This is a genomic window from Shewanella sp. 10N.286.52.C2 (assembly GCF_002874545.1).
Classification (GTDB): Bacteria; Pseudomonadota; Gammaproteobacteria; order Enterobacterales; family Shewanellaceae; genus Shewanella.
Window position 1 is genome coordinate 1 of sequence record NZ_MCTV01000026.1, and the last position, 57,671, is coordinate 57,671.

The window sequence follows — 57,671 nt, forward strand, 5'->3', positions numbered from 1 at the left end:
GCAGCCATTTGTGCGCGAATTGGATTCAAATCAACATACGCCATACAGGCGAGTACGGCCGCATCATCTAACAAGGCTTGAGATTTAAACCGCCCTTCCCAAAAACGGCCTGTTCACTTATCTTCTTTATTGGCCATTCTAGTAATGGGTTCACTCAAGGAACCCATAAACCAGCTAATGTCAGTCAAACGTTGGCGGTATTGAATGATACATTCATGAGCCGTCTTTAACTCAAATTCATTAAGCACTTCACCTTTAACAAATTTATGGGTCAGCAATGTAGCTTTAACGCCTTTTTACCATAGGTATTATCAAGCTAAGTCAGTTAAACACCGAAGCCTATTCTCAAACTCATTGATGGGGCTAAGCGCTTAAAAAGGTTGCAATTTGAAGCGGTTAAAAACCCATTGGCAGTCAGCCAGTACTAGATCTAGAAGTTAGCTTCACCAAGCTAATAACCTCACTCTATTTTCAAACTTACATACTCACTAAAGCCACAAGTCATATAAAACCTTAACTGAGTAAAATTAGCAATAACCAAGTGCGTAGCCCTTGCTAGAGCCTTTCTATAGCTGGTGTAACCTGCTCAAAATCAAAAAAATATACAGTTTACACTTACTAAGCATTTAAATTTGGATAATTCATGTTATAAATAAAGAGTATTGGTTAGCAAAAAGTAAACAGCATGTTGCTAGCAACAGCTTTGCGCAACGTAATAATCTTGAAATATCATTGCAAGCAAGAAATGCATGATACGAAGCTAAACAAAGTCGCCTAAAGAGTACTGCACTGAAATATTTCACTAGGTGATATTAAAATTAATAGAATTATAAAAGGAGGTTATATGTCGCTCATAAAGCTCTTAGTACTATTTACATTCAGTGTTACTTTTTCGCTTTCCGCATCCTCAAATAACGCTAAAAATGAAGAAAAACTTGTTCTATCATCTTGTAAGTCGCTAAATAACGAATCAGCCACCATTTCGGCTATGCCATGTACTTACTATATTCAGGGCTTTCTTGCTGGTGCATTAAATACGAGTCAGCAATACGAACTTAGAAACAATACCGAAGGATTTGCTGACAGAGCTTACCGTACTCGAGTTGGTACACAGACATCCAAAAAGCTACCTACAATCGTATGTATACCCGCAGATGTAACTCGAGAACAACTGGTTCAGCAGATAGTCGATCGAACAATTAACCAACTGTCTCCATCTACAGATTCTTTTAATGACCTTCACAGGCAAGTATATCAAGCATTAGCTGATGAATCGTCATGCGAGCAAAATGATTAACGAGTAAAAAGCTAACCATAATAATCTTAAAACTCGCCAGGTTTTGTACTGGAGTTAACTAACACGAAGCATTAAATAATATGACACAAAAAAATAAAAGCGGCGTTGTTCCAAGCCATAGGCTTAGCCTGTTATTAACCTTAGCCCTATTTTGGTGGATTAACTCAAATTACACTAACCCGCTTTTATTATCACTGGGTGCAGGCTCAATCATGCTGGTGCTTTATATTGCCCAAAAAATGGATGTTATCGACCAAGAAACGCACCCAATCCGTCTAAATGCCAATATGCCAGGCTATACGATATGGTTAGTGAAAGAAGTTATTTTATCTAATATTAGTGTGGTTAAACATATCTGGCTGGGTAACAGCAGTATCTCTTCAACACTCACTACCATAGACACTCGCCAATGCTCAGATATTAATAAAGTCATTTACGCCAACTCCATTACCCTAACCCCTGGCACAGTAGCGATAGACTTAATTGATGACAAGCTTACTGTTCATGCTTTACATAAAGATGGTATCGACGCACTAAAAGCCGGAGAGATGGACCGCCGGGTAAGGGAGCTTGAAGACTAATGTTAGCTACTGCCACCATCGCTATTCTCGTTGTTATGCTACTGGCAATCATTCGCTGTATTGCCGGCCCGACGCTTTATGATCGAATATTAGCTTTCAACTCTTTTGGTACTAAAGCCATACTGCTTATTTCGCTATTGGGCTTTTTAATGGGACGCCCAGAGTTTCTCGATATCGCCCTTGTTTATGCCCTCATTAACTTTATCAGCGTCATCGGCGTTTTACGCTATTCAGACTCAGCCGAGTTCAAAGTGACCCCCTATAAATCTCATTTAACCAAGAAGAGGAAGAAATGAATCTCTTACTCGAAATAAGCAGTGGTTTATGCCTGCTAATTGGTAGCTTCCTTTGTTTTTCTGGTGGTATAGGGATTATTCGTTTCCCTGATTTTTACACCCGAATGCACGCTGCAAGCGTAACCGATACCTTAGGTGCAAGCTCAATCCTGATAGGGTTAATGCTGCAAAGCCCAAATGGTTTAGTACTCATTAAGTTGGTATTGATTTTAGTATTCACACTCTTTATCAACCCTTCTGCTAGTCATGCCTTAGCAAAAGCGGCATTACATAATGGCCTATTACCGCAAAAAGATAAGCCTGATCCTCAGGGAGGAAACAAGCCATCGAAGCCTTAGTAGATGTAATACTATTAATCTTTTTAGTGGTCATCGCCATCGCTATCGTTCGCATGAGAGATCTATTAGCGGTCGTCATGTTAACCGGAATTTATGGCTTATTATCAGCCTGTTTCTTTGTGGTACTCGACGCTGTAGATGTTGCCTTTACCGAAGCGTCTGTAGGTGCAGGAATATCAGGCTTACTCATGCTAGCCGCCATTACCATGACTGGCCGAAAAGAGGCGCCAAAGCGGCATAAACCCTTTCTTGCACTGTTTGTTGTACTCGTCACTGGTAGCATGCTGATCTACGGTACCCTAGATATGCCTTATTTTGGCACTGTTGATGCGCCAGTGCATCAACATGTTGCCCCGCGCTATATTCATGACTCGATGGACGAGGTAGGTGTGCCTAATATTGTGACGTCAGTATTAGGGAGCTACCGAGCCTTTGATACTTTAGGTGAAGTAGCCGTTATCTTTACCGCAGGTATTGGCGTGCTTTCGCTGTTATCACTGCCTCGTCGCCGTAAAAAAATTCAATCTGAAGAGCCAACAGAAGAACAAATGCATGAGCGCCACATGGTGGTGCGCATCGTCAGTAAAACACTTATTCCTTTAATCTTGTTATTTGCACTGTATGTACAATTCCATGGTGACTTTGGGCCTGGTGGCGGATTTCAAGCAGGTGTTATCTTCGCTGCTGCGATTATTCTTTATACCATGCTATTTGGTTTAGATACCGCTAAAAAGGTATTTAATCCGGCGCTAATTCAATTGCTTGCTGCTGTTGGGCTTTTGCTCTATGCCAGTGTCGGAGTTGTTTCCATGATTAATGGGGCTAACTTCTTAGATTACAACGTACTGGCTGAAAATCCGATTGATGGCCAGCACTTAGGCATACTGCTGATTGAATTAGGCGTGGGCATCACTGTCGCTTCGGTGATGTTAAGCATCTTTTTCAACTTTGATGGCCGCAGACAAGCTCAGGCTCAAATTCAAGCTGAGAAAAACAGCTCAGATAAAAAAGGGGAGCAGGATGTTTCTCGGACTCTATAACTATTGGATCGTCGTATTGTTGATGATGATTGGCTTTTATATCGTTATCGCCCATGGAAACTTGGTTAAGAAGTTAGTTGGACTCACCATTTTTCAAACCTCAGTGTTTATTTTTTATATCAGTGTCGGCATGGTCGAGCGTGGTAGCGCACCGATATTGGCTGAAGGGATCAGTGATTACTCTAACCCGCTGCCCCATGTGTTAATTCTAACTGCCATTGTGGTGGGTATTGCGACCACAGCGCTTGGTCTAGCACTGGTGATCAGAATCAAAGAAGCCTATGGCTGTATAGAAGAAGATGAGATCCAAAAACAAGATCAGCTCAACGAGGACGAATCATAGTGTTAGCTCACCTGCCTGTTTTACAAGTTGTGGTGCCGCTAATGGCAGCCCCGCTATGCTGGTTCCTAAATCGCTCCAAACTTGTGTGGATATTTGCCTTATTGGTGTGCAGTGCTACCTGTATCAACAGCATAATATTACTAATTGAGGTCATGAAGTCTGGCACCATTACCTATGAACTTGGGGGTTGGGAAGCACCTTGGGGCATTGAATATCGCATCGATAAGCTGAACGCCTTTTTACTGCTAATCATCTCCACCATAGGTACTGTGGTGTTGTTTGCCGCTAACACCAGCATACAAAAAGAGTTAGACGAAGACCGCCACACCTTATTTTACAGCTTATACCTGCTGTCTTTAACCGGCATGTTCGGCATTGTGGCAACCGGTGATGCCTTTAATGTATTTGTATTTTTAGAGATTTCCTCACTGTCCTCCTATGCCTTAATAGCCTTGGGTAAAGATAGACGAGCACTGTGGGCTGCCTACCAATACCTGATAATGGGTACCATTGGTGCCACCTTTATTTTGATTGGTATTGGCATGCTCTATCAAATGACGGGCACGCTAAACATGAGCGATTTAGCTGTTAGGTTAGTTGATGTTGGCCACACCCGTACAGTATTTGCAGCATTCGCCTTTTTAATTGTCGGGATCTGCTTAAAGCTGGCGTTATTTCCACTGCACCTGTGGCTACCTAATGCTTATGCCTATGCACCTTCAATTGTGACAGCATTTTTAGCAGCAACCTCAACTAAGGTTGCTGTGTATCTGCTCATTCGTTTTACTTTTACCGTACTTGGCATCTCTTTCTCATTCACCACCCTGCCCCTGCAAAGTATTTTAATGGTGCTTGGTCTTATAGGTGTTTTTGCCGCATCTATCACGGCTATTTATCAGCAAAATGTGAAACACATCTTAGCTTACTCAAGTATCGCTCAGGTGGGATATATGATCATTGGCTACTCGATTAATACCAGTACCGGCATTATGGCCACCTTACTACATTTGTTTAACCATGCCTTAATGAAAGGCGCGCTGTTTTTAGCATTAGGCGCTGTAATGTACCGCATTGGCAGCGTCCAGCTCAAACAGTTCCAAGGCTTAGGTAAACAAATGCCATTGACCATGTCAGCCATCGTTATTGGTGGGCTCAGTTTGATTGGTGTGCCATTGACCGTCGGTTTTGTCAGTAAATGGTATCTGCTTATCGCCAGTGTTGAGGCTGGTATGTGGCCAGTGGCCGTTCTTATTCTATTGGGATCACTGCTGGCGATTATCTATATCTGGCGTATTGTAGAAATGGCTTACTTCAAGCCGCCACTTAATGGGTGTGAAACTGTCAAAGAGGCGCCTTGGACCTTCCTCGCCCCTATTTGGGCGCTCATTTTCGCTAATATTTATTTCGGTATAGATACTCGCCTAAGCGTGCAAGTTGCACAGGCGGCTTCTCAAAGTTTGTTTGGAATAACCCCATGAATCCATCTTTGCCGCTGATGTTACAGCTAACTATCTTATTGCCTTTACTGGCAACCTTTGCAATTGCAGCAACAGGAAAGAAACCTAACCTGCGTGAGGCTATCACCATCAGTATCAGCCTTATGGTGCTTTACTGCGTAATCAATATCTACCAAGCCCTCATGGCTGGTGCCAGTATTGAGGTCTCATGGTGGGAGCTGATGCCTGATTTAGAGGTGAGTTTTGTCGTAGAACCGCTCGGTATGCTGTTTGCTCTCATTGCCAGTTTTCTTTGGCTAATCACCACCATTTACGCCATCGGCTATATGCGTGACCATAATGAGGATAACCAAACTCGCTTTTATATCTGTTTCGCTTTGGCGATTAGTGCAGTGATGGGGCTCGCCTTTTCAGCCAACCTGTTTACTCTGTTTATCTTTTACGAAGTGCTCACTCTATCAACCTATCCGCTGGTGACTCACGCAGGTACAGACAAGGCCAAACAAGGTGGCCGTGTCTACCTCGGTATCTTGCTCACTACCTCTATCGCCTTTTTCTTACTGGCCATCATCTTAACTTGGTTTGTGACTGGCACCCTTGAATTTACAGCAGGCGGCGTATTTGATGCCGATGTGGATACCACCATTGCAGGCATAATCCTAATGCTATTTATATTTGGCATTGGTAAGGCTGCCATTATGCCATTTCATCGCTGGCTACCCGCAGCGATGGTGGCACCAACACCGGTCAGCGCCCTGCTTCATGCTGTAGCGGTAGTAAAAGCAGGGGTATTTACGGTATTGAAGGTGTGTATTTTCATTTTTGGACTCGACCTACTCCCCCAATTACCAACTACTGAATTTTTACTTTATTTAGCTACCCTTTCAGTGCTCTTAGCTTCAATCGTGGCGATGCGACAAGACAACTTAAAAGCCAGATTGGCCTACTCAACAGTGAGCCAACTCGGCTATATCACTATTGGGGCACTGCTAGCTACTTCATCGGGTGTGATTGGTAGTTCAATGCATATTGCCTCCCATGCCTTTGGCAAAATTACCCTATTCTTTTGTGCTGGCGCCATTTTGGTGGCTAGCCATAAATCTAAGGTAAGCGAAATGCGCGGCTTAGGTTTTGCCATGCCAATCACCATGGGCGCTTTTTTTATTGCCAGCCTTAGCATTATCGGCGTTCCACCAGCCGGAGGGACATGGAGTAAATGGTTCCTATTGATGGGCACTATTGAAACCGGCTATTGGGTTGTCATGGTTGCTTTAATGCTCAGTTCATTACTCAACATCGCCTACCTACTACCTATTCCTTACCATGCGTTTTTCCCCGGTAAAGGGTATAAGTCATCAAGTACAGATATTAAAGAAGCACCAATGGCTTCATTAATCGCATTAATTATCACATCCCTAGGCTGCTTGATTATGTTCATCCATCCACAGCCCGTTTATGAGTTGGCGAAAGCTATCTTGACTGTATCTGGAGTTAGCCATGGACAATGAGAAGCAATATCTCTTTGATAAACCGAAAAACATTCAGCGGGTTTTATACCTGTTATATACCTGTTGTGCATTGCTTGTGGCACTTGATTTTGTTATTCATCGCCATGTTTATCATAGCTGGGAAAACCTGCCAGCGTTTTATCCTATCTATGGCTTTGTCGGCTGCGTCATCTTGGTCATAGTCGCCAGCTGGATGCGTACCTTTTTGATGCGCCCAGAAGATTATTATGGACCCGTTGAAGAGCTTGATAATAGCAAAATTGAAATAGTCGACGTCAGCGATGGCCACGCCAAAGAAGCTAACAATAAAGGTGATCGCAATGTGGATGCTTGAGTTACCGCCGTTTGTGCTGTTTATCATTGGCGGATTGATTGCTGCTACAACTCGTGGAAAGCTGCGCGGTGCCTTGATGATAGCGATTCCAGTGATCAGCGGATTGCATTTGTGGACTGTGCCAGAAGGCGTCCATTTGCAATTGATGTTTTTAGACTATGAATTAATCCCTTATCGCGCAGATAAATTAAGCCTGATGTTTGGCTATATTTTCCATATTGCCGCATTTATTGGCATCGTCTACTCATTGCACGTTAAAGATACAGTGCAACAAGTTGCCGCTATGCTGTACGCAGGTAGCGCTATTGGTGCGGTGTTTGCGGGTGATTTACTTACCTTGTTTGTGTTCTGGGAGCTGTTGGCATTTACCTCAGTATTTCTAGTTTGGGCTCGTCGTACTCCAGCAGCATATAGCGCGGGAATGCGCTACCTCATCATGCAGGTTCTCTCTGGGGTTATTTTGCTGATAGGTGCGCTGTTTTATATCTCTGAAACCGGTAGCCTAGCCTTTGACTATATCGGCCTAGATAGCATTGCAGGATGGCTTATCTTTATTGCCTTCGGTATTAAGTGTGCTTTTCCTTTTGCTCACACTTGGCTTACCGACGCTTACCCTGAAGCGACGCCGACCGGTACAGTGTTACTCAGCGCATTTACCACTAAAGTGGCGGTTTATGCACTTGCTCGGGCTTACCCTGGCACTGAGTTGCTGATATACATTGGCGCTACAATGACCTGTTTCCCAATCTTCTTTGCGGTGATTGAAAACGATCTTCGCCGAGTGCTTGCCTATAGTTTGATTAACCAAGTAGGCTTTATGGTCGTCGGCATCGGGATCGGGACTTCGCTGGCATTAAATGGTGCAGTGTCTCATGCTTTTAACGATGTCATTTTTAAAGGCTTGTTGTTTATGAGTATGGGCGCCGTACTGCATATGACAGGGCGTATAAATGGCTCCGATCTCGGCGGCCTTTATAAGACCATGCCAAAAACCACGATACTGTGTATTGTTGGTGCGGCCTCCATTTCTGCATTCCCTCTGTTTAGCGGTTTTGTCAGTAAATCCATGGTGATGTCTGCCGCAATGGAAACTGGCCATGACTGGGTCTGGTTAATGCTACTGTTTGCGTCAGCAGGTGTTTTTCATCACGCGGGGATCAAAATCCCTTACTTTGCCTTCTTTGCCCATGACTCGGGTATTCGAGCCAACGATCCACCGCTCAATATGTTAACAGCAATGTTTATCGCTGCCTGTCTATGTATTGGTATTGGTATTTATCCTGCAGCGCTTTATTCTCTGCTGCCATACGATACGGGTTACAACCCATATGATGCGACCCATGTACTCGCTCAGACTCAGTTATTACTGTTTTCAGCATTAGCGTTCGTTTGGCTCAATCTCAAAGGTAAATATCCACCAGAGCTTCGCTCTACTCACCTTGATGTAGATTGGGTATACAGGCGCTTAGTGCCTAATGCACTACAGCGCATATTTGCAGTCATTTGGAAAGTGGATGGCGAAATTCGTCAATCAATTCGTGGGAAGTTAGACCAATGTCAGCAGTTTTTAGCGCGCCAATACAAAGGGGGGGGGAGCTTTATCTCGAGCGACTATCCATCTGGCAACATGGTGCTTTGGGTAGCAGTGATTCTAGCCAGCTACCTATTCATTGGCTTTATAAACTGACTCAGTCTCATTAATATACTCTCTAGCTTGTTTGCCTATAAACATGAGTAAACAGGCTACTTGTTGTTTTTTTTGGAGTGGATCTCAATTAATAATCAAGTAAATTATTGAATTAAAATTTAGCTTCAATCAATAAATCCTATAGAAAAAAACAGGAGTTTTGCCAACCAAACTCCATGTAATTTGGTTGCTTATTTAGCGCTTAAACCCTAGATGTGATAAAAGCCTTTCAAACCTAATAACAACCTCTTAGAATGGTTTTTATCATCATTTGTAGAGTCGATTAATGCTTAGATTAATTCAATCAAATCAGATGGAAGTTCTGTCAGAACAACTGTCTAAAATGCTCGCTATCCCCCTTGATAACGCTAATTTACTCGCAAATGAACATATCTTGGTGCAAAGCCCGGGGATGTCGACTTGGCTGCGCCTAGAAGTGGCTAAATATAATGGTATTGCTGCCGCCCTGTCCTTTCCGCTGCCGTCGAGTTTTACCTGGCAGTTATGCCATGAACTGCTGCCAGATGTGCCTAAAGATAATGCCTTTACTAAAGCGGCGATGACGTGGAAGTTAATGGATTTACTGCCGCCATTACTTGATGACCCTGACTTTGCGCCGCTACAAGCCTATTTAGCTCCGGTTGAAAATCAGCACGCCAACCATACAGATGAAGCGCTACCCTATATCCAAGCTGGCAGTTTTGATGCCATTAAGCTGTATCAATTATGTGGCCGTATTGCCGATATTTTTGACCAATACTTAGTGTATCGCCCTGAGTGGATTCAAGCTTGGGAGCAAAACGAGCATCCGCTGAAGCTGGAAGAAAACCAGCGTTGGCAACCTAAGCTCTGGCGGGCACTGATTGAATATAACCAGCACCACCTTCATGCCAGCACTTATCATCGCGCCAACTTACATCAACACTTAATTGCTGCACTGCAAAACCCTGACACTGTAATTAAGTCGCTACCTGAGCGATTATTTGTGTTTGGTATTTCTTCTATGCCGCCACAAACCTTGCAAGTGCTGTATCACTTGGCTGAACGCATTGAAGTGATTATGTTTTCCTTAAGCCCTTGTCAGCATTACTGGGGCGATATTGTTGACCCTAAAGCTCGCGCAAGAATGGCGCTGCAATATGTTGATAAAAAGCAGTTAGGCGAGCAATGGGAAGAAAAGCTCGAAGTGGGTAATCCGATCCTGGCTAACAATGGCAAAATGGGCCGTGAATTACTGGATTTAATGCTAGAGCTTCCGCCAGAACACACTGACTTTAGTTACGACTGCTATATCGAGCCCGAACAATCCCCTGACAGTTTAAATCTACTCCAAGGGGTGCAATACGATATTCTGCAAATGGAAACCCTAGGCCAAGCCCTTGGCCCTGATGCAGCACTTTATCAAAATGTCGCCAATAGACGCTCGTTAAGCCAGCAAGACCAATCAATTACCCTGCGCAGTTGCCATAGCCCGCTACGAGAAGTCGAAACCCTGCACGATCATTTACTCGAGTTACTGTCAAGCAATGCGAATGACAACGGTAAAACATCACTAAAACCCAAAGATATCGTGGTGATGATGCCCGACGTGGCAGCTTATGCGCCTTATATTGATGCAGTATTTGGCACCAGCAATAGCGGTTTACATCGAAGTAATCAAGACTCAGGCAAAACAGCCAACTACTATATTCCCTATGCCATTGCCGATAGAGGCGCAGCTCAAGAGTCACCGCTAATTAACAGCTTTTTGAATTTACTCAATATTAATCAAAGCCGTTTTGGCCTCACTGACATTATCAGTATTCTCGAAGTCCCAGCAATTTTACGAAAATTTCAGCTCGATGATGATGCTCTGCAGCTTATTAGACGTTGGCTAGATGATGCCAACGTGCGTTGGGGCCGTGATGAAAAAACCCGATTGCAACAAGGAGTACCAGCGTTTAAGCAGAACTCTTGGGCATTTGGTATTAGCCGCTTAATTCAAGGTTATGCTTTTAATGATGAATCAGCGCTTTATAACGATTCACTGCTAGTACAAGGTGTTGAAGGCCAGTCTGCGCAAATTCTTGGCTATTTACTCAATTTCTTAGAGGCCATTGACGAATATCAACTGCAACTGGCTAGCCAATGTCCAACCCTTGAACGTATCGCGCAGCTACAAGCTTTATTAGAGGTTTTCTTTGATGCTGATGATGACGAGCGCGAGCAAGTTCAAACCATTCGCGAAGCCTTAGTCACCTTAAGTACCGAGCTTGAAGACGCCGGTCATCAAGGTGAACTCGATGTTGAAGTGCTCAAGCAATGGTTTAATCAAAACCTTAATGAATCTCGAGTTGGTCAGCGCTACCTTGCAGGGAGTGTGAACTTTTGTACCTTGATGCCGATGCGCTCAATTCCTTTTAAAGTGGTATGTTTACTGGGTATGAATGATGGGGTGTATCCACGAGTACAACACCCTGTTGGATTTGACTTAATGGCCCACAATGGCGCTATTAAAGGTGACCGTTCCCGCCGATTAGACGATCGTTACCTGTTTTTAGAAGCTTTATTGTCTGCCAGAGAGCAATTTTATATCAGCTACATTGGCCACTCTGAGCGTGATAACGCTGAACGAATTCCCTCAATGTTGGTGTCAGAGCTAACCGAGTATTGCCAGCTGTGTTATTTTGCTGACTATTATTTCACTACAAATAATGAGCCTCAACTCGAAACCAGCCAAGGCTTATGTGAAAGCTTTCGTGAAAGCGTTGAAGTAAATAATGCCGATAAAGCAATATTACGCCATTTAATCCAGCAGCAACCGCTGCAGCCCTTTGATGCCAAATTGTTTACTGCAACTCAGCAAACTAAATTGCAGCAAAGTTATAATCATCAGTGGTGCCCGCCAAGTATCGCAGATGCGAACCACTTACTTAATAATGCCCGCTTCTTTAACCGCCTTAAGCCGTTAGATTTAGCCAACGATGACAACCCATTTGATGCTGTTGCCGACGATGGCAGCGCCATTGTGCAACTTGAATTGTCGGCATTATTACGCTTTTTCAGAAGCCCAGCGCAATTCTTTTTCAATCGCAGTTTAAAAATTGATTTTAATTTACGAATTCAAGCTGACGATAACGACGAGCCATTTAACTTAGATGCATTAGAGCGCTATAAATTGCAATCAGCAATGATTGACAGTGCAGTGCATCACCAACTTGAACACGCTGACATTGAGTTTATCAACCAGCTAAAAGCCAGTGGCAGTTTACCCATGGCGCCCTTTGATGATGTGCTGCTTAATCGCTATCAAAACGACATTAAATACGTCATTGGTCGGGTGCTCTATCTCACAGGCGATAAGAGCCACAGTCAGGAAGTGGATATTGATTTACAGTTTGAAGGGCTAACGCCGCTAAACAGCGAGGCTTTAGACAGCACTCAATCAAGCATTAACGTTAACCTTATTGGCCGCATCGATGATATTTACGCTAAAGGGCAAATAAATTATCGCCCTGGCACTGCCCATGGCCGTGATTTTGTCAGGGTGTATTTGCGCCATTTATGCCTTAATGCCGCAGGGGTTGAGAAAAACAGTTACCTGCTGGATATTGGCCATTTTCATGCCTTTAGCGCAATTACGCCAGAGTCCGCTCAGCAATTATTACAGCAATTTATTCAAGCTTATCTCAATGGCCAAGCCCAGCCGTTATGCTTTATGCCGCGCACCGCGTTAGCCTATGTTGAAGCCGATGGTGATCATATGGAAAAACTGCAAGCTGCCGAGCCATTATGGCTTGATGAACAATCAGGCTTTGGTGAAGGGAACGATCCCCATAATCGCCGTTTATTTAGTTTTCCTGAAGACTTTACTGAAGCTGAATTTGGCAAAACAGCCACCATGTTACTGCAACCTATGTTGAGTATTTATCACAAAGGCACCCTCGCCGAGCTTGACGAATATGCTATCCAACCACCTAAGCTCTCTGTAATTAAAGGGGGCAAAGCCTAATGACTCAAATTAATGACAATGCTAGCAAGTTAGAGGCCGCTAACACCGAAATGACTGACTCTGAAATCGCTAATGGCAAAGAAACTCACTCAAAAGTCAGCAAGCTTAATCCGCTAACACTGCCTTTTGCAGGTTCAAGCTTAATTGAAGCCAGTGCTGGCACAGGTAAAACCTACACCATTTCTGGGCTGTATTTACGGCTATTACTGGGCGATAAAGATAAAGCGCCGCTCACCTGTGAACAGATTTTAGTGGTGACCTTTACTAATGCCGCCACCGAAGAGCTGCGGGATCGAATTCGTAAACGTATTCAAGTGGCCTTTAAGTGCTTTATTGGCTTAGACACCAATGATGAATTTGTAGAGGCGCTGTACCAACAAGTACCAGAGTCTGAGCGGGCAATTGCCCTAAGACGGTTAGATTTAGCACTAAAGTCACTAGATGAAGCGGCGATTTTTACCATTCACGGTTTTTGTCAACGCATTTTATCTGACATGGCGTTTGAGTCATCGCTATTATTCGAGTCAGAATTTACTCTCGATGACAGTGAGTTTTTACATCATGCCGTGCGTGATTTTTGGCGTGAGACCTGCTACCCACTGCCACAAGTATTAGCCCAAGTGATTGATAACGAGTTTGGCGACCCTGATAGCTTGGCTTGGCAACTTAAACCGTTACTCGGCGCGAGCCAAGCCAATATCCCGTTTGTGGCGAAAGAGTTTAACCAGTTAGCTGATGAATTAGTTCAAAGCCTTGCTCGCTTTAAAAAGCGCTGGCCAACAGACAGTGAAAAAGAACTGGAACTGCTACACAGCTTACCGCTCAATGGCGCGAGATTCGGCAAAAAAGCCGATGATTATCCAAAGCTTGCGGCCATGTATGATCGCTTAACCAATTGGGTTAGCTTCGGCAATGGCCTGCCGCCAGTTAAAGATTTAGAAATGCTGGCGCTATCTGAGTTAAAACTCAATAAAGGTGGCACTATCCCCAGCGCAAATGATGCGCCGCTGCTCGATCATATCGAGCGATTATTTGCACTTATCCAGCAAATAAAGCCATCATTTTTAATTCGCGCCCGTGACGGTATTCGGCTGCGATTTATGCTGCAAAAAGCCCAGCGCAACTTAATGACCCCAGATGATCTCTTGATCACCTTGGCTGATGCCTTATCAACTGCTACTAAATCAACTGATACTGAATCAACTGATACTGAATCAACTGCTACTGAATCCAGCGCACACCATTTAGCCAAAGCCATTGCAACACGCTTTCCGGTGGCATTAATTGATGAATTCCAAGATACTGATCCGCTGCAATTTACTATTTTCTCAAACATTTATCAGCAGCAAACCCAGCTTGATAGTTTAAGTTTATTAATGATTGGCGATCCCAAACAAGCCATTTATGCCTTTCGCGGCGCCGATATTCATACCTATATCCATGCCCGTAAGCAAACTAAAGCGCACTATAACCTCGAAACCAATTACCGCTCATCCACGGCACTGGTCAATGGGGTTAACCAGCTCTTTAGCCAACATCAGGATCCATTTATCAGTGATGCGATCCCTTATGATGTGGTTGATACCCCAGCCAGCGCTGACAATAAAAAGCTCACTGAAGCCACTGAAGACAAATCAGCGCTGCGAATTAAACTGCTTGGCGAAGGTGAAAGCGGCTTAAATAAAACTACTGCCCGTCATCTACTGGCGAATGATGCTGCCAGTGAAATAAAACGTTTATTAACTGAAGCGCAAACTGAGCAATGCCATATGAATGGCACAGCGCTCATCGCCAAAGATATTGCCGTGTTAGTGCGCGATAAAAATGAAGCCTCGGTGATGAAGCAAGCCTTAAGCGAGCGTAATATTGGCGCAGTATTTTTAAGCCGAGATAGCGTATTTAACACCCAAGAGGCCTTTGAACTGGCGATAATTTTACGGGCTATTGCTAACCCGAAAGATGAGCGCTGCCTTCGCGCAGCACTTGCCACTGAGCTTATGGGTTACAGCGCCCAGCAAATTCATCTGTTTAATCAAGATGAAGAGCAGCGACAAAGCTTACTGGACCAATTTGCTGATTGGCATCAAACCTGGCTTAAGCGCGGCATCATGCCTGCGCTGTTAAGTTTGGCTAACCAAACCCAGCTGATTAAGCGCTATTTAAGTAAACAGCTTAGCCCAAGCGTCGACAGCAACTCAGATAGTATGGCTGATAGTAGTGTTGATAGTAGTGCTAATAGTAATGCTGAAAGTGGCGAGCGCCGACTCACCGATTTCCGCCATTTGTGCGAACTACTGCAGCAAAAAGCCACCGAACTTGATGGTAGCAGCGCGATAATGAATTGGTTTGAGCAACAACTGATTGATGCTCAAGGCAATGATGAGCAGCAATTGCGCCTTGAAAGCGAACAAAATCTGGTGCAAATCGTTACCATTCATAAAAGTAAGGGGCTTGAATATCCCGTTTGTATGGTGCCATTTATCAGTCTCGCGCGGGATAATCGCAAAAAGCCTGCGCCTATGCTTTACCATAAAAATGACCAATTAGTTTGGGATGTTGAGGGCACGAAAGAAGGCTGGGAGCAATACAAACAAGAAAACCTCGCTGAAGATTTACGTCTGTTATACGTGGCGCTCACCCGTCCGGTTTATGTGTGTTACTTATACATTGCCAACCATAGCCGCATGCTTAAAGCAGGGGTAAGTAGTCACTTATACGAAACCGCCATTGGTTATTTATTGGGGATCACCACTAAAGATTGTGATTTTGAGTTGTTATCACAACAAGCACTGGCCATAAAAACCAGCGCGCCAGTGCCCGATGCCATTAGCGTGGTTCAGCTAGAGGCGATTGATGACTCAGTACTCACTGAACTTAATGGCCAGTCGCAACAATTGGCGGCAAAAACTTTGCAGCGTGATTACCACACCCCATGGCGAGTTGGCAGTTACTCAGGTTTGGTGAAACACCTTGCCCATGAAAAAGTCTCTCCGGGTGCCGACGATGAAGACTTTAGCCAAGAAACCCTGCCGCAATTTGAATCCGCAGCTGACATCAACCCTTTTGACACTGATGTTGAAAACAACGCCATTAATCGTTTTACCTTCGAGCGCGGCGCCAATGCCGGTAGCTTCATGCATTTGGTGTTAGAGCTATTTGATTTCACCAATGCTGAGGTTGAATTGCCACAAGCCTTACCCAAAGCCATGGAGCAATATGGTTTTGACCAAGAGATATGGACAGATACCTTAATCCAGTGGTATCAACAAATCCTTCATAGCCCGCTCATTACCAATAATGCAGCGCAAGATAATCAGCTATTAAATGATCATGGTTTGCCACTGACATTAGCCCAGTTAGCCCCAGAGCAAAAATTAGTTGAGATGGAGTTTTATCTGCCCATTAGCCAATTAAAATCTCAGCAGTTAAATCAGTTGTTACAACAATATGGTTATGATGCAGGGCTTGAATTTGACGAGCTACAAGGCATGTTAAAAGGCTTTATCGATTTAACCTTTGAGTATAAAGGCCAGTATTTTATTGCCGATTATAAATCTAACCATTTGGGTGACGATTTAACATGTTATGACCATATTGCGATGGCGACAGCCATCAGTAGCCACCGTTATAATTTGCAATATATTCTTTATACCTTGGCACTGCATCGTTACTTATCTTTGCGAATGCCAAGTTATGATTACCAGCGTCATATAGGCGGCAGTTTTTACCTTTTCTTACGTGGTATGAGCCCAGAAGCTTCAGGCGCAGGAATATTTTTTGATAAACCGCCATTGGCCTTAATCACTGATTTAGATGCACTATTTTCAAACAACAATGCATTGGAGCAAAAATAATGATTACCCTTAGCGCCCCAATGACTCAGTTACTTAAAAATTGGCAACAACAAGGGTTAATTACCCCACTTGATCGTCACTTCGCCCTTGAAATGGCCAACTCTCAGCTCGCTCAAGTTGATGCCAAAAATGACACTGCTGATGAGTTTTTATTATTAATCTGTGCGCTATTAAGCCAGCAATTATCAAGTCAGCACAGCTGCTTAGTTATCGATAATATCGATCTTGATAATCCGTTTTGCGAGCAAGAGTCCCATTGCAAGTTAACAATAACCCACCAGCAACTCAGTGACGCTATCGAAGCATTAGCCTGTGTCGGCCAACCTGATGATAACCAGCCATTAATTGTTGAGCATAACCGATTGTACTTAAACAAGTATTATCACTTTGAAACCCAAGTGGCAGCCCGATTCAACCAGTTGGCACAAGTTAACTTAACTGTTGATACCGCAACGCTAGCGCAATATTTGAATGACTTATTCGATGAAAAACAAGATGTAAATAGCAAGAGCATCAACTGGCAAAAAGTGGCCACTGCTACGGCGCTAACTAAAGCCTTAGCGGTGATTACTGGCGGCCCCGGCACAGGTAAAACTACCACTGTCACTAAGTTGCTCTTGTTACTGCTAACTCAAAAAGCCTTAACCATTCGACTGGTGGCGCCAACCGGTAAAGCCGCAGCGCGATTAAGTGAGTCCATTAAAGCCTCTAAAGCGCGGCTAGTAAGTCAAGTTGAGCAAACCGCTAAGCCAGAGCTAATTGATGCCCTAAGCAAAATTCCTGAAGAGGCTGCTACCCTGCACCGTTTGTTAGGAGTGATCCCTAACTCACACTTATTTAGACACCACAAAGATAACCCTCTTAGGTTAGATTTATTGGTGGTCGATGAAGCATCAATGGTGGATTTGCCTATGATGCATAAGCTATTAAGCGCCCTGCCTAAAAATGCCCGCCTAATATTATTGGGCGATCAAGACCAGCTGGCATCCGTTGAAGCAGGCGCTGTATTGGCGGATATTTGTGCAGGGTTAAAAGTGACGGCCGATCTTAGTGCTAATGCATCACCATGGCGAATGCGCTATTCAGAGCAGCAAGCCAACTTATTGCAGCAGTTAACTCAGCAAAATACCAGTCAGTTTATCCATCCTAAACCTATGCTCGGCGACAATTTATGTATGCTGATGCACAGCCACCGCTTTAAAGGTGATGGCGGCATTGGCTTGCTGGCCAATGCGGTAAACTATGTCAACATCAACGGCATTCGCCGTGAGTGGCAGTGCGGCCATCAAGAGTTAACTTGGATAGAGCATCAGCCCGACGCCCAAAGTTTGCCGTTATTGCAATCGGCAGTGGCAGCTTATGCCGAGTACTTACAAAAAGTGCTCGATAATCAGTATGCTTACTCGCAGCAATTAAGCTGTATTTATGGCGCAGAAGAGATTATTGATACCTTCAATAAATTCCGCATTCTATGTGCCATGCGCTCAGGTGAATTTGGCGTTGATGGCATGAACCTCGCCATCACTAATGTGCTCAAACAGAATCATTGGATAAAACCCACTCAAGAATTTTACCTTGGTAGACCGATTATCATTCAAAGTAATGATTACAATTTAGGCTTATTCAACGGCGATATTGGCTTGATATTGCAAGATGAGCAAAAGCCCGAAAAATTAATGGCCTACTTTGTTAAAGCCGATGGCAGCTTGTTAAAAGTACAACCTGCAAGGCTGCCCAATCACGACAGTTGCTTTGCGATGACCGTACATAAAAGCCAAGGCAGCGAGTTTGAAAAAGTCGCCTTTGTGTTACCACAAAAACCCAGTAACGCCCAATGGCAGCTGCTGACTAAAGAGTTGGTTTATACCGCTATCACTCGCGCCAAAGAGCATTTTATTTGTTTAGGCACACCGTATGTATTTGAGCGTGCCAGCAAACAGGTAACCTCACGCGCATCAGGTTTAGCGCTGAGGTTATGGGGAGAGGATAACGAGTAGTTGGTATCTCAACTATGGATACTGCCGCCAAGCAATTGATCAAATAGATATAGATAGAGCTAGAAATGTAACTTTTTGATGTTTTTTCCATAAAGCAGCTAAGTTAGTTCCTATGAGTTAATTCATAGAAACATGGAAGTATTATGGATCTAGAAAAGAGTTTAGACCAAGCAGATAAGACAATAAATGACCCTAACCCGCCTAGATGGCAAAAGATAGGTAAAGAAAACTATAACCTAGCTCTCAATCGATTCAGCCCGGGGCATGAATTTAAAATTGCGCCGCTACATAAGGAAGACTTTGAAATGTTGCATTTATTGTAACCCATATCACTAATGATAAAATATCCACTGTGATTGATTATAACGGCGAACTTATAAGTGTTTCAGTCGCGTTCAATGATCTAGCTTGTGACTCAAAAACTCCCCCCTCAACGGGCAAAACCTCTAAGCCTATTTTAAGCTCTTCAGCTAGAAAGGATTCGTTTGAATGCGTCGCATTTTTAAAGCGAACAGGCTAGTATCATCGAACGGATAATCTTTAAAAACTTAAACTGGCAGTTATCCCGTTAAGATAACTGCCAAATCAAACACTAAAAACAACCTAAAAACTATCTCCAGGTATTCTTACCCAACCTTCCATAAGCACTCTTGCACTGCGGCTCATGCTGGCTTTATTCACCTGCCAGCTACCATTGGATAATGTCGCTTCTGCGCCCACTTTTAGAGTACCTGATGGATGACCAAACACCACTGAAGTACGTGCTTGTCCACCAGCTGCAAGATTTACTAGCGAGCCTTCAACGGCAGCAGCCGTGCCTATTGCTACCGCTGCTGTACCCATCATGGCATGGTGCAGTTTACCCATTGATAATGCCCGCACTTGTAAGTCAATATCAATGGCAAATACCGCTTTTCCACTTGATGAGTTATATGCACTTGGCGGCGACACAAAGGCAATTTTTGGCGTGTGTTGGCGCGCTGCAGCTTCATCAATGTGTTTAATTAACCCCATTTGCACTGCGCCATGGGCACGTAAGCTTTCGAAAAATGCTAATGCGCTATCATCATTGTTTATGTCATCTTGAAGCTCATTACCCACATAACCAATGTCGGCAGCATTAACAAATATCGTTGGAATACCTGCATTAATCATAGTGGCTTTAATGGATGGGATCCCTTTTGCGGTAAGCTCTGGCACAACTAAATCATCCACCACATTACCAGTTGGGAACATCGCCGCATCAGCGTCTGCTGGAGCTAAAAAATCAACCAGTACTTCGGCTGCAGGAAAGGTCACCCCGTCTAATTCAAAATCACCGGTTTCTTGCACTGCGCCGTTAGCCATTGGCACGTGCGCAATTATGGTTTTGCTGATATTGGCCTGCCATATACGCACTACCGCAATACCATTTTCAGGTACGCGGCTACTGTCAATTAAGCCATTGGATATGGCAAACGAACCCACAGCCGCCGTTAAATTACCGCAATTACCACTCCAATCAACGAAGGGTTTGTCTATGGCCACTTGGCCAAAAAGGTAATCCACATCATGATCGGCGTGGCGGCTTTTAGACAGTATTACCGTTTTGCTGGTACTTGAGGTTGCGCCGCCCATGCCATCAGTTTGTTTGCCATAGGGATCTGGACTGCCAATGACTCTAAGTAGCATGGCATCACGGGCATCGCCCGCAACTTGAGCCGCTTTAGGTAAATCAGTTAGATTGAAAAACACCCCTTTACTGGTGCCACCACGCATATAGGTTGCTGGAATTTTTATTTGTGGAATATGAAACATCATGTTTCCTAAAATCAATCAGCACAATGAGTGAGAGGCATTCATTGTGCTGATGTTTGTTAAATTTAACGCAGCTATAACTACTTATGACTCATCACTAGTCACTAATGGCTGGCCTCTAAAAAGTCTTGGGCAAAGCGTTGTAAAATACCGCCCGCTTCATAGATAGACACCTCTTCAGCGGTGTCTAATCGACATTTAACTGGCACAGTTAAATGCTCACCATTAGTGCGAGTAATGATTACTGATAGCGCCGCACCTGGAGTACGCTCACCGATAACATCGTAGGTTTCAGTACCATCAATTTGATAGGTATGACGGTTCTCGCCATTGGTAAACTCAAGCGGCAGCACGCCCATTCCTACAAGGTTGGTACGATGGATACGCTCAAAGCCTTCAGCAACAATCGCTTCAACGCCCGCTAAGCGGACCCCTTTGGCTGCCCAGTCACGGCTTGAACCTTGACCATAATCAGCACCTGCGATGATGATAAGTGGCTGCTTACGCTCCATATAGGTTTCAATGGCTTCCCACATGCGCGACTCTTGCCCTTCTGGCTCGATTCGGGCGTAAGAACCTTGCTTAATCACTTGCTTGCCATCTTTACCTAAGGTGGTCACCATTTCATTAAATAGTTTAGGGTTAGCAAATGTGGCACGTTGTGCGGTTAAGTGATCGCCGCGATGGGTGGCATATGAGTTGAAATCAACTTCAGGCAAGCCCATTTTATCAAGGTAAGCACCTGCTGCACTATCAAGCATAATAGCGTTTGATGGTGATAAATGATCGGTAGTGATGTTGTCACCTAATACCGCTAATGGGCGCATGCCTTTCATGGCGCGCTCACCCGCTAATGCGCCTTCCCAATAAGGAGGACGACGGATATAAGTACTTTGAGGGCGCCAATCATACTGTGGATAAATCTTAGCTGAAGAGTCGCTGCCGTATTCAACTTTGATATCAAACATTGGCTCATACACTTTGCGGAATTGCTCAGGCTTAACGCTAGCAGCGATAACCGCATCAATTTCAGCATCTGATGGCCAGATATCTTTAAGCCTTATATCGTTACCTTGTTGATCTTTACCTAAAACATCTTTTTCAATATCAAAACGAATGGTGCCAGCAATAGCGTAGGCAACCACCAGTGGCGGCGAGGCTAAGAACGCTTGTTTCGCATAAGGATGAATACGACCATCAAAATTTCGGTTACCTGATAACACCGCGGTGGCATATAAATCACGTTCAATCACTTCTTGTTGAATCACAGGATCGAGCGCGCCACTCATGCCATTACAGGTAGTACAGGCAAAACCGACAATACCAAAGCCCAAGGCTTCAAGTTCGGTTAATAAATTGGCATCTTCAAGATACAACTGCACCGCTTTTGAGCCTGGTGCTAATGAGGTTTTAACCCAAGGTTTACGTGTAAGCCCCTTGGCATTGGCGTTACGGGCGATTAAGCCTGCAGCAATCACATTGCGTGGGTTAGAGGTGTTAGTACAACTGGTAATGGCGGCAATAATACAAGCGCCATCAGGCATTAAGCCGGCTTCATTCTCAACAATACCGCTAATGCCTTTAGCGGCTAAATCACTTGTCGATACGCGGCGATGTGGGTTTGAAGGACCTGCAATGTTACGTCCAACACTGGATAAGTCAAAACGCAGCACGCGTTCATATTCTGCATTAACTAGCGTGTCAGCCCATAGGCCATTTTGTTTGGCGTAAGTCTCAACTAACTCAACTTGTTTATCATCACGGCCAGTCAGTTTTAAGTAATCAATGGTTTTATCATCGATATAAAACATCGCTGCTGTGGCGCCAAATTCTGGCGTCATATTTGAAATCGTAGCGCGATCGCCTAATGTCAGATTAGCGGCGCCTTCACCATAAAACTCAAGGTAAGTTGATACTACTTTTTGCTCGCGTAAAAACTCGGTAATCGCTAACACAATATCTGTCGCAGTAATGCCTGATTGACGCTCGCCGACCAGCTCAACACCGACTATATCAGGTAGACGCATATAAGATGGGCGACCTAGCATCACGCTTTCAGCTTCAAGCCCACCAACACCAATAGCGATAACACCTAAAGCATCCACATGGGGCGTATGGCTATCTGTGCCCACTAAGGTATCAGGAAATGCCACGCCTTCACGGGCTTGCACCACTGGCGACATTTTCTCTAAATTAATTTGATGCATGATGCCGTTACCGGGCTGGATCACATCAATATTTTTAAAGGCCGTTTTAGTCCAGTTAATAAAATGAAATCTGTCTTCATTACGTCTGTCTTCAATGGCGCGGTTTTTTTCAAAGGCATCTTTTTCGAAACCTGCATGTTCGACAGCCAGAGAGTGATCGACAATCAACTGCGTTGGCACTACTGGGTTCACTTTTGATGGGTCGCCGCCTTTTTCAGCGATAGCATCACGTAAACCCGCTAAATCAACTAATGCGGTTTGACCAAGAATGTCGTGACAAACAACACGGGCTGGAAACCAAGGGAAATCGAGATCTCGCTTACGTTCAATAATTTGTTTTAAGCAATCTGTTAGCGTCTCAGGTGGGCAACGGCGCACAAGGTTCTCGGCATAAACACGAGAACTGTATGGCAGTTTGTCGAATGCGCCTGCTTGAATATCATCAACAGCAGCTTTGGTATCAAAGTAATCCAGCTCTGTACCTGGTAACGGTTTTCTATAATTTGAATTCATAACCCAATCCATCAAGTTTGGTAATTGTTAGCTAGTTTGCAATTTGCATGTTCAACAAGGTCTGAAAAACAAAAGGCTGACCCATTGGCCAGCCTTTGACTGTTTATCTTTCGCTAATTGGCGTTACAGTGCGTGGCTCAGATCCGATGTAATCAGCACTTGGTCTGATAATACGATTGTTTGAGCGCTGCTCCATGACGTGAGCAGCCCAGCCAGTAAGACGTGAACACACAAAGATAGGCGTAAATAGCTTGGTTGGAATACCCATAAAATGATAAGCCGATGCATGGAAGAAATCAGCATTACAGAATAGTTTTTTTGTATCCCACATAAACTCTTCACAAGCCACTGAGATGTCGTACAAGCTAGTATCGCCATTTTCCTGAGCCAGTTTTTCTGACCAGGCTTTAATGATCACATTACGTGGATCTGAAGTGCGGTAAATCGCATGACCAAAGCCCATGATTTTTTCTTTACGCTCTAGCATGCCTGCCATTTGCGCTTTAGCATCGCTTGGCGAAGTAAACTTTTGGATCATGTCCATTGCTGCTTCATTAGCACCGCCATGAAGTGGGCCACGAAGAGTACCGATAGCACCGGTAATACACGAGAACATGTCAGATAAGGTTGAAGCACATACGCGCGCAGTAAAGGTAGAAGCGTTAAACTCATGCTCTGCATAAAGTATTAACGATACATCCATCACTTTACGATGTTGCTCTGAAGGCGTTTTACCATTCAATAGTTTTAAGAAGTGGCCGCCGATGGTTTCTTCATCTGTAACGCAGTCAATTTCAACACCTTCATGGCTGAAACGATACCAGTAACACATGATGGCAGGAAAAGCGGCGAGTAAGCGGTTTGCTGCTTTATGTTGCTCAGCAAAATCAGCTTCTGGCTCAAGATTACCTAAAAATGAGCAACCAGTGCGCATCACATCCATTGGATGTGCATCGGCAGGAATACGTTGTAATACTTCTTTTAATGCTTGTGGTAAATCACGCTGAGTCGTCAATACTGATTTATAAGTATCTAGCTGATCTTGCGTTGGCAATTCACCATTAAATAATAGATAGGCGACTTCCTCAAAAGTAGCATTTTCAGATAAATCGGCAACATCGTAACCGCAATAGGTTAAACCTGAGCCTGATTTACCTACGGTACATAATGCTGTATCACCTGCGCTTTGACCACGAAGGCCTGCACCACTTAGTTTCTTGTCTACCATAATGATTTCCTATTCTTTTATGTGTTTCGAGTACTATTTGGTTGTCTTTTAAATTATCGGTTTGCTTGTCGACAATCTTTGTTCAAGAACAATATTTGTGCATTAATCATCCAATCGCAATAAATCGCTATTGCTACAACGACAAAGCTTATAAACACTGTTTATCAACACTTTCTATCAACAGAAAACTGCTTTTATGTCTTGCCAGTAATTACTTGTTTTTACCTTCAGCAAATAAGCTATCAAGCTTTTGCTCATAATCGTGGTAACCGAGGTAATCGTATAAATCCATACGGGTTTGCATGGTGTCGACAACCGCTTTTTGGTCGCCATCTTTTAAGATTGCGCTGTAGACATTTTCAGCGGCTTTATTCATCGCACGAAATGCACTTAACGGATACAGCACCATGGCTGCGCCCCACTGACCGAGTTGCTCTTTGTTCCATAACTCTGTTTGACCAAACTCGGTGATGTTAGCCAAAATCGGGACATCAAGTGCATCGGCAAAGGCGCGATAATGCTCTTCAGTTTTTACCGCTTCGGCAAAAATACCGTCTGCACCGGCGGCAACATAGGCTTTAGCACGGGCGATCGCCGCCTCTAAACCTTCTTGAGCAAATGAGTCGGTTCTTGCCATGATGAAAAAATCAGGATCAATACGGGCATCGACAGCCGCTTTAATGCGATCAACCATTTCTTCAGTAGACACAATCTCTTTGTTCGGGCGATGACCACAACGCTTCTGCGCAACTTGATCTTCCATGTGCACAGCTGCAGCGCCGGCTTTTTCCATATCACGAACGGTTTTAGCGATGTTAAATGCACCACCCCAACCGGTATCGATATCCACTAATAGTGGTAAGTCACAGGCTGAAGTAATACGCTGAACGTCAACAATCACATCATTGAGTGACGTCATACCTAAATCAGGTAAACCATAAGATGCGTTCGCCACACCGCCACCCGATAAATATATCGCTTGATGACCAATTTGTTTCGCCATCATTGCTGAATACGCATTAATAGTTCCAACGATTTGTAGTGGCTTGTTGTCGACTAATGCCTGACGGAATTTTTTGCCTGCGCTCATGATATCCCTCTCTATTTGTTATTGCTATGCGGCAGTTGTTTACGCTTAACTGCCGAAGCTTAATTAACGGTTTAATTTAGTTTCGATATTATTTTTGGAGTACATGATGTGACGACGCATTAGCATCTCTGCTAACTCTTCATCACGATTTGAAATGGCTTTAACTATATGGGTATGTTCTTCAAAGGCAGTTGTCACCCGAGGTCCTGCCATGCCTAATTGCACTCGGTACATACGAATAAGGTGATACATACCGTCTATCAGCACAGAAATGAGGTGTTTGTTTTTGCTCCCTAGAATAATGCGGTAATGAAAATCCACATCACCTGCTTCTTGATAATAAGACTCGCCAGATTTCACTTCATTAGAGTGTTGGCTCAGAAGCGTTAATAAATCTGCAATCTCTTCATCAGTCATGTTTTTAGCGGCAAGCCTAGCCGCCATGCCTTCAAGGGATTCGCGCACTTGATACAACTCTATGAGCCCTTCAGGCGTTAATGCCACCACTCGGGCACCTATATTGGCTTTACGTTCAACCAAATGGCATGACTCTAAACGGTTTATTGCCTCGCGGATAACTGCGCGGCTAACGGCGTACTTTGTCGACAGTTCTGTTTCACTCAGTTTTGAGCCTGCCGTAATATCGCCTTCAACGATGTCCTTTCTTAACTCAAAAAAGGTTTTATCGGCTGCTGTAATGGGCTGTTCAGTAAAAAATGTCATTTTAAGTAGGCTGTCTGACCAAAGAATAATTGTCGACAATATAAGCCAATAATAACAAGTGGTCAACATAAACAAGCTAGATTGTCGACAAAAGTATAAAACGCCAGTGATAAATCAACGCTGCTAAGTTGTGGCTAAAGCATAAGCAGGGCAAAGTATGTTTACCGATATAAGCTCGCGATATGACTCAGAGAAATAACACAGAGAACTAACACAGAGAACTAACACAGAAAACACCCATGCTCGGTTAACGCCTCCCTTATTTATAAATAGACAGATAGATAGACAGATAAATGGATAAATGGATAAATGGATAAATCGTGACGGAGCGGATGAATAAACTCACCCATAAGCCCCATACATTGGGCAATGAATAAATGTATAACAGCCAAGCAAGCTTAGGGAGTACACCTAAGCCGTTTTAAATATCCCAAGTAAATAATATGGCTATGGCACAACTTTATTGCCCATAAAACGCGCAATTAAGCGGTGTTCATGACTATTTGTTGCTTAGTTCACCATTTACTCAGCCCTGCTCTTGCCTAGTGGCTTGTCAGTTCATTATCATAAGTTAATTTAATGCACATTCAGTGATATCCATCAGCAATTTTGCGGAGCAACAATGACAACTATCAACTTACTTTTAATCTGTGGCGGCGGCAGTGCAGAGCATGATGTGTCTTTGTTATCAGCTGATTTTTTTGAATCATCTCTCGCAAATAGTAACGAGATTAATTTACTGCGAGTTGAACTTGATAAAAATGGCCATTATCACGATCAAGATGGTAATGTTTGTGAGCTAACCAATAAGCGCGAAATTCGTTTTGAAGATCAGCAAAAAGCACCTTGGCCTGTAGACTATGTCATTCCTTGTATTCATGGATTTCCCGGTGAGACCGGTGACATTCAATCTTATTTCAATTTAATCCAATTGCCTTACTTTGGTTGTGAGTCAGAAGCCTCAAGAAACTGTTTTAACAAAATCACCGCCAAAATGTGGTTTAGCGCCTTAGGCATCCCTAATACGCCTTATATTTTTCTTAATGAACTAAATGATGACGCTATACAACAAACGGCAGCAGCCTTATCAGAATGGGGCTCAGTATTTGTTAAAGCCGCCTCTCAAGGTTCATCAGTGGGCTGCTATAAAGTTGATGACGCAACGCAAATACAACAAGTATTAACTGATGCCTTTAGTTTTGCGCCTTCTGTGGTGGTTGAAAAGACCATTATCGCCCGAGAGTTAGAAGTCGCAGTTTATCAATATCAAGGTGAAGTAATAGCAACACTGCCAGGTGAGATCATTTGTGCCAGTAACACTTTTTATACTTTTGAAGAAAAATATAATGCTTCAAGTAAGGCGACCACCAATGTAGTCGCAAAGAATTTATCTGAGGATGTGTGTGAAGCGATTCGCAGCTATGCGATAAAAGCATTTAAAGGGATGAAGTTAAGACACTTATCAAGAATTGATTTCTTTCTAACCGAAGAGAATGAAATTTTACTAAACGAGATTAATACCTTCCCTGGCTCTACACCAATTTCAATGTTTCCGAAAATGCTACAAAATCACGGCGAAAACTTTACTGATTACTTGGTTGAAAACATCAAAAGCCAATTATAAATCTAAACACATATACCAACTTGATACGACGATTAACGACAAAATAGCTATCGCGTCATATTGATTGAAACAATATTGGAATATGTTTGCTGATGGCCAGCATCTTCCAATTGTTTGCGCCAAGGGTTATCTTGAACCCTGACCATATAGAAACGCTCACGGTAGGTATCAGTGACGAATGCAATCCCATGTTGCATTAATTCATAATGAATATCATGTACAAATACCAAAGAAAAATTCTGCCTGCCTGTTAACTGATTAATGTCTCCTCGCGTTAAGCTTACTCCATTCTCTAATTGTTCAAATTGAATCATTAGCCAATTCGCAAAATCTTTTGAACTCACCATTTGATTGCCCTCGTATTTAAATCAAAAAAACTACAACTAAATCTAACTAATAGTTTAGTGCACTTTACGATTTTCAGCACAATAGTTTAACAAACTCATCTGGCCAAACATTATTCATCAAATGAAAAAACGGTAGTTTAACACCAAGAAATCACACACTACCCATTGAAATATAAAGAATTAGAATAAAACAAACACAGTCAAATAAAAACATATTAAGATGTCAACTTTTTAACCAGTGTCAACAAAATGACTTACAACTTGATTTTATCCGTTTACTAGAACAGTATTGCAACATTAACCCAACAGCTTAATGTTATATATAGTATTACTTCTATGTTGTTGTTCGTCATAACTTAATCGGAAAGGAATAATGTCAAAAATTGTTTTATGCATAGTCAGTTTTATGCTCATATCTGGCTGTAGTCAAACTCCTCATTTCAATGATTCAAACCTTAATTCAAACTCCCTAGTTGGCATTTATACTAATGATGATGGTTTTGGAAACCGTATTAATATCGTTTTAAATGAAGATGGGGGTTACGAGTCTCAACTAAATGGAACCATTGGAATAGAGGGGTTTTCTTATGGTGAATGGGAGCACACAACGAAGTCAAATAGTATTTTATTTTCCCCAATTAAAGAACATGGTTTTTTAAAAGGAAAACTTAAAACATTACTGATCATTAGTGATAGTAACAATATTTCCTTAATTCCAGCTAAAAAACTTAAAAGTCATTCTAAGTTAATGGCTGATTACGGACAATCAAACTATAGCTATCAGAAAAATAGTATTTAATTTAATCGTGCTCTAACCGCTTATGTACATGGATGTACTGTAAGCTTTGTTTAGTTACTTCAATAAGCCATTTTCGTTACTTCAAATTTAACTTCTCAATTATTATTCCCAGCTATAAACTTCAAATATTTTACAAGCCAGCCACAAAGAATACCTGCTCTGACATAGGCCTCAAATAGTATTAAATGCAACCCCAAAAAAGGCCAGCTTTCGCTGACCTTATTTATTGCTATTGGCTTTTACTAAAAGCCTTCCACACCAGCCATATCAGGTAATTGATGGGCTATCCCTTTATGACAGTCGATACAGGTTTTATCACCGCTCGCTAATGAGGTTGAGTGCATTTGCGAAGCGCGAGTCGATTGACGCGTAAAGTCCATATAATCGAAATTATGGCAGTTACGGCATTCTAATGAGTCATTAGCTTTAAGGCGTGCCCACTCATGCTCTGCCAACTCACGGCGTTTACCTTCAAACTTTTCACGAGTATTGATGGTGCCAAATACCTTGCCCCAAACTTCTTTCGAAGCCTGCATTTTACGAGCAATTTTATTGGTCCATTCATGTGGTACATGGCAATCTGAACACGTTGCGCGCACACCACTTCGGTTAGTAAAGTGAATGGTGCTTTGCAGCTCTTGATAAACATTACTTTCCATTTCATGGCAACTGGTACAGAACTCCTCGGTGCTTGCTAATTCAAGAGCGGTATTAAACCCACCCCAAAAAATCACCCCTGCTACAAAGCCACCTAATGTCAAAAAACCCAGGCTGTAATGAACACTTGGCCTGTTTACTACCTGCCAAACTAACTTCAATTTTTCTAGTATTTTTGCAATCATAAATGCTCCTAATGCTCAGTCGTTGAAGATTTTTTCATGAGTTCTTTAACATCCACAAAATCATTTTCAACCAATAACTTGGCATCTAACTGAGATACATGGCATTGAGTACAGTAATAACGACGTGGCGACAACGATGCCAAGAAATTATTATCTCTGTCCATATAATGCGTCACACTTACCATAGGAGCTTGAGAATGCCCAGTGCTACTACGCGCATGACATTGCATACATTTATTCACTTTCAAATCAATTTGATAACCATCAATTTTATGAGGAATAATTGGCGGCTGCATCGGGTAATTACGCACTTGCTTAACATCTGAATTAATCACTTTCTGCATAACAGGCGGTGTTGGTTCAACGTTTAATGGTGCAAGGCGTAATGTAGCAACTTTCTCATCAGGCACAGTTGCTGCCGTCAAACCAAAAGAGAATCCAACTAACGCAATGATTGACAATATTTTACGTGCTTTCATGGTGTCTCTCCTTAGGCTTTAACGATTTTAACCGCGCACTTTTTAAAGTCTGTTTGTTTTGACAATGGATCTGTCGCATCTAACGTGACTTTGTTAATGAGCTGGCTAGCATCAAACCAAGGAACAAATACCAAGCCAACAGGCGGCTTATTACGACCTCGGGTTTCTATACGGGTTTTAATTTCACCACGACGAGAAATAACCTTCACTTCATCACCACGACGTAAACCACGTTTTTTAGCATCATCTGGATGCATAAAACACACTGCATCAGGGAAGGCTTTATAAAGCTCTGGCACACGCTGGGTCATTGACCCCGAATGCCAATGTTCTAGTACGCGACCGGTTGATAACCAAATATCGTATTCTTCATCTGGCATCTCTGGCGCTGGTTCATAAGGCAGTGCAAAAATAACCGCTTTGCCATCTGGCTTACCATAGAACTCAAAACCTTTACCGGCTTTAACATAAGGGTCAGACCCTTCACGGAAACGCCATTTGGTTTCTTTACCGTCAACAACAGGCCAACGTAAACCGTGCTCTTCATGGTAACGGTCAAAGTCAGCTAAATCATGACCATGTCCACGACCAAAGGTTGCATATTCTTCAAATAAGCCTTTTTGAACGTAAAAACCAAAATGTTTAGCTTCATCATTCAAGAACTTAGGATCAGCATCACTTAATGGGAACTTCTCAACATTACCGTTTTGGTAAAGTACTTCGAATAACGTTTTACCTTTAAACTTAGGATTGGCATCTAAAACATCTTGCGGCCAAACTTCATCAGTGGTGAAACGTTTTGAGAATTCCATCAACTGCCATAAGTCAGACATTGACTCGCCTGGCGCTTTAACCATTTGATGCCAGAATTGAGTACGACGCTCTGCATTACCATAAGCCCCTTCTTTCTCAACCCACATTGCGGTAGGTAAAATCAAATCAGCTGCTTGTGTTGTTACCGTTGGATAAGCATCAGAAACAACAATGAAGTTTTCTGGATTACGGTAACCCGGTAATCCTTCTTCGTTCATGTTAGCCGCAGCTTGCATGTTGTTGTTCACTTGAACCCAATAACAATTTAAATCACCATCTTTAAGACGGCGATTTTGTTCAACGGCATGGTAGCCAGGCTTTGGTGGGATTATGCCACTTGGAATATTCCAAATTTCTTCAGCATGTTTACGATGCTCAGGGTTAGTAACCACCATATCAGCAGGTAAACGATGCGAGAATGTACCGACTTCTCGCGCGGTACCACAAGCTGATGGTTGACCCGTTAATGAGAATGGGCTGTTGCCAGGAGTAGAAATTTTACCGACTAGCAAGTGAATGTTATAAATAAGGTTATTACACCACACACCACGAGTATGTTGGTTGAAACCCATAGTCCAGAAAGAGGTGACTTTCTTTTTAGGGTCAGCGTACAACTCTGCAAGTTCAATCAACTTGTGCTCAGGTACACCAGAAAGCTCGCTTACTGATTTAACATCGTAGTCAGCTACAAACGCCTTAAACTGCTCAAAATCGATTGGGGTTGAATCACCCGCAGTCTCAACGTTCTTGGCTTTTTTCTGTAATGGATGAGTGGCTCGTAAACCATAACCAATATCCGTTTCACCTTTACGGAAATTAACATGCTTAGCGACAAAATCTTTGTCTACTTTATCGTTTTGAATAATGTAATTGGCGATAAAGTTAAGCATGGCTAAATCGGTTTGCGGCGTAAATACTATGCCTAAATCCGCCAAATCAAATGAACGATGTTGGAACGTCGATAACACAGCAACTTTCACATGTGGTGCACTTAAACGGCGGTCAGTCACGCGAGTCCAAAGGATCGGGTGCATTTCTGCCATATTAGAGCCCCATAATACGAAAGCATCCGCCGCTTCCATATCATCATAACAACCCATGGGTTCATCAATACCAAAGGTACGCATGAATCCACCAACAGCAGAAGCCATACAATGACGTGCATTGGGATCAATATTGTTAGAACCAAAGCCTGCTTTCATTAATTTAACCGCTGCATAGCCTTCCCACACAGTCCATTGGCCAGAACCAAACATGCCGACTGCAGTAGGCCCTTTAGCTTTAATGGTTTTTTTCCATTTTTCAGCCATGGTATCAAACGCAGTATCCCAACTAATGGGGCTGAACTCGCCATTCTTATCATATTTTCCGTCGGTCATTCTTAACATTGGAGTTTGAAGGCGATCGCGACCGTACATAATTTTTGATAAGAAGTAGCCTTTAATACAGTTAAGGCCTTTGTTGACTTCACTTTTTGCGTCACCATGGGTTGCAACCACTTTACCGTCACGCGTCGCAACGATAACGGAACAACCTGTACCACAAAAACGACATGGTGCTTTGTTCCACTCTAATTTGGTCTGCTCAGAGCTAGTAATTAAGTTACTTGCTGATGCCGGTAAAGCCATGCCTGCCACGCTGGCAGCTGCCATAGCAGCATTAGCCTTCATAAACTCACGTCTGTTCATACTCATTCTTCACCCTCTTCTAGCTCTTCGCTTTGGTGATAAACCATAGTGGCAGTAAGCACACCAGGTATTGCGTTAATAGTTGAAATGTCATCCATTAAGGAACGCTGGCTTGGTCCTTCAATCACTACGACTATCTTCATCTCGTTGTTAACTGATAAATCTGCATTGTCCATGGCCATAATTTGTTGGCGAACTTCAGCCATTTGCTCTGGTTTTACTTGCACTATCAGGCTAGTTACGTGGATTTCTTTTTTGCTCATCAAGATTACTTCTCTATTAATTTTTGTTTTAATTTCTATGATTATCCAGCGCCAGGAGGGCCAGAAAGAATTTGACTAAACCAAATGGTGAACCCTAATGCACTAACGAGTATAGCTGACAAAATGGGTGCTAAGAAAACCGTTAAAAATATAAAAATTTTAAGTTCTAGGCTTTTCTCAGTTTTAGAATCTATATTCATGGAGCCTCCGGCAGAGGTTTCTAAGGAAAGGGATGTAGCATAATTGTTACTGATTGATATTCGTGTGAATTCTATCTTTTATCAATGACTAAACTATATACTCACAAATTGGTAAAACGAATAAATGTTGATCTAGATCATAAAAAAACCAACAATTATTACAACTAGAAATGGCATATGAACAATAAAGCGCTTCAATAGTAAATCCAGCCAAAAATAAAAATCTCATTCATGTTAATTGATTCGATTTAAACCAGAACCACTGGAGAGAAATACTCATGCATAAGTATATATAGTCTCTAACACAAAAGTTATCAACTTGTTAATCGTCAATCAAACACTTACAGAACATTCTAGTGATTTCAAACAGGCTTAGCCGATAACCATGCGAGTTACCTCGATCACTTCTCCACCTTTAAATTATCCTCAAATAAAAAAGCACAACTGAATTGTTATTCAATTGTGCTTTTTAAAGAAATATAGATGTGTCACTACACGGTTAAATACTTATAACTTATAGCGTAAGACCTTCAAGGATTTTTGCTCATCAATATCAGTAAACTCGGGGGGATTATCAATACGCTCAACAAAGGTTAAGCTTTCTGCAGTTTCTTCAACTTGCTTCATTAAAAAATCACAGCCAAGCTCAGGCGCATTTAAACACAACAACACTTCACCGTTATCAGCCAGTAACTCTGGTAAACGTCTCAGCAGCCTTACATAATCTTTGGTGGCAACAAAACTTCCTTTTTGATTACTTGGTGGATCGGCAACAATTAAGTCATAAGGCCCAAGTTTGGTTAGTTTGCCCCATGATCTAAAGATGTCATGACCGAGAAAGCGTGCGCCTGAAGCAAAATCATTGAGCAAATGGTTTTGTTTGCCTATGGCTAATGCGCCCTTGCTCATATCCATATTAACCACTTCAGTCGCTTCGCCCTGTAAAGCGACAACAGAAAAGGCGCAGGTATAAGCAAATAGGTTAAGCACTTTTTTATCCTTTGCGTGTGCTTTAACCCACTTTCGACCATTGGCCATATCAAGGAAAATACCGTGATTTTGCCCGCGTAACAGGTGGACTAAAAAATGGGCACCATTTTCTGTCACTATGTGTTTTTCAGGTACTTCACCGGCAACAACATCGGTTATAGTTTGCCCTGCATTACGGTACTGAAATACTAAATTAAACGGTTTATCGCCATGACACTGCTGCCAAACTGCTTCAATATCAGCAACCATTGACTGTCTTTCTGATTCTGGCAGCTCTTTAAAGCTGGTAAGCAGTAACACAGGGTTAAACCAGTCTAAGCAAATATGCTCATAACCGCTAAAGAGCCCCCCGCGACCATGAAATAAGCGACAAAGGTCATCACCTAATTGTGCTTGGGCTAATGCGTTAACCGCAGGAAAATTTGAATCATTTGAATTCATTTATAACGCTCATTTATGTAAATTAAACATGACCATTTTCGGACTTTTCAGATGGGGTTTCATCTGTTGTTTGTTCGGCTTCTTCTACTCGGGCAACTAATTCCCCATTTTTGTCATCTTCATCATGGATTTCATCAGATAACAAGATAGCCAACCACTTACCACTGTCACTGGACTCTAATGCAATTTTGACAATCATAGTCAGTGGTACAGATAACAGCATCCCTACTGAGCCAAGTAACCAGCCCCAAAAAATTAATGACAAGAACACCACTAAGGTTGATAAGCCTAAACCGCGGCCCATAAATTTAGGTTCAACCACATTACCCATGACAGTATTTGTGCCTAAAAATAATAAAGCCGTAACACCTGCAGCCCCGGGCCCCATTTGAATGAATGCCAATAGTACCGCTGGAATAGCAGCAATTATAGAACCAATGTTGGGAATATAGTTAAACAGGAAGGCTAACACTGCCCACAATAATGCGTAGTCAACCCCAATAATACTCAAGCCAATACCGACAATAATACCGGTGCCAATACTGACGAGGGTTTTTATCACCATATATTGATTAACTGAATGCAAAAATTTATCAATTTGCTTCAAGCGCATGTCTGGATCGTCTAAGGCAAAATGAAACTTTTTCGGTAATGATTGGGCTTCAAACAACATAAAGATAATGGTCAAGATGATTAGAAACAGATTTGCCATCACATTACCAAGGCCTGACAACATATTAGTGGTCATGCTTAAGGCCATACCGGGGTCAAAGTATTCTAAGGCTTTTTCTTTAGAGATATTAATATTTAACGCGGTTAGCTTTTCTAATATCCATGAAAACTGCTCAATTAATTGTTGGCGGTAAACCGGTATTTGTTTAGAAAACTCATTAATAGAGCTGCCCACTAAACTCGCCAGCCATAAGCCCATTAGCACGATCAATAGCATCAACAGTATAATTGATAGCCATTTAGGTACCCTAAAACGGCTCATAAATACAATGGCGGGATTACAAACAACCGCTAAAAATGCAGATAATACAAACGGGACCACAATTGGACTTGCTGTTTTGATACCGGCAAGGATCACCACTAAGCAAGCCATGATGGCAAAACCACGTAACGCAATCGAGGAAGAGTTACCTCCATTCATAATGAAAACCTTTTTATACTTAAACGTGAATTAAACTAAGATTTGTTAAGTTGAAACTATATGCGTAATTAATTGAAAAAACAAAACAACTAACTGCAAAATTATTGATTATACCTGTTATATTTTGTGTATAAATGTTTAAAGCGCCCCAAGGGTGAATTAAGCGAGTAAAATTAATTAATTTGAAACTAAAGCAAGTCACTAAACACTGATCGAAACGCTAAGCTAGCACGTATTATTACTTATGTTGGCAAAATGAATGGTGAGACTTTATGAAGATTTTAATAACTGGGGCAACAGGATTTGTTGGCCAACAATTAGTACATTTACTGCAAGAAGAACATAAGCTTACTATTGTTAGCCGTAATATTGAGCATGCTGAAGCCGTGCTGGGTAATAAACATCATTACTTATCAGGCCTTGATACCTTAGACAATCTCAATGAATTTGATAGCGTGATAAATCTAGCTGGAGAGCCCATTGTCGGCAAACGCTGGAGCCAACAACAAAAGCAACGTATTTGCGACAGTCGCTGGAATATAACCGCCAGACTGGCCCAGCTGATCCAACAAAGCACTACCCCACCAGCAAGTTTTATTAGCGCCTCTGCCATCGGCTTTTATGGTCGCCAAGGCCAAGAGCCTGTTGATGAGCATAGCCAAGCCCATGATGAGTTTAGCCATCAGGTTTGTAGTGAGTGGGAACACTTAGCCTTAAAAGCTCAGTCAGAAAACACCCGAATCTGTGTGCTCAGAATTGGCATTGTATTAGGTAAAAATGGCGGTGCATTAGCAAAAATGTTGCCACCGTTTAAATTAGGCTTGGGCGGCCCGATTGGTAAAGGCACCCATGGGGTTAGCTGGATCCACATTGATGACCTAACCCATCTGATTGAACACTTAATTAACTCTAACGATGCTAAGGGTATTTTCAATGCTACCGCACCGAATCCTGTTAATCACAAGCAATTTGCTCAATCATTAGGCTTTACCTTAAAGCGCCCAGCTAAAATCCCGACACCTGTATTAGCATTACGGTTAGCCATGGGCGAAATGGCAGACTTAATTGTTGAAGGGCAATTTGTATTGCCCAAACGTACATTGGCGTCAGGCTTTAACTTTAAATATACCCATATTGACCCAGCGTTAGATTCAATTTTTAATGCCTAATCACTTGGATATGTGCAGTTCTGATTATTGTGGTCTTCAAGAACACTATTTACTGTTAACCAGCTCAGTGGTTTTATCCATAAACCACTGGTAACGTTTTGGTAAAGGTCGATGTTTTTTATAAATCATGTACAAGGGCTCTTTTACCTGCTTATCAAGTTTAGCAATCGATATTGCCGCTACATCACTAAAGCTTTTTACTGCAAACTCAGGTAACACAGTAAAACCTAGGCCTTTTGAAACTGGCAACAAAATTTGGTTAAGTTGATTAACATAACTGACAACCCGAACCTCTATTGCTTGTTTATCTTTATAGTTATTAGCCACCACTTGCTGCCAATTATGCATCGCATCTGGGTGAGCAACCATGCCCAACGCCATTAACTCATCATAATTTATTACCGTTTTTGATTCACTTTTCGGCACCACAAGACAAAGGTGCTCATAGCCTATGGCTAACACTTCAAGTTCAGGGTCGGAAACAAGCTGGGTCACAATGCCAATATCAATATCGTTATTGGATAATAACTCTATTATCCTTCTATTGGGTCCAGCTTCGATTGAAACATTCAGCTGCTGATGTTTGATTTGATAATCAATAAAGTGCGGATATAACAATGAGGCTAATGAACCTGAACAAGCAAAGCGGCACTCACCCACATGTTCTGAATCAAGCTGTAAATCGGTTAATAATTGCTGCTGTTCCTTAACTAGAGATTGGCCATATTGCTGTAACTGCATACCGGCCGACGTTAATTCAAAGCGCTTACCAAAGCGTTCGATTAACTTTACGTTCAACTGCTTTTCTAATTTCTGCACATGCTGACTCACACCCGGTTGAGTCATAAACAACTGCTCAGCAGTTTGAGTAAAGTGGCCTACTTCAGCCAATTTTAAGAAGGTCGTTAACCATTTTTGATTAATCATCAAAGTTACCTTTGTTATTCAAGCAGCAAGTGCAGATGGCACGCTCTGCTAATCTTTAGTTTTGATAGCATAGCAAATTTTAAATAACAGCAGGTTATAAAACTTACTCACTTTGATAATTAAATGATTTAACTATTCGCAGTAAGAAGCTGGAGAAAGTAAGTTAACAACTATTGATTATCGAAGGAATATTGCCTTTTAATTTCGACAACTTCAACGCTGTAAGCGCGGTACCACTTATCTTGACCTAACTTTTGCGCCACGGCATGTTTTGAATCTTGATGCCAAGCTTGAATATCAGCCTCTGAATGCCAATATGAAATCGCGATTTCCTTATCCCCTTCTGATACTGCAATAAAATCGATGCAATTATAATGGTTAAACGCTAGGTCCCTCATCACGGCAACAGTATCTGAATAATGCTTATCTTGTTGTCCAACCGTTGCTTTAAATATCACCGCAAACATGCTTCAAACTCCTTTTGATTAGTAATAAGGCATAAAAATAGGGAGTTAAACTCCCTATTTAAACTAATACCTATTTATATAAGTGCTATTAATTGCTCATCAAGCGTTATTAACCTGCTTTAAGTAACTCACCGCAGGAGCGATTAAGTAACTGTCTGCAGCGCCACATGCCTAAGAATGATACCACCGCAGCGCCCGCTATTGGGGCGATAGCCCACCACGGCCAGTGCATGTACACCACAAGTTCAAACACTTGGGTTTTGAGCATGTACAGCGCAAACTCAGCGACAATCACCGCTAAAAGGCCTGCTATAGCCCCCAAGATGGCAAATTCAAGCCCTGTTGCTGAGCGAAGTAACCAGCCTGAAGCGCCAAAGGTGCGCAGCACTGCAAGCTCACGCTGGCGAGTCGCCATTCCTGCTTCCGTTTGGGCTATCAGCACTAAAGCACTTGCCAGTAACACCAGTGCCAACACTAAGGTAAGCGACAATGACACTTGGTCAATAATCTGTCTAAGTTGTTGCACCATAGCGCCAACATCGATAACCGAAATTGTCGGAAACTGCTGAATTAACTGCAATACCACGGCATTTGCAGTTAGCGAACTGCCCGCTTGTTTCAAGTCTTCATCATTTAAATGAAAGCTCGCCATAGAAGTATACGAAAAACCTTCTAAGGCTTTAGGCCTAAATATCATAAAGAAATTAGGTTGCAAGGTTTCCCACTGTACTTGTCTAAAGCTGGTCACTTTAACGGTAACCGCCCGATTATCCATAGTAAAGGTCATGGTATCGTTAAGGGCTAAGCCTAAGCGCTCTGCTACACCTGACTCGACCGACACCTCATCATCTGCTTGATTAAATGTGCCTTCAGTGATGTCGTTGTTAGGCGGCAAGGCGTCACGATAAGTCAGATTTAACTCTCTTGAAATACCGACTCGCCCTTCTATGCCAGACTTTTCTTCATCTCGCGAAATCAACTCTTCATCATTAATATGAGTTAAGCGACCACGGATCACAGGGTAAATATCGGTCGCGATAATTTTGTTAGTATCTAAGAAGTCATCTAATGGCTTAGCATCTTCTGGGGCGATATTGACCAGAAAATAGTTAGGCGCATTTTCAGGTAATTGTTTTTGCCATTCATTGAGTAAGTCTTGTCTTAACGCCAAAATGGTCAGTAAAAGCACTAATGCGCTGCTAAACCCAACCAACTGCACTGCATTTTGTCTAGCTCTGCGGCGCAGACCCGCTAATGCTAACTGAAATGGGTTGGTGGTTTTCATGCCAACGCTGTGACCAAGGCGGATCATCACAAAGCCCAGCACGCTAAGCAGCACTCCCAATAACAATACAGCCAACACCACAGTCATGGTCAGTTCAATACTGCGTGAATATAAGTAGCCCAGTAGCGCCATCGCCCCTAAACTCAGCAACAAATGCAGCCACATGCCTAGCTGTAAGCCTTCTAATTGACGCTGTAATACCCGTAATGGTGGAATAGCTAACAAGCGCATCAATGGATAGGCAGAAAACATAAATGCACTGATGAGCCCGGTACTGACACCCAGAAGAATTGGTCGGCTATAAGGCGGAGAATAAGCCGCTATTTCAGCAGGTAAAAACTGGGTAATACCAATATCCAGTAGCACACCACCGATTAAACCTAAGACAATACCTAATGCCGTTACCAACATGAGGTGCAACCCAAACAAGCTGCGGATTTGCTTAGCTGAAGCGCCAAAGGTTTTAAGCATCGCCACCACATCATAATGACGCTGACAATAGCGCTGAGCGGCAATACCAATGGCTGCACACGCAAGGGCAATACCTAACAAGCTTGCCAGCAATAAAAAGCGTTCGGCACGTTTTACCGCAGAGGCAATCGGTGAATCACCACTTTGAACGTCTACCCAGCGCTGACTATTATTTAATAGCGGTTTAACTTGGTTTTCAAACTTGGTTAATTGCGCTGCATCGCCAGCAAATTGATAAATATAACTGACTCGACTACCTGGTTGGATAATGCCTGTTGAGTCAACATCATCAAGACGCATTAAAAGTACTGGTGATGATGCAAAAGGATTAAAGCCTGCATCGGGTAAACGACTAATCTCAGCGCTTAAATTAAGCTCTATATTACCCAGTTCAAGGGTTTTGGGGTAATTCAGTAACCCCCCTAAGCGATTTTCATACCACGCCTCACCTTTAGCGGGCAGTGCTTGAGTCGCGCCTGATGATAGCTCTATTTCGCCCCGCAGTGGATAACCATCAGCAACAGCTTTTATGGTCACCAGTTGAAATTTGTCACCCGAGTAAACCATGGAGTTAAACTTCATATTGGTGACATAGTTAACCGATAATGACTCTGCTATCGCCAATACCTTGTCATCAATTTTAACAGGTGAATCAATAATGCGATCAGCGGCGATAAAATTAGCCGCCTCACCATTAATGGCAACTTGTAATCGCTCACTCACTCGAGCAAGACCACTGACCGATAACACAGCCAAGGTTATCGCCAATACAATTAGTACTAGCTGGCCTTGCATTAATTCTCTTTTAAACAGACGCCACGCTAATTGTAACTCCATTAGCTGGCCTCCTCGGTCACGTTTTCAAGCGTCGAGTTAGTGTTTGCAGCCGTTATCGCAGGTTCAGACAAATGACCATTTTCCATCACCAGTTGACGTTTGCAGCGTTTAGCCAATTCAAGATCATGGGTCACTAACACCAGCGTGGTATCACTTTCTTGGTTTAAGGCAAACAACATATCAGCAATTTTATCGCCGTTTACACTGTCTAAATTTCCGGTAGGTTCATCAGCAAATAACACTTTAGGCTCGCAAATGAAGGCTCTAGCAATAGCCACACGTTGTTGTTCGCCGCCCGATAATTGCTTAGGAAGATGGGTCAAACGATGGGAAAGCCCCACTCTGCCCAGCATGCTTTGGGCCTTTTCTTTAGCATTGCTGACACCAGCAAGCTCCGCTGGCAGCATGACATTCTCAAGGGCTGTGAGGGTATCGACCAACATAAAAGATTGGAAAATAAAACTGACCTTTTGTTTTCTCAAGGCGGCTTTTTGCTCTTCATTCAGGCCCGATAATGCTTGGCCATCAAGATAGATCTCACCCGATGTTGGCGTATCAAGCGCAGCCAGTAAACCCAGTAAGGTTGACTTGCCAGATCCAGAAGGCCCAAGAATAGCAATACTGTCTCCCTGCTTGACATCCATATTAATGCCGTTGAGGATAGTGAGCTCTCCCTCTTGGGTCACCACTGTTTTATTGAGGTTAGTTACATTAATGGCACTGGAATTATTTGCAAAATTAGTAGACATACGATCCTTCTTATTATTACCGGCGAAACGCCTGCTTAATGCGGCTTTCATCTTAGTTGTGGTATCTGCAGTGTCGTTTTCAACACTGGTCACATCCGCGTTGTTAACATCGACACCTAGCTATGCTGCCACGGTTTTAATCCTTGGCGATAGTCTAAGTGCAGGTTATGGCATGTCGGAAGAGCAAGGTTGGGTACAATTGTTACGTAATGACCTGCCCGAATACCAAATTATTAATGGCTCTGTCAGCGGTGAAACCACAGCTGGCGGATTACGTAGACTACCAGATCTACTGGCTTCGAGCCCTGTTGACCTTGTTGTTATTGAGCTTGGTGGTAATGATGGTCTACGTGGGTTCCCCCCAAAACAGCTGAAATCAAATCTTACAAAAATGATTGAGTTATCTCAACAAAGTGGCGCCGATGTGTTACTTACTGAAATCATGGTGCCGCCAAATTATGGTCCTCGATATACTAAAATGTTTAATGATGTTTATCATCAATTGGCCAGTGATTATGATATTGAACTGATCCCATTTTTTATGCAGGAAATCGCTCCTAACCCTGACTTAATGCAACGAGATGGCATTCACCCTAATGAGGATGCCCAGCCTAAAATTACGCAATGGATGAGTCCATGGATCATCGATGCAGTAAAAAAGTAACAGAGGTTAAAACATTTAGTCAAAAATGAGAACAAAAGCCTAAAATAGTAATTTTATTTTAAGGTTTAGGATTTAGAATGATACACAAATAACTTTGTTCAAACGTTCTAAAATACTAATCCTTAATGACAGTTTTTGAGCAATAAGGTTTGGTATTTTGTTTATGACTACAAGGAAATCTCATGGCTATCAGTCGGCAAAAGAAAGTTTACCTACCTACTACGACCAGAAAAAATCAATATATTACCGTTGGTTTCCCACTTACCGATGAGTTTATCGCTCATTATGAAACGTTAGAAAACTGCTACCAAGAGTTTTCTAAGCTGGTTTTTCAAACCGCGGATAAATTTGAACTTTATAATGTCCATGTTGTTGCGACAGATAAACTCCCTGTTGTGCGTTTTCATAATGAGGTTTACTGTTTTTCAACCCAAGAGCAGTTACGATTTTTCTATAACCCGGTGCATCATGAAGCAAACCGTTTACACATGATTCCTGATTATCGCGCTAAAAAACTTAAAGTGGTCTTTTTAGCAACGGGTGATGAAATTCGCAGCAAAGCAGCAAACTTTCATGCTCGTATTCGTGAGTTTACTGAGGCATTAATGCCACAGTTACCCACTCAGAAGCTGGCAACCAAAATACGCGATCACCAGCATATTTCTTATGATCTATTTGCCAAAAATAAAGGTCATAAAGAAACCTACGGTTATAAGCTAAGAGCGCTTAATAGCCGCTACCAGCATCGTGACTGCCCATTACCAGAAGATGTCAGTGCACTTTCTTACGTTCAGATCACTATGCCTGTTGGTCGCCGAATTAAAAATCAGCTACTTGCAGAAAACCGCAATGATTTTAGCGATAGTTACCAAAAGGTTTGCCAAAAATTTATTGACGCTGCTCGCTCAAAACAACTGAATAAATTAGCCGTGGTTGCTAATGGTAAAGTACCTTTAGTACGTAATAGTAAGTTTGAAGATTTACAAAGTACCGCTGAATTTCAAATGATCGGTTTTGACCCTAGTGCCACAGATGCTGAGCCTATCTGTCATTGGGATGGAAATGTCATTACTGAAGCAATACGCTTTGTCATTGTTGCGGGTGATAGTGATATTGCTGATGGTGGTTATGGCCGCTTTATGAACCAAGTTGAAGATGCGATGCGTAAATTTATCAGTGACATCGACTTTGATAAAGAGCACATCGATTTAACTGTAGGCTTCCATCAACACCTTAGCTATAAAGCATAATTAACTCTATTCTCCCCATAAACGGCAGCCTAGCTGCCGTTTTTTATTGCTCCTTTTTTATCATCCTTCCTTGTGCAAGATACATCAAAAAAACTTGTTAAATAAATGTGGCCAGATTTCACATTGATTAACAAGTGTCCTCCAAGGCATGTTGAACAACATACGAATAAATCGTATCCACTCCTTTGGGGCGTATAACGCTGGAGTAGGACATAAATAATAAAAAGCAGGAGATGCTATGTTCAACAAGACAAAGCCTTGGCTGGTACCTACACTTGTAGCAACAGCTGTCACAATCAGTTTAGCGGGCTGCGGCTCAGATGATAACGATTCACAGATCACCGAAATCCCACCCGTTGTTCAACCACCAGCAGAAACCGGTCCCACCTTCCCTGAAGGTGCCATCATGGTCGAAGCGGGTGATAACCTCACTATCAGTATTCAAGAAGCATTAATCAACGCCCAAAGTAATGACGTTATCGTATTACCCAAAGGTAACTTCAAAATAGAATCAACCTTACTGTTTGATGGTGATGTAGACGGCGACGGCAGTTTTGCCAAAAATATTACCATTATGGGTTACGGCCAAGATGAAACCGTGTTGGATTTTTCTGAGGCCAATTCGGGTGATGGTATTTTTGTTCAAAATGCCATGAACATTATTATTCAAGACTTATCCGTTAACGAAGCCAAAAATAACGGTATTAAACTCAAAAATACCAATGGCATTATTTTAAGAAGATTGGCAACCATTTGGGAAGGCGAACTTGATGAAGGCAACGGTGCTTATGGTTTGTATCCTGTAGAGTGTGAAAACATTCTTATTGAAGATACCTATGTTCGCGGTAGTGCTGATGCCGGTATTTACGTTGGCCAATCCCAATATATTGTAGTGCGCCGCAATATCGCTAAAGAAAACGTCGCCGGCATTGAAATTGAAAACTCTAAATATGCCGACGTTTACGATAACGAGGCCATGGGTAATACCGGCGGTATTTTAGTCTTCGATTTACCGATTAATAACCATAGATATGGTTCAAGCGTACGTATTTTTAATAACAAGGTTTACGATAATAATACCTTGAATTTTGCTAACGCATCATCAAACCCAGCAGGGGTACATATTGTGCCACCCGGAACTGGGGTGATTGTGTTATCCACTGACGATGTAGAAATTTTTAATAATGAAATTACAAACCACGACACGGTTGGCTTAACTATTTCGAGCTTCTTTATTGCTGAGCCCGATATCAGTACTTTTGTGGGTAATTATGGTCAACCAGGCCAAGCTATTGATGATGGCTGGCGTCCAACACCGCGTAATATCTCCATTCATGACAACGTGATCAGCGATTATGGCACTAAGCCAAAAGGCTATTTAATTAAAGATATCATCACCGCTTATGTATTAACCCACGGCGCATTACCGGGGATTTTATATGATGGTTTAGGTGAGATGTTCTCTAACAACGGCACCGCGGCCTATTTAGGTTTACAGGAGTTACCTTTTGCCGCCGATGGCAGTGATAACGTGTGTGCGCAAAATAATGGTGAGGTAAGTATTGGCCGTTTATATGCCAATAATAATACCGATGCCAGTATTGCCGATGTGCTTTATGAAAAAACGCAAATGGACTTAATGAACTGCGCCCAAGTGAGCCTACCTGTTCATACCGTTACCTTTGGTGATGAGATATTTGGCTGTGGTGTTGATGATGATACCGCAGGTTGTGATGGCGGCACTTTAATCGGTGGCGGTGGCTCTATTGGTGAAGGTGAAGGCGGCCTTGAAGGCGATGGTGATTTAGCCTTATGTGAAGCCAGTGGTGATAATGTCAGCTGGGATGCACTACTAAAAGCTAACTGCCCTAACCTGTCTGATTATAATCTATTTGCAGATATGGCTAATCCAACCGATGGGCCAAACTCGGGTGGCTTAGCTTATGATCTTAATACGCCATTATTTACCGATCATGCCAGTAAATATCGCTTTGTGTATTTACCTGATGGCACTATCGCCGACTACAGCGAAAATGAATCATTCGACTTCCCTGTAGGCACAGTGATCAGTAAAACCTTCTCTTTACCAACAAACACTAATAATCGTGGATTTGCAAACGAGGATTTAATTGAAACACGATTACTGATCCATCGTGACACTGGCTGGACAGCGCTGCCTTATGTTTGGAAAGCCGATAAATCCGATGCTGTTATTGCTAAAGCGGGCGCGATTCAAGGAAAAACCATTACTCACAAAGGCGCTGAATTGGCATTTGATTACGTCGTACCCAGCATGAATCAATGTAAGCAATGTCATCAATTTAAAGCCGATGAAGACAGTAATGCGGTATTTATGCCCATTGGACCTAAAGCTCGTCACCTTAATAAAACTTACCCATATGCTGATGGAGCAATGAATCAACTCGCGAAATGGCAAGCGGCAGGTATTTTACAAGGCGTGCCAGAATTAGACACTGTCCCTATGGTGCCAAAATTCCAAGATGGCGATGAAGCAAATATTGATTCTATGTCGGATACTGAGCTTATGGCCGTTGCTAAAGGCTACTTAGATATTAACTGTGCCCATTGTCATCGACCTGAAGGTAATGCCTCTAACACAGGCTTAAAGCTTGAGTACTGGCGCAGTTATGATGAAGATGCAGGATTTTCTCATGGTACTTGTAAGTCACCTGTTGCTTATGGCGGCGGCAGCTTAGGTTTTGATGTGGTTCCGGGTAATCCTGAAGAGTCAATCTTACATTTCCGTATGGAAACCAATGAACCTGGCGATCGTATGCCTGAAATTGGCCGTAGCTTGTCCCATGATGAAGGTGTTGCACTCATCAACGAGTGGATTAAGCGATTACCTGCAGCATCATGCTCCTAAGTAAGCTTTAACCCATGTAATGTAAACACGGGTTATATCAAACCAAATAAGCCGGGGAAACTCGGCTTTTTCATCGTACATTCTATTCATACAAGGATGTCATCAATGTTTGTTTTTAAAGCCCATCAAATACTTGTTATTAGTTTATGTTTGTCGCTAATAGCCTGCGGCGGCTCTGACTCAAAAGAGAATAATAACGATAACAATATCCTTGATACGCCAACGCCACCAGTATCAGTGCCAGAGGATCCCGAGACAGCGCCAGATGAGCTATGTTTACAAAACAATAGCGAAGTGAATTGGCCCGCATTAATGAGCGCAGATTGTGACAATCTAGCGGATTACAGCTTGTTTATCGACCCAAGCAAACCAACTGAATCACCACGAAGCCCAGGTATGCTTTACCAACTATCTACTGAGTTATTTTCCAATTACGCCAGTAAATATCGGTTCATTTTTTTACCTGATAATCAAGCAATCAGCTTTCAAGCCCAAAGCCAATTCGAATTACCCGTTGGTAGTGTATTAGTTAAAAGCTTTGCGTTACCTTTTGATACCCAAAATAGTGGCGCAGATAATGAGAAATTAATCGAAACACGGCTATTAATCCATCGAGAAACGGGCTGGACAGCATTAGCCTACCAATGGCTTCAAGGCCAAGCTAAACTTGTTATCGCTGGCGCGAATGTGGCCCACACCATGAATAATCAGGGCGAATCGATTAGTTTTGATTATCACATTCCCAGCAAAGCTGAATGTAAAATTTGCCATCAAGTTAATGAGCAAGGAAGCAGCAACATAAAGCCTATTGGACTTAAAGCCCATTTATTAAACCGCCAAATAACAGACAGTAACAACACCCCCATTAATCAACTGACTCAGTGGGCACAGCAAGGCCAGTTAATAAACTTACCCGCGCTTAACAGCGTTGCACAATCTTTTGCCATTAATGATGAAACAGCAGAATTAACCAGCCGCGCTAAAGGCTACCTCGATGTGAATTGCGCCCATTGTCATAGCGCAGAGGGCTTTGCCAGCATTTCAGGCCTCAGACTTGAGTATCATATTGATCATACTTCATTTGAGTATGGCGTTTGTAAGCAGCCACCAGGTTGGGATGGCGGCCCTAATGGGCTTGCTTATGACATTGTTCCTGGCAATGGCGAGCGCTCTATTGTGCATTATCGACAAACACTGTTAAGCCCTAAAGATAGAATGCCGCCCATTGGCCGAGAAATGACCCACATTGAAGGCGCTGATTTAATTAAACGCTGGATTGATGACATGGCTATCACCATTGCAACGTGCAGTTAAATTAGCTGTAGCAGAGTGCACCGTTAAATAATGAATAATTAAGCAATGAAATAGGAAAACTAAAGACTGTTAACTGACAAGATTAAGCTTTAAGAAGTGACCGGGTGGATAGCCAAGCCAATGCTTAAAGCTTTGTCTGAAATGGCTAACATCGCCATAACCGAGCACTTCAGATATGTCTTCTGCACTCAACTCATTTGCTAAAATTAAATTTATCGCTGCTTGGCAGCGCACTTGATCCACCAGCTTTTGATAACTGGTTCCCGCAGCCGATAGTTTTCGGCGTAAACTTCGGGCGCTCATATGGTGTTTTTCTGCCAATTGTTCAAGCTTGGGTGGCTTAGGCATGCATAGGCGAATATCTGTCAGCAGCGGCTCAATAAATGACACGCCATCTGGCACCGAAGCGGCTAAGGCAAGGTGGTCAAATTGATAACTTAGCGGTGTATTGAGTATAGCAATATCAATACCCCACTCATAGAAATCACAATCAAACACAATTTTAGCGCCGGTTTCTGCACTTAAAAACTCAGTGTTACATTGAGGCTCTGCCATATGAATTTCATCAATAACCACAGTTGAAGCCACTAACTGCCTTGCTGCGCCTAATAACGCACAAACACTGTGCTGAAATTGAAAAGCAAACTTTTGGGCGTTAGCTTTTCCGGTATTGAGCCACCTTACCCATAATCTAGTCTCATCAAAACGAATAACAGTATCAGCAAAGCTACCCGCTAAATCAGGGTTTTTGATCACAAACAGTAGGCATTGATTTAAGGTGGTAAATTTATCAAAGAAAGGCAGTAACACATCAAGACTGGCAATTTGATAACTGGCGCCCAATCGAGCGCCAATTTCAGGATCTGGCGAGGTCGTTCTTAACACTTCCATGGCATACTCAACCTGCCATACATAAACAAACTGCATGGCGTTGAGTTCTTGCGGCCCTAAGCCAATTTTTAAATAGATATCAGTAGCGACAACGTCGCCAAGATGCAGTTCAATAAAGTTAAGCAAATTCCGTAGTTCAAAGGCAGGGTAACATTGATCCCCTACCATCATATTTGCCTTGTAGCCTAATTCTCTTTGCATCGATACCCTATTCTAAATGGCTTATTTAACAGCGTTATCACGCTCCATCAAACGGTTTAATACACTATCAACCGATAAAGAAGCGCCATGGGCAATTTTATCAGCCAGTTTCTTTTTCATTTGATATTTAATTTTAATGACTTGGTGTTTTTTGGCTAACTCAAGCACCACATCATCACTGGTAGAAATAGCATCAACTAAGCCTAATTCAATCGCTTGTTGACCGTACCAATGCTCGCCGGTTGCGACTTTTGCAATATCCATATCTGGACGGTACTTACTGACAAACTGTTTAAATAACACATGGGTTTCTTCCAACTCTTGTTGGAACTTTTCACGACCTTCATCAGTATTTTCACCAAACACGGTTAAAGTCCGCTTAAAGTCACCAGCGGTATGCTGCTCGTAATCAATATCGTGTTTTTTAAGTAAACGGCTAAAGTTTGGTAATTGGGCAACAACACCAATTGAACCCACAATCGCAAATGGCGCGGCAACAATTTTGTTCGCAACACAGGCCATCATATAACCGCCACTGGCTGCCACTTTATCAATACAGATAGTCAGTGGGATATTGGCTTGCTTCAAGCGGTCTAACTGGCTAGAGGCTAAACCATAGCCGTGCACCATTCCGCCGCCGCTTTCAACATTCACTAACACTTGATCGTTTTCATCAGCAACGGTTAATACCGCAGTAATTTCTTCTCTTAATGAGGCGACTTCACCTGCATCAATACTGCCTTTAAAATCGATAACAAATACTTTTGAAGTGGGAGCATCTTCTTTATCAGCCGCTTTTTCATCAGCTTTTAGTTTTTTCTCATAAGCTTTAAATTGCTTTTTAGACAGCAGCTCTTGCTTTAATTCTTTCTCAAGTTCCTTTAGCTCATCAGTAACATCAGTAAGCTTTAACTCACCCTTTTCAGTTTTATGTTTAATACTGCTTGCTAAAACCACAATAACAACGGCAAGAATTGCAACGACAATAGTGACGGCTTTCGCTAGAAACATGCCGTACTCGGATAAAAACTCCAAAATACACTCCAAATGGGAAAAGTTAATTGCCGTTATCTTAGCAGGAAGTTAAACCCGGTAGACAATAAAAACCCAGCAAATGCTGGGTTTTTAATCAAAAGATTAAATTATTAATCTCTATTACTCGCATGCTTGAAGCACTTCGTCGTTATCAACCAAAATCGTTGCTGCACCTAAGCCTGCTGACTTAGCAAAACCAGCAACTTGTGTCTGCATTTCTACTGTTGCTGCGCCAGCCATACCGTCAGTCACACCATCAATTTCAGCTGGGCTTACTATTGAACTGTGATGACCTTTACTAAAGCGAACGGCACCAGAACCTGCATTATTTGAACTTACACAATCTAAGCCCATCGCTGCAATTAACGGCTCTGTTCCTGATAATGGGAAGCCTTCAACCTGATTAGGTAATACTCGGTCAGATAAGTTACCCGCACCATCACCTACAACTTCAATTAAATGAACCGGTAGTTGTGTATCAGCTAACATTGACGCATGGTTAATTGGGTCAGCTGAATCAACCGCCGTTTGCACAGCAAAGGCAAATGTTGGAATAAACTCAGCATATACAGCTTGCACTAACGCAGCGTACTCAGGTGTATCAGGTTCAAAATCACCCACATTAGCTTCATCAACCAAATCCATAAAATCATCAGTTGCTGTAACAGTATCAAATAATACCGGACCAAAAGTCGCAGAACCGGCAAATGAACCGGCTAAGCCACCAGAAGGAGCAACCAAAGATGCGGCATTAATAGCATAAGCATTTGGCAATGCACTGCCGTCAGCAGGATTAACTAAACCTGTTGATGCGTAAGTTGAAACAGTAGTACCAACAATGCCACCTAAGCTTAAGCCTTGAGCACTGATTTTGCTGATATCAAATACTTGTTGACCACCCGCTTGCGCGATTTGGCTATACATACCCGTTAGCAACAAACGTAGACCTAGATGATCTAATGTGGCTTGGCGGAAATTATCACGCACAGTCAAAGTACTTGCTACGTTAACAAACACGAGCGGATTACCATTAGCATATTGTGGGCCAAATAAATCACTAGTGGCTGAAATATCGTAGATGCCATCGCCATCAGCATCATACGAGCGATCGCCATGCAGTGGCATATCAATGGCAATCGTCGCAATACCAGCTGCTGCGTATGTGCCCGCATAAGCTAAGGCCATTTGCTTAGTGCCACCTAAACCATGCAATGCCATTGTTGTTGGCCAGCCGTTAGTTGGTGCTACAAATGGTAACCCTGCTTGTGCGCTAAATGCAGCTAACTTAGCGGCATTTGGCAGAGTAATTTGAACCGTGACATCTTCATAACCCATGATTTTTGGAATTGGATTAAACTTGGTTAAATGCTTTGTGGTATCGGCATCAGTGCCATCATCCAATTTCCACGTTTTACCAGCCATTAATGCTGGATTTTGCAATGCCACCGCTGGGTCAACACCTTGTGCAACAGCTTGTTGGCCAAAGTTAGCTTGGCTCATGGTTCCAGCCTGAAGCGCTAATAAAACCGATACAGGGCTATCGCCTTGTGCGAACCAGCGACCATTTGGCGCCGTAGGCGCACCATCTACAATTGGAATAACACAACTTGCAGATGAACAATCACCATAAAATGGTAAACGTACTACAGCGGTATAGATTTCAGCGATGTCAGAAACCACATAGGCAAGTCCATCTGCCGGAGTTAAACCCGCAGCTTGGGCAACGGTCACCGTGCCACCAAACCCATTATCCATAGGCATTGGCGGTTGAACAAAAGAAGGTTTATACGGATCGCTTGATGCCATCAATAATTTGCTGGTTTCATATACATCTGCAACCGATTGGGTGGTAAACAAACCAGAATATGAAATAGTTTCAGCATCAACACCATGCTCTGCGGCTAAGCCCTTTTCATAACTATTAACTAAACCTTGAAGGAATAATTGGTCAGGTGTTTCAAGAGGCTTAGTGTCGATATCTAGTTTTAATAAATTATATGTGCTCGATGGTTCAACGGCGCGGCCTGCAGAGTCTTGAACTAATGTGGTGGTAGCGTAAATATAAGATTGATTAGCTTTAAGCGGTTTTAAAGGCACGATTGCAATTTTATTACCTGAAGCTAATGCCACAAAATCAACACCAAATTGCAGTTCATCACCCACTTTACATGCTGATACAGAGGGCGCATCGCTACATTCAGGATCAGATGATAAAGCGCCGCCAACAGTGGCTTCAAATAATCTTACTGCACCAGGTTGAGAAACAGAGGCTTCATCAAGGGTGAGCATTGCACCATCAGAGTCTGTTGCTAAATCAACACTAAGCGAAATTGGTGATGAAGTTGACCAGCCATCTAATGCCCCCAAAGCAAGCGATGGATCAACATAATCAATACCGTCTTCACCTGGTATAGCTAGCGTTCCATCAAGTGTTCCGTTAAATAAAAGGTCATTTGGTAATGGCACATCACCTGCAGCAGGGTCAAATACCACTTGAGAGAATGGAATTAGCGTTTCTACATTATCTTTTGCTTCGTTAGAACTATCTTCACTACAGCCGCTAAGCCCAAGAGCAGATGCAATAGCAACACCCAATATGAGTCTTTTCATCTTTTTTTCCCCAAATCTTGTTGTAATAATTTTAATTTCCCCAAAAATTGGTCACAATAGTGTAAACGCATGACCATAAGGACATATTTTTGTCCTTAACTCATCTCAAGTTAACGTAAAATTATAGAGTTAGCCACAAATTTGTTACAAAGAAACATACTATTCACTAACAAATATAAGTCAATTGTTTAAAACGTTCGTTTACCTTTTGTTCGAAACGAGATTTGACATGCTTTTACAGTCCAAGGAAAAATTGAATCATGTTGGAATACCAAGCTAAAAAAGATTTACTAAAAAATAAAACAATCCTGGTTACCGGCGCTGGCGCAGGTATTGGTCGCACTGCGGCGATAAACTACGCAAAACACGGCGCGACCGTTATTTTGCTAGGTAAAACAGTTAAAAAACTTGAAACGGTTTATGATGAAATAGTACAAGCTGGTTATCCCAAACCTGCTATTGTGCCATTAGATTTAAAAGGTGCCACAGAGCAAAACTATCAAGATATGGCCGAAACTATCGCTGAGCAATTCGGTCATTTAGATGGATTACTGCATAATGCCAGTTTACTTGGCGCATTAGGGCCGTTTGAACATATCGACCTTGAATCACTTGAAGATGTAATGAAAGTGAACGTCACCGCCCAAGTAATCTTAACTAAAGCCTTATTACCGATAATGCGCAGCGCACCATCAGCATCTATTGTCTTCACTTCTAGCGGTGTTGGTCGTCAAGGACGAGCTTATTGGGGACCTTATGCGTTCTCTAAATTTGCGACTGAGGGCATGATGCAAGTACTTGCCCATGAATGTGAAGGCACTAGCCTGCGTGTAAATAGTATTAACCCTGGTGCAACCCGCACTGAAATGCGCGCAAAAGCTTACCCAGGTGAAGATCCACAAACATTAAAAACCGCACAAGATATCATGCCAACCTACTTATATTTAATGGGTGAAGATTCTTTTGAAGTCAACGGTCAGCAACTTACCGCTCAGTAACCATCCATTGAATCTGTAAACTGAAAAAGGGAGCGAAAGCTCCCTTTTTTAATACCAAGTCGTCAATTGATAAATTACAAACTTATCGCTTTAGCATTTTTCTCAACCAGCTTTTCACCTATACCGGCAACTTGGGTTAATTGCTGGACATTTTTGAACTTACCATATTTATTTCGATATTCCACAATGGCTTTTGCCTTGGCTTCACCAACACCATTGAGGGCTTGTAACTGCTCTGCTGTCGCTTTATTAATATTCACCTTAGCCATCTTTGTATTGCTACTTTTCACGGCTGTGGTTTTAGACATTTCAGCTGAAGTGAGTGCTGCTGGTTTAGTGGTGTCTTTGGCGACAGCCAAACTGATACTTGCTGCTGATAACGCGCAGGTGAGCATGACGCCCATGAGTAATGGATGTTTCATTGTTAACTCCTTAAAGTCCTATTTAATAACCCGACCAACTTCCCTATCCATGGTCGGTATTTGTCAGCGTTACACCCTATTCAACAAGAAAATGATCTATTAAAAACAGGGCATTTATCGCTAACATAAAACTGTAGTAAACAATTTATTTTTTGCAAAAATAAGTAAGATTATTTTTCTACTGTTTGTTTTTGCTTATTTTTATTTATTTTCATTACACTCGCAGAAAAGCTTTTTAGTTCGCCTAACAACTGCTGATGCACTTGGCTCAATTTAGGGCGATTTTGCGCTTTAAAACTTAGCGGCCGACATAAGCTCATGGCTTGATAACCAAGTCGCGCAGTTAATAAACCTCCGCCTAAACCTTGGGCTAAACGTGCTGATAACTTTCCGGTCATTTCAACCGATAATAACTGGGTGCCTAAATCTGTTACCACTTCAGTGGTGCCAGCATAAACAATATTTAGTACGATACTTTTTATCAGTTTAATCCGGCTCCAATAGCCTAATTCAATGCCATATACATCTGCAATAAAATTAACCATGCGCTGATTACGCCATAAAATAATCGCCATATCTAATACTGCTAAAGGACTCGCCGCTAACAGTAGTGCCGACTCCGCCGCAAAGCGACTTACAATTTTTTTGGCTTTTTCATCGCGTTCAGACAAGACTAATTCATCAAATAGCATCACCATTTCAGCGTCATTATGTTCAACGCTATTAATGGCTAAATATTGCTTTTTACCTTCGGTATCTGGGTATTTTTGCAATAAGGGGCTGATGAACTTACTGGCTTCACCGCGCTGCATACTTAACGCTAAACGCTCGCCTGTGGCTTGGGTATCGGCCACATGTTTAAGCTTTATCAGTTTTTTCCACTCTGACAGGGTTATTGCCCCAGCCCACGCCATGATGATCCCCGCCACTGTCACGTAAAAACCAAATAGCCACGGGCTTTGCAGGTAGGCAGTTTGCAGCCCTTGTATGGTTTGAACGATAACCACCAGTATCAAAGCTAACAATGATAACTTGGCAAGCATTGAGATTTTTTTAGGCTTAGCGCCGAGCTTATCGATGGACTCGAGTTCATCGATGGTTTCAGGGAGTTTTGCTAAATTAGTTTCACAAATAAACTCGACATCGGTAAATGATTGTGACCCTTTAACGTCTTGATCCTTACCCGAATCAAGCGTTTCAGTATCAAACACTTGCTGCTGCTTAAGTTGAGCGTCTTCAAACTCTGTTCTCTTGCTATTATTGTTACTCATATTATTGCAACTTATCCCCCAGCAAAAACTGTAAAAGATGATCTAAGCGAATATGCTCAAAACGAGGGTCGGACATCGATGATTGTGGTAATCGAGGCGGGTTAAAAGACACGAAATTAAAGCCTTGCTTGTCCCAAAAGCTATCTTGGGGTAACCGCTGAGGCACTTCGCCTGGAAATATGGTGAGCATTTGCTGATTTTTATCTATGCCTCTGACCACTTCTTGCTCGCCACTGGTTGTTGATACCATGCCATGCTGTGTGGCTTTGATGGCGCTAATGGCCATCGTTTCGACTTCGCAGCCTTCATAGTTAGCAAAGTGCTGACTGTGTTTTAGCATATCGGTCAATAAACTTAATACATGGCTCTGTTGATCACGAGTAACCCTGTCAACCTTACTGGCGGCAAACAGTAACTTATCAATTTTAGGTGAGAACAAACGCCTTAATAAACTCGATTGTCCAAAATGAAAGCTTTCGACAATACTATTGAGTGCATTACCCATATCCTCAAATTGTGCTTTACCGCTGTTTAGGCCATTAAAGCAATCCACCAGCACCAATTGACGATCAAAACTAGCAAAATAATCCCGATAAAACGGCTTAACCACCACTGAAACATACTCTTCATAGCGACGCTTTAGCACTTGGTAATAGCTAGAGTCAGCAGCGTTTTCTAAATTGGCTAATTCATCATTACTGAGATTTATGAGTGGGAAAAAGGCCAATAAAGGGGTATCGGCAAACTCTCCAGGTAATAGCATTCGACCAGGCTGTGCAAGATAAAAGCCTTGGTTGTTAACCAAGTCGACCAGTAATGTTTGGTACAAGTCTGCAATCTGCTTTAACTTATGCTCATCAGCAGTTTCTGATAAATTGATGTTAGCTAATACACTAACAAACTGCGGATAATAGCTTGAGGCAGCTAATCGGTGCTTAACGTCAATTTGTGACTCACACCACTGGATGAAGTTTTGCTTCATCATTGGTAAATCCAATAACCACTCACCTGGGTAATCAACAATATCCACATACAAGGTGGCAGTATCAGCAAGTTTTGCCAATATGCCCTTTTGAGGACGATATTTAATCGCTAGCCTTAACTCAGAGATATTACGGGTTGATGCAGGCCAAGTTGCAGGCGACTGGGTTAATGATGTCATCGCTCCTTTATAGTCAAAACTGGCAATGGCTAAATCAGGTTGCATGGCGCGTTTAATGCCTATCAAACGATTTTCACGGCACACTTGCCACAAAGGCAATGGGTTTTGAGTTTGGCTTTTTTCTGATTGCAGCCCCGCATGGAGCATTTGATTAACCAGCCCTGTTATAAAGGCGGTTTTACCCGCCCCTGATAAACCGGTCACGGCTAAACGAACATGCCGATCGGTTGAGCGATGAACTAATTGATGAGTTTTTTGGGAAATTTTATTAATTGAACGATCAATAAAGCTCATAGTTAATCTCAAATTAAGGAATAAGCAAAATAGGGATGAAAAATATTTTCAAGTACTGATAATCAAGTCTTTGCTAAAAAAACACAAGGGCGGTAAACCGCCCATTGGAATTATATGAAGATAGTCGTCTGAATCGAGTTAAAGATTATTAATTTCTCTTTTCAAATCAAAATTATCGGAAGTGACATGGCGCTCAAGTCGTTGCAGTCTAATTTCAAGTGCATAAAACTGACTATTTACATCATGTAAGGCACGTTTTGCCGGCTCTCCTGCCTGCCAAACCTTTTTCTTCACTTCAATATCTTTGTGGCCTTTGGCATGTGTTGTATCTTCAGGCTTAATATCTAATATCATCCATAAGGCGACATAGATAATAAACACAGGCCCAGAACCACCCAATAAAAATATTGAGACTACGACCACTCTGACTAACCAGGTTTCAAGATTAAAAAAGTCTGAAATCCCTGCACATACCCCAGAAATTTTGCCTGATGATGGGATACGGTATAATGTGCGACCGTTAGCTGTGCTCATCTTTCCCCCTCCACTCTGGCGCTTCCGTATCTAAAATAGCTTCCAATGTTTCAATACGTCGGCCCATTTTTTCAGCTTGGGCAATTAATTCATTCAATTGTGTAAACTCTTCTTCAGTGAGCCCCTGACTCACTTGTCGCTTACTGCGATAATGAAGAATCAACCAAATAGGTGCCACAATAACTAAAAATATAATGATTGGGGCAATAAGAAGATCCATATCCATAACTCACCTCTGAAAAAGTTTACTTGTCTGATTTAGTTTTTGATTTAGGTTGCGATTTAGCTTTCACTTTCGCTTTTAATGCTTCAA

Annotated in this window: 48 protein-coding genes and 1 pseudogene (1 of these 49 running past the window's edge); 22 read left to right on the top strand and 27 right to left on the bottom strand. The window is 42.4% G+C overall.

Annotated elements, in window-relative coordinates:
* Positions 1 to 278 (bottom strand): annotated as a pseudogene (locus BCU94_RS10205) (transposase); the annotation flags it as partial.
* A gap of 566 nt (positions 279 to 844) precedes the next feature.
* On the opposite strand from BCU94_RS10205, the gene BCU94_RS10210 reads away from it, so the two are divergent.
* The 14 genes from BCU94_RS10210 to BCU94_RS10275 all read left to right on the top strand — a co-directional run bounded on the left by BCU94_RS10210 (position 845) and on the right by BCU94_RS10275 (position 19,046).
* A complete protein-coding gene (locus tag BCU94_RS10210) occupies positions 845 to 1,297 on the top strand; it encodes a Rap1a/Tai family immunity protein (protein WP_102476327.1) in 453 nt (150 codons plus the stop codon).
* An 80-nt stretch (positions 1,298 to 1,377) separates the two neighbouring features.
* Entirely contained in the window at positions 1,378 to 1,878 is a 501-nt protein-coding gene (locus tag BCU94_RS10215) for a Na+/H+ antiporter subunit E (RefSeq protein WP_102440571.1), read from the top strand.
* A complete protein-coding gene (locus BCU94_RS10220) occupies positions 1,878 to 2,174 on the top strand; it encodes a monovalent cation/H+ antiporter complex subunit F (RefSeq protein WP_102440570.1) in 297 nt (98 codons plus the stop codon). Before BCU94_RS10215 ends, BCU94_RS10220 begins: the two co-directional genes overlap by 1 nt.
* Positions 2,171 to 2,512: a monovalent cation/H(+) antiporter subunit G gene (gene mnhG / locus BCU94_RS10225; RefSeq protein ID WP_102440569.1), complete on the top strand. Its 342-nt coding sequence runs from the start codon at positions 2,171 to 2,173 to the stop codon at positions 2,510 to 2,512. The genes BCU94_RS10220 and mnhG overlap by 4 nt, the downstream gene beginning before the upstream one ends.
* 26 nt (positions 2,513 to 2,538) lie before the next feature.
* Positions 2,539 to 3,552, top strand: a complete 1,014-nt coding sequence (locus BCU94_RS10230) for a Na(+)/H(+) antiporter subunit B (protein WP_277869117.1) — start codon at positions 2,539 to 2,541, stop codon at positions 3,550 to 3,552.
* Positions 3,533 to 3,895 (top strand): cation:proton antiporter subunit C, encoded by a 363-nt coding sequence (locus BCU94_RS10235; protein ID WP_102440567.1) that lies wholly within the window; start codon positions 3,533 to 3,535, stop codon positions 3,893 to 3,895. The genes BCU94_RS10230 and BCU94_RS10235 overlap by 20 nt, the downstream gene beginning before the upstream one ends.
* Positions 3,895 to 5,373, top strand: coding sequence for a monovalent cation/H+ antiporter subunit D family protein (locus tag BCU94_RS10240; protein ID WP_102440566.1), 1,479 nt, complete (start codon positions 3,895 to 3,897; stop codon positions 5,371 to 5,373). Before BCU94_RS10235 ends, BCU94_RS10240 begins: the two co-directional genes overlap by 1 nt.
* Complete coding sequence (locus tag BCU94_RS10245) at positions 5,370 to 6,860, top strand: monovalent cation/H+ antiporter subunit D family protein (protein WP_102476328.1); 1,491 nt, start codon at positions 5,370 to 5,372, stop codon at positions 6,858 to 6,860. Before BCU94_RS10240 ends, BCU94_RS10245 begins: the two co-directional genes overlap by 4 nt.
* Positions 6,850 to 7,194: a hypothetical protein gene (locus BCU94_RS10250; RefSeq protein ID WP_102440564.1), complete on the top strand. Its 345-nt coding sequence runs from the start codon at positions 6,850 to 6,852 to the stop codon at positions 7,192 to 7,194. The genes BCU94_RS10245 and BCU94_RS10250 overlap by 11 nt, the downstream gene beginning before the upstream one ends.
* On the top strand, positions 7,181 to 8,881 hold the full coding sequence (locus BCU94_RS10255; protein WP_102476329.1) for a Na(+)/H(+) antiporter subunit D: 1,701 nt from the start codon (positions 7,181 to 7,183) through the stop codon (positions 8,879 to 8,881). Before BCU94_RS10250 ends, BCU94_RS10255 begins: the two co-directional genes overlap by 14 nt.
* Positions 8,882 to 9,167: 286 nt before the next feature.
* Complete coding sequence (recC, locus tag BCU94_RS10260) at positions 9,168 to 12,872, top strand: exodeoxyribonuclease V subunit gamma (protein ID WP_102476330.1); 3,705 nt, start codon at positions 9,168 to 9,170, stop codon at positions 12,870 to 12,872.
* Positions 12,873 to 12,922: 50 nt separating this feature from the next.
* A complete protein-coding gene (locus tag BCU94_RS10265) occupies positions 12,923 to 16,726 on the top strand; it encodes a UvrD-helicase domain-containing protein (protein ID WP_102476387.1) in 3,804 nt (1,267 codons plus the stop codon).
* Positions 16,726 to 18,723, top strand: a complete 1,998-nt coding sequence (gene recD / locus BCU94_RS10270) for an exodeoxyribonuclease V subunit alpha (RefSeq protein ID WP_102476331.1) — start codon at positions 16,726 to 16,728, stop codon at positions 18,721 to 18,723. The genes BCU94_RS10265 and recD overlap by 1 nt, the downstream gene beginning before the upstream one ends.
* A 143-nt stretch (positions 18,724 to 18,866) precedes the next feature.
* Positions 18,867 to 19,046 (top strand): hypothetical protein, encoded by a 180-nt coding sequence (locus tag BCU94_RS10275; protein ID WP_102476332.1) that lies wholly within the window; start codon positions 18,867 to 18,869, stop codon positions 19,044 to 19,046.
* 280 nt (positions 19,047 to 19,326) lie between these two features.
* On the opposite strand, the gene prpF is transcribed toward BCU94_RS10275, so the two are convergent.
* The 5 genes from prpF to BCU94_RS10300 all read right to left on the bottom strand — a co-directional run bounded on the left by prpF (position 19,327) and on the right by BCU94_RS10300 (position 26,281).
* Entirely contained in the window at positions 19,327 to 20,520 is a 1,194-nt protein-coding gene (prpF, locus tag BCU94_RS10280; protein ID WP_102476333.1) for a 2-methylaconitate cis-trans isomerase PrpF, read from the bottom strand.
* Between the two features lie 104 nt (positions 20,521 to 20,624).
* Complete coding sequence (gene acnD / locus BCU94_RS10285; RefSeq protein ID WP_102476334.1) at positions 20,625 to 23,240, bottom strand: Fe/S-dependent 2-methylisocitrate dehydratase AcnD; 2,616 nt, start codon at positions 23,238 to 23,240, stop codon at positions 20,625 to 20,627.
* A gap of 103 nt (positions 23,241 to 23,343) precedes the next feature.
* Positions 23,344 to 24,468: a 2-methylcitrate synthase gene (gene prpC / locus BCU94_RS10290; RefSeq protein ID WP_102440557.1), complete on the bottom strand. Its 1,125-nt coding sequence runs from the start codon at positions 24,466 to 24,468 to the stop codon at positions 23,344 to 23,346.
* A gap of 211 nt (positions 24,469 to 24,679) precedes the next feature.
* Entirely contained in the window at positions 24,680 to 25,558 is an 879-nt protein-coding gene (gene prpB, locus BCU94_RS10295) for a methylisocitrate lyase (protein WP_076536891.1), read from the bottom strand.
* 63 nt (positions 25,559 to 25,621) lie between these two features.
* Complete coding sequence (locus BCU94_RS10300) at positions 25,622 to 26,281, bottom strand: GntR family transcriptional regulator (protein WP_102476335.1); 660 nt, start codon at positions 26,279 to 26,281, stop codon at positions 25,622 to 25,624.
* A gap of 622 nt (positions 26,282 to 26,903) precedes the next feature.
* Between BCU94_RS10300 and BCU94_RS10305 the strand changes: the two genes are divergently transcribed.
* Complete coding sequence (locus tag BCU94_RS10305) at positions 26,904 to 27,905, top strand: D-alanine--D-alanine ligase (RefSeq protein WP_102476336.1); 1,002 nt, start codon at positions 26,904 to 26,906, stop codon at positions 27,903 to 27,905.
* A 47-nt stretch (positions 27,906 to 27,952) separates the two neighbouring features.
* On the opposite strand, the gene BCU94_RS10310 is transcribed toward BCU94_RS10305, so the two are convergent.
* The gene (locus tag BCU94_RS10310) at positions 27,953 to 28,252 is read right to left on the bottom strand and encodes a hypothetical protein (RefSeq protein WP_102440554.1); all 300 of its coding nucleotides are present in this window, start codon (positions 28,250 to 28,252) and stop codon (positions 27,953 to 27,955) included.
* Between the two features lie 373 nt (positions 28,253 to 28,625).
* Here BCU94_RS10310 and BCU94_RS10315 point away from each other — a divergent pair, with 373 nt between their 5' ends.
* On the top strand, positions 28,626 to 29,051 hold the full coding sequence (locus tag BCU94_RS10315; protein ID WP_102476337.1) for a hypothetical protein: 426 nt from the start codon (positions 28,626 to 28,628) through the stop codon (positions 29,049 to 29,051).
* 242 nt (positions 29,052 to 29,293) lie between these two features.
* Here BCU94_RS10315 and BCU94_RS10320 read toward each other — a convergent pair whose 3' ends face one another.
* The 7 genes from BCU94_RS10320 to BCU94_RS10350 all read right to left on the bottom strand — a co-directional run bounded on the left by BCU94_RS10320 (position 29,294) and on the right by BCU94_RS10350 (position 35,920).
* Entirely contained in the window at positions 29,294 to 29,881 is a 588-nt protein-coding gene (locus BCU94_RS10320) for a cytochrome c3 family protein (RefSeq protein ID WP_102440577.1), read from the bottom strand.
* A gap of 20 nt (positions 29,882 to 29,901) precedes the next feature.
* Entirely contained in the window at positions 29,902 to 30,372 is a 471-nt protein-coding gene (locus BCU94_RS10325; RefSeq protein ID WP_102440552.1) for a nitrate reductase cytochrome c-type subunit, read from the bottom strand.
* An 11-nt stretch (positions 30,373 to 30,383) separates the two neighbouring features.
* Positions 30,384 to 32,873, bottom strand: coding sequence for a nitrate reductase catalytic subunit NapA (gene napA, locus BCU94_RS10330; protein WP_102440576.1), 2,490 nt, complete (start codon positions 32,871 to 32,873; stop codon positions 30,384 to 30,386).
* A 2-nt stretch (positions 32,874 to 32,875) separates the two neighbouring features.
* Positions 32,876 to 33,136 (bottom strand): chaperone NapD, encoded by a 261-nt coding sequence (locus tag BCU94_RS10335; RefSeq protein ID WP_102440551.1) that lies wholly within the window; start codon positions 33,134 to 33,136, stop codon positions 32,876 to 32,878.
* Between the two features lie 41 nt (positions 33,137 to 33,177).
* Entirely contained in the window at positions 33,178 to 33,336 is a 159-nt protein-coding gene (locus tag BCU94_RS10340; protein ID WP_102440550.1) for a periplasmic nitrate reductase, NapE protein, read from the bottom strand.
* Positions 33,337 to 33,843: 507 nt separating this feature from the next.
* Positions 33,844 to 34,767 (bottom strand): class I SAM-dependent methyltransferase, encoded by a 924-nt coding sequence (locus tag BCU94_RS10345; RefSeq protein ID WP_102440549.1) that lies wholly within the window; start codon positions 34,765 to 34,767, stop codon positions 33,844 to 33,846.
* A 22-nt stretch (positions 34,768 to 34,789) separates the two neighbouring features.
* Positions 34,790 to 35,920, bottom strand: a complete 1,131-nt coding sequence (locus tag BCU94_RS10350) for an AI-2E family transporter (protein WP_102440548.1) — start codon at positions 35,918 to 35,920, stop codon at positions 34,790 to 34,792.
* Positions 35,921 to 36,192: 272 nt separating this feature from the next.
* Here BCU94_RS10350 and BCU94_RS10355 point away from each other — a divergent pair, with 272 nt between their 5' ends.
* A complete protein-coding gene (locus BCU94_RS10355) occupies positions 36,193 to 37,089 on the top strand; it encodes a TIGR01777 family oxidoreductase (RefSeq protein ID WP_102476338.1) in 897 nt (298 codons plus the stop codon).
* A gap of 45 nt (positions 37,090 to 37,134) precedes the next feature.
* Here the strand turns inward: BCU94_RS10355 and BCU94_RS10360 are convergent, their stop codons facing one another.
* From BCU94_RS10360 to BCU94_RS10375, 4 genes are all read right to left on the bottom strand, one after another.
* Positions 37,135 to 38,016: a LysR family transcriptional regulator gene (locus tag BCU94_RS10360; RefSeq protein ID WP_102476339.1), complete on the bottom strand. Its 882-nt coding sequence runs from the start codon at positions 38,014 to 38,016 to the stop codon at positions 37,135 to 37,137.
* A gap of 170 nt (positions 38,017 to 38,186) precedes the next feature.
* Positions 38,187 to 38,483 carry an antibiotic biosynthesis monooxygenase gene (locus BCU94_RS10365; protein ID WP_102440545.1) on the bottom strand — a complete coding sequence of 99 codons (297 nt, stop codon included), beginning with the start codon at positions 38,481 to 38,483 and terminating at the stop codon, positions 38,187 to 38,189.
* Between the two features lie 109 nt (positions 38,484 to 38,592).
* Complete coding sequence (locus tag BCU94_RS10370) at positions 38,593 to 41,076, bottom strand: FtsX-like permease family protein (protein WP_102476340.1); 2,484 nt, start codon at positions 41,074 to 41,076, stop codon at positions 38,593 to 38,595.
* On the bottom strand, positions 41,076 to 41,825 hold the full coding sequence (locus BCU94_RS10375) for an ABC transporter ATP-binding protein (protein WP_102440543.1): 750 nt from the start codon (positions 41,823 to 41,825) through the stop codon (positions 41,076 to 41,078). Before BCU94_RS10375 ends, BCU94_RS10370 begins: the two co-directional genes overlap by 1 nt.
* A gap of 85 nt (positions 41,826 to 41,910) precedes the next feature.
* Between BCU94_RS10375 and BCU94_RS10380 the strand changes: the two genes are divergently transcribed.
* The 4 genes from BCU94_RS10380 to BCU94_RS10395 all read left to right on the top strand — a co-directional run bounded on the left by BCU94_RS10380 (position 41,911) and on the right by BCU94_RS10395 (position 47,940).
* Positions 41,911 to 42,489 (top strand): arylesterase, encoded by a 579-nt coding sequence (locus tag BCU94_RS10380; protein ID WP_241904989.1) that lies wholly within the window; start codon positions 41,911 to 41,913, stop codon positions 42,487 to 42,489.
* 182 nt (positions 42,490 to 42,671) lie between these two features.
* Positions 42,672 to 43,739, top strand: a complete 1,068-nt coding sequence (locus tag BCU94_RS10385; RefSeq protein ID WP_102440541.1) for a DUF3083 family protein — start codon at positions 42,672 to 42,674, stop codon at positions 43,737 to 43,739.
* A 238-nt stretch (positions 43,740 to 43,977) separates the two neighbouring features.
* On the top strand, positions 43,978 to 46,626 hold the full coding sequence (locus BCU94_RS10390; protein WP_102476341.1) for a parallel beta-helix domain-containing protein: 2,649 nt from the start codon (positions 43,978 to 43,980) through the stop codon (positions 46,624 to 46,626).
* 105 nt (positions 46,627 to 46,731) lie between these two features.
* Positions 46,732 to 47,940 (top strand): SO2930 family diheme c-type cytochrome, encoded by a 1,209-nt coding sequence (locus tag BCU94_RS10395; protein WP_102476342.1) that lies wholly within the window; start codon positions 46,732 to 46,734, stop codon positions 47,938 to 47,940.
* Positions 47,941 to 48,009: 69 nt separating this feature from the next.
* Here the strand turns inward: BCU94_RS10395 and BCU94_RS10400 are convergent, their stop codons facing one another.
* The 3 genes from BCU94_RS10400 to BCU94_RS10410 form a co-directional block, all read right to left on the bottom strand.
* Complete coding sequence (locus tag BCU94_RS10400; RefSeq protein ID WP_102476343.1) at positions 48,010 to 49,032, bottom strand: AraC family transcriptional regulator; 1,023 nt, start codon at positions 49,030 to 49,032, stop codon at positions 48,010 to 48,012.
* Positions 49,033 to 49,053: 21 nt separating this feature from the next.
* The gene (gene sohB, locus BCU94_RS10405; RefSeq protein ID WP_198590876.1) at positions 49,054 to 50,067 is read right to left on the bottom strand and encodes a protease SohB; all 1,014 of its coding nucleotides are present in this window, start codon (positions 50,065 to 50,067) and stop codon (positions 49,054 to 49,056) included.
* Between the two features lie 120 nt (positions 50,068 to 50,187).
* Positions 50,188 to 52,677 (bottom strand): VolA/Pla-1 family phospholipase, encoded by a 2,490-nt coding sequence (locus BCU94_RS10410; RefSeq protein ID WP_102476345.1) that lies wholly within the window; start codon positions 52,675 to 52,677, stop codon positions 50,188 to 50,190.
* A gap of 260 nt (positions 52,678 to 52,937) precedes the next feature.
* Between BCU94_RS10410 and BCU94_RS10415 the strand changes: the two genes are divergently transcribed.
* A complete protein-coding gene (locus tag BCU94_RS10415; protein WP_102440535.1) occupies positions 52,938 to 53,675 on the top strand; it encodes a YciK family oxidoreductase in 738 nt (245 codons plus the stop codon).
* Positions 53,676 to 53,749: 74 nt separating this feature from the next.
* Here BCU94_RS10415 and BCU94_RS10420 read toward each other — a convergent pair whose 3' ends face one another.
* From BCU94_RS10420 to pspA, 6 genes are all read right to left on the bottom strand, one after another.
* The gene (locus BCU94_RS10420; protein WP_076536941.1) at positions 53,750 to 54,097 is read right to left on the bottom strand and encodes a helix-hairpin-helix domain-containing protein; all 348 of its coding nucleotides are present in this window, start codon (positions 54,095 to 54,097) and stop codon (positions 53,750 to 53,752) included.
* A 170-nt stretch (positions 54,098 to 54,267) separates the two neighbouring features.
* Positions 54,268 to 55,368 carry a TIGR01620 family protein gene (locus BCU94_RS10425; protein ID WP_102476346.1) on the bottom strand — a complete coding sequence of 367 codons (1,101 nt, stop codon included), beginning with the start codon at positions 55,366 to 55,368 and terminating at the stop codon, positions 54,268 to 54,270.
* 1 nt (position 55,369) lies between these two features.
* A complete protein-coding gene (locus tag BCU94_RS10430; protein ID WP_102440533.1) occupies positions 55,370 to 56,824 on the bottom strand; it encodes a YcjX family protein in 1,455 nt (484 codons plus the stop codon).
* 138 nt (positions 56,825 to 56,962) lie between these two features.
* Entirely contained in the window at positions 56,963 to 57,358 is a 396-nt protein-coding gene (gene pspC, locus BCU94_RS10435) for an envelope stress response membrane protein PspC (protein WP_102476347.1), read from the bottom strand.
* A complete protein-coding gene (gene pspB / locus BCU94_RS10440) occupies positions 57,345 to 57,584 on the bottom strand; it encodes an envelope stress response membrane protein PspB (protein WP_102440532.1) in 240 nt (79 codons plus the stop codon). The genes pspC and pspB overlap by 14 nt, the downstream gene beginning before the upstream one ends.
* A 19-nt stretch (positions 57,585 to 57,603) precedes the next feature.
* Positions 57,604 to 57,671, bottom strand: the final stretch of a protein-coding gene (gene pspA / locus BCU94_RS10445) for a phage shock protein PspA (protein WP_076536951.1). 628 nt of this gene lie beyond the right edge of the window; only the last 68 of its 696 coding nucleotides appear in the window; its start codon lies beyond the right edge, outside the window; its stop codon occupies positions 57,604 to 57,606.

Bases quoted from the DNA above. Each gene is read 5' to 3' on its own strand.
- BCU94_RS10345 (WP_102440549.1), bottom strand. From the start codon at position 34,767: ATGAATTCAAATGATTCAAATTTTCCTGCGGTTAACGCATTAGCCCAA.
- BCU94_RS10400 (WP_102476343.1), bottom strand. From the start codon at position 49,032: ATGCAAAGAGAATTAGGCTACAAGGCAAATATGATGGTAGGGGATCAA.
- BCU94_RS10350 (WP_102440548.1), bottom strand. From the start codon at position 35,920: ATGAATGGAGGTAACTCTTCCTCGATTGCGTTACGTGGTTTTGCCATC.
- BCU94_RS10430 (WP_102440533.1), bottom strand. From the start codon at position 56,824: ATGAGCTTTATTGATCGTTCAATTAATAAAATTTCCCAAAAAACTCAT.
- BCU94_RS10250 (WP_102440564.1), top strand. From the start codon at position 6,850: ATGGACAATGAGAAGCAATATCTCTTTGATAAACCGAAAAACATTCAG.
- BCU94_RS10300 (WP_102476335.1), bottom strand. From the start codon at position 26,281: ATGACATTTTTTACTGAACAGCCCATTACAGCAGCCGATAAAACCTTT.
- BCU94_RS10410 (WP_102476345.1), bottom strand. From the start codon at position 52,677: ATGAAAAGACTCATATTGGGTGTTGCTATTGCATCTGCTCTTGGGCTT.
- BCU94_RS10370 (WP_102476340.1), bottom strand. From the start codon at position 41,076: ATGGAGTTACAATTAGCGTGGCGTCTGTTTAAAAGAGAATTAATGCAA.
- prpF (WP_102476333.1), bottom strand. From the start codon at position 20,520: ATGTTTCATATTCCACAAATAAAAATTCCAGCAACCTATATGCGTGGT.
- recD (WP_102476331.1), top strand. From the start codon at position 16,726: ATGATTACCCTTAGCGCCCCAATGACTCAGTTACTTAAAAATTGGCAA.
- BCU94_RS10340 (WP_102440550.1), bottom strand. From the start codon at position 33,336: ATGAATATAGATTCTAAAACTGAGAAAAGCCTAGAACTTAAAATTTTT.
- BCU94_RS10305 (WP_102476336.1), top strand. From the start codon at position 26,904: ATGACAACTATCAACTTACTTTTAATCTGTGGCGGCGGCAGTGCAGAG.
- BCU94_RS10355 (WP_102476338.1), top strand. From the start codon at position 36,193: ATGAAGATTTTAATAACTGGGGCAACAGGATTTGTTGGCCAACAATTA.
- BCU94_RS10210 (WP_102476327.1), top strand. From the start codon at position 845: ATGTCGCTCATAAAGCTCTTAGTACTATTTACATTCAGTGTTACTTTT.
- BCU94_RS10425 (WP_102476346.1), bottom strand. From the start codon at position 55,368: ATGAGTAACAATAATAGCAAGAGAACAGAGTTTGAAGACGCTCAACTT.
- BCU94_RS10395 (WP_102476342.1), top strand. From the start codon at position 46,732: ATGTTTGTTTTTAAAGCCCATCAAATACTTGTTATTAGTTTATGTTTG.
- BCU94_RS10220 (WP_102440570.1), top strand. From the start codon at position 1,878: ATGTTAGCTACTGCCACCATCGCTATTCTCGTTGTTATGCTACTGGCA.
- prpC (WP_102440557.1), bottom strand. From the start codon at position 24,468: ATGGTAGACAAGAAACTAAGTGGTGCAGGCCTTCGTGGTCAAAGCGCA.
- BCU94_RS10390 (WP_102476341.1), top strand. From the start codon at position 43,978: ATGTTCAACAAGACAAAGCCTTGGCTGGTACCTACACTTGTAGCAACA.
- napA (WP_102440576.1), bottom strand. From the start codon at position 32,873: ATGAACAGACGTGAGTTTATGAAGGCTAATGCTGCTATGGCAGCTGCC.
- BCU94_RS10375 (WP_102440543.1), bottom strand. From the start codon at position 41,825: ATGTCTACTAATTTTGCAAATAATTCCAGTGCCATTAATGTAACTAAC.
- BCU94_RS10255 (WP_102476329.1), top strand. From the start codon at position 7,181: ATGTGGATGCTTGAGTTACCGCCGTTTGTGCTGTTTATCATTGGCGGA.
- pspB (WP_102440532.1), bottom strand. From the start codon at position 57,584: ATGGATATGGATCTTCTTATTGCCCCAATCATTATATTTTTAGTTATT.
- BCU94_RS10385 (WP_102440541.1), top strand. From the start codon at position 42,672: ATGGCTATCAGTCGGCAAAAGAAAGTTTACCTACCTACTACGACCAGA.
- acnD (WP_102476334.1), bottom strand. From the start codon at position 23,240: ATGAATTCAAATTATAGAAAACCGTTACCAGGTACAGAGCTGGATTAC.
- mnhG (WP_102440569.1), top strand. From the start codon at position 2,171: ATGAATCTCTTACTCGAAATAAGCAGTGGTTTATGCCTGCTAATTGGT.
- BCU94_RS10265 (WP_102476387.1), top strand. From the start codon at position 12,923: ATGACTGACTCTGAAATCGCTAATGGCAAAGAAACTCACTCAAAAGTC.
- BCU94_RS10415 (WP_102440535.1), top strand. From the start codon at position 52,938: ATGTTGGAATACCAAGCTAAAAAAGATTTACTAAAAAATAAAACAATC.
- BCU94_RS10235 (WP_102440567.1), top strand. From the start codon at position 3,533: ATGTTTCTCGGACTCTATAACTATTGGATCGTCGTATTGTTGATGATG.
- prpB (WP_076536891.1), bottom strand. From the start codon at position 25,558: ATGAGCGCAGGCAAAAAATTCCGTCAGGCATTAGTCGACAACAAGCCA.
- BCU94_RS10365 (WP_102440545.1), bottom strand. From the start codon at position 38,483: ATGTTTGCGGTGATATTTAAAGCAACGGTTGGACAACAAGATAAGCAT.
- BCU94_RS10325 (WP_102440552.1), bottom strand. From the start codon at position 30,372: ATGAAAGCACGTAAAATATTGTCAATCATTGCGTTAGTTGGATTCTCT.
- BCU94_RS10245 (WP_102476328.1), top strand. From the start codon at position 5,370: ATGAATCCATCTTTGCCGCTGATGTTACAGCTAACTATCTTATTGCCT.
- BCU94_RS10215 (WP_102440571.1), top strand. From the start codon at position 1,378: ATGACACAAAAAAATAAAAGCGGCGTTGTTCCAAGCCATAGGCTTAGC.
- BCU94_RS10360 (WP_102476339.1), bottom strand. From the start codon at position 38,016: ATGATTAATCAAAAATGGTTAACGACCTTCTTAAAATTGGCTGAAGTA.
- BCU94_RS10310 (WP_102440554.1), bottom strand. From the start codon at position 28,252: ATGGTGAGTTCAAAAGATTTTGCGAATTGGCTAATGATTCAATTTGAA.
- BCU94_RS10275 (WP_102476332.1), top strand. From the start codon at position 18,867: ATGGATCTAGAAAAGAGTTTAGACCAAGCAGATAAGACAATAAATGAC.
- BCU94_RS10335 (WP_102440551.1), bottom strand. From the start codon at position 33,136: ATGAGCAAAAAAGAAATCCACGTAACTAGCCTGATAGTGCAAGTAAAA.
- recC (WP_102476330.1), top strand. From the start codon at position 9,168: ATGCTTAGATTAATTCAATCAAATCAGATGGAAGTTCTGTCAGAACAA.
- pspC (WP_102476347.1), bottom strand. From the start codon at position 57,358: ATGAGCACAGCTAACGGTCGCACATTATACCGTATCCCATCATCAGGC.
- BCU94_RS10315 (WP_102476337.1), top strand. From the start codon at position 28,626: ATGTCAAAAATTGTTTTATGCATAGTCAGTTTTATGCTCATATCTGGC.
- BCU94_RS10420 (WP_076536941.1), bottom strand. From the start codon at position 54,097: ATGAAACATCCATTACTCATGGGCGTCATGCTCACCTGCGCGTTATCA.